Source organism: Dictyobacter formicarum, assembly GCF_016587435.1.
The window spans coordinates 1-57,253 of the sequence record NZ_BNJJ01000015.1 but is presented as its reverse complement, the minus strand read 5'-3'; the positions used below and the strand labels follow the sequence as shown (position 1 = coordinate 57,253).

At 53.5% G+C, this 57,253-nt stretch carries 52 protein-coding genes and 5 pseudogenes; 20 read left to right on the top strand and 37 right to left on the bottom strand.

Annotation, left to right across the window (positions count from 1 at the left end; all coding sequences use genetic code 11):
* Positions 1 to 776 precede the first annotated feature (776 nt).
* The 4 genes from JMI88_RS24505 to JMI88_RS24490 all read right to left on the bottom strand — a co-directional run bounded on the left by JMI88_RS24505 (position 777) and on the right by JMI88_RS24490 (position 6,255).
* On the bottom strand, positions 777 to 1,811 hold the full coding sequence (locus tag JMI88_RS24505) for a zinc-binding dehydrogenase (protein WP_201364602.1): 1,035 nt from the start codon (positions 1,809 to 1,811) through the stop codon (positions 777 to 779).
* A gap of 263 nt (positions 1,812 to 2,074) precedes the next feature.
* Positions 2,075 to 3,037 carry an alpha/beta hydrolase gene (locus JMI88_RS24500; protein WP_201364601.1) on the bottom strand — a complete coding sequence of 321 codons (963 nt, stop codon included), beginning with the start codon at positions 3,035 to 3,037 and terminating at the stop codon, positions 2,075 to 2,077.
* A gap of 408 nt (positions 3,038 to 3,445) precedes the next feature.
* The gene (locus JMI88_RS24495) at positions 3,446 to 4,966 is read right to left on the bottom strand and encodes a linalool dehydratase/isomerase domain-containing protein (protein WP_201364600.1); all 1,521 of its coding nucleotides are present in this window, start codon (positions 4,964 to 4,966) and stop codon (positions 3,446 to 3,448) included.
* 443 nt (positions 4,967 to 5,409) lie between these two features.
* Positions 5,410 to 6,255 (bottom strand): alpha/beta fold hydrolase, encoded by an 846-nt coding sequence (locus JMI88_RS24490; RefSeq protein WP_373323973.1) that lies wholly within the window; start codon positions 6,253 to 6,255, stop codon positions 5,410 to 5,412.
* Between the two features lie 828 nt (positions 6,256 to 7,083).
* Here JMI88_RS24490 and JMI88_RS24485 point away from each other — a divergent pair.
* A complete protein-coding gene (locus tag JMI88_RS24485) occupies positions 7,084 to 8,871 on the top strand; it encodes a helix-turn-helix domain-containing protein (protein WP_201364598.1) in 1,788 nt (595 codons plus the stop codon).
* 231 nt (positions 8,872 to 9,102) lie between these two features.
* Here the strand turns inward: JMI88_RS24485 and asnB are convergent.
* The 8 genes and pseudogenes from asnB to JMI88_RS40195 form a co-directional block, all read right to left on the bottom strand.
* Positions 9,103 to 10,518, bottom strand: a pseudogene (gene asnB, locus JMI88_RS24480) (asparagine synthase (glutamine-hydrolyzing)).
* Between the two features lie 222 nt (positions 10,519 to 10,740).
* On the bottom strand, positions 10,741 to 11,223 hold the full coding sequence (locus JMI88_RS39560; protein WP_236023039.1) for a zinc-binding dehydrogenase: 483 nt from the start codon (positions 11,221 to 11,223) through the stop codon (positions 10,741 to 10,743).
* Between the two features lie 22 nt (positions 11,224 to 11,245).
* Complete coding sequence (locus tag JMI88_RS39555; RefSeq protein ID WP_236023038.1) at positions 11,246 to 11,743, bottom strand: alcohol dehydrogenase catalytic domain-containing protein; 498 nt, start codon at positions 11,741 to 11,743, stop codon at positions 11,246 to 11,248.
* A 235-nt stretch (positions 11,744 to 11,978) separates the two neighbouring features.
* Positions 11,979 to 12,578 (bottom strand): TetR/AcrR family transcriptional regulator, encoded by a 600-nt coding sequence (locus JMI88_RS24470; RefSeq protein WP_201364597.1) that lies wholly within the window; start codon positions 12,576 to 12,578, stop codon positions 11,979 to 11,981.
* Positions 12,579 to 12,954: 376 nt separating this feature from the next.
* Positions 12,955 to 13,203, bottom strand: a complete 249-nt coding sequence (locus tag JMI88_RS40815; protein WP_201364596.1) for a transposase — start codon at positions 13,201 to 13,203, stop codon at positions 12,955 to 12,957.
* Entirely contained in the window at positions 13,179 to 13,499 is a 321-nt protein-coding gene (locus tag JMI88_RS24460; RefSeq protein WP_201364768.1) for a hypothetical protein, read from the bottom strand. The genes JMI88_RS40815 and JMI88_RS24460 overlap by 25 nt, the downstream gene beginning before the upstream one ends.
* A 69-nt stretch (positions 13,500 to 13,568) precedes the next feature.
* Entirely contained in the window at positions 13,569 to 14,087 is a 519-nt protein-coding gene (locus tag JMI88_RS24455; RefSeq protein WP_201364595.1) for a DUF302 domain-containing protein, read from the bottom strand.
* Positions 14,088 to 14,245: 158 nt separating this feature from the next.
* The gene (locus tag JMI88_RS40195) at positions 14,246 to 14,368 is read right to left on the bottom strand and encodes a hypothetical protein (RefSeq protein ID WP_268906012.1); all 123 of its coding nucleotides are present in this window, start codon (positions 14,366 to 14,368) and stop codon (positions 14,246 to 14,248) included.
* Positions 14,369 to 14,860: 492 nt separating this feature from the next.
* On the opposite strand from JMI88_RS40195, the gene JMI88_RS24450 reads away from it, so the two are divergent.
* Positions 14,861 to 15,613, top strand: a complete 753-nt coding sequence (locus JMI88_RS24450) for a hypothetical protein (RefSeq protein WP_201364594.1) — start codon at positions 14,861 to 14,863, stop codon at positions 15,611 to 15,613.
* A gap of 637 nt (positions 15,614 to 16,250) precedes the next feature.
* Here the strand turns inward: JMI88_RS24450 and JMI88_RS24445 are convergent.
* Positions 16,251 to 18,635, bottom strand: a complete 2,385-nt coding sequence (locus tag JMI88_RS24445; protein WP_201364593.1) for a hypothetical protein — start codon at positions 18,633 to 18,635, stop codon at positions 16,251 to 16,253.
* A gap of 510 nt (positions 18,636 to 19,145) precedes the next feature.
* Between JMI88_RS24445 and JMI88_RS24440 the strand changes: the two are divergent.
* A pseudogene (locus tag JMI88_RS24440) lies at positions 19,146 to 19,482 on the top strand (transposase); the annotation flags it as partial.
* Positions 19,483 to 20,129: 647 nt separating this feature from the next.
* Here the strand turns inward: JMI88_RS24440 and JMI88_RS24430 are convergent.
* A complete protein-coding gene (locus tag JMI88_RS24430; protein WP_201364591.1) occupies positions 20,130 to 20,522 on the bottom strand; it encodes a nuclear transport factor 2 family protein in 393 nt (130 codons plus the stop codon).
* Positions 20,523 to 21,155: 633 nt separating this feature from the next.
* Here JMI88_RS24430 and JMI88_RS24425 point away from each other — a divergent pair.
* The 3 genes and pseudogenes from JMI88_RS24425 (at position 21,156) to JMI88_RS40810 (ending at position 24,921) form a co-directional block, all read left to right on the top strand.
* Positions 21,156 to 22,550 (top strand): multicopper oxidase family protein, encoded by a 1,395-nt coding sequence (locus JMI88_RS24425; RefSeq protein ID WP_201364590.1) that lies wholly within the window; start codon positions 21,156 to 21,158, stop codon positions 22,548 to 22,550.
* A gap of 128 nt (positions 22,551 to 22,678) precedes the next feature.
* Positions 22,679 to 24,241: a HAMP domain-containing sensor histidine kinase gene (locus tag JMI88_RS24420; RefSeq protein ID WP_201364589.1), complete on the top strand. Its 1,563-nt coding sequence runs from the start codon at positions 22,679 to 22,681 to the stop codon at positions 24,239 to 24,241.
* A 28-nt stretch (positions 24,242 to 24,269) separates the two neighbouring features.
* Positions 24,270 to 24,921 (top strand): annotated as a pseudogene (locus JMI88_RS40810) (response regulator).
* Positions 24,922 to 25,143: 222 nt separating this feature from the next.
* On the opposite strand, the gene JMI88_RS24410 reads toward JMI88_RS40810, so the two are convergent.
* The 5 genes from JMI88_RS24410 to JMI88_RS24390 form a co-directional block, all read right to left on the bottom strand.
* A complete protein-coding gene (locus tag JMI88_RS24410) occupies positions 25,144 to 25,872 on the bottom strand; it encodes a DUF998 domain-containing protein (protein WP_201364588.1) in 729 nt (242 codons plus the stop codon).
* A 229-nt stretch (positions 25,873 to 26,101) separates the two neighbouring features.
* On the bottom strand, positions 26,102 to 28,867 hold the full coding sequence (locus JMI88_RS24405) for a winged helix-turn-helix domain-containing protein (protein ID WP_201364587.1): 2,766 nt from the start codon (positions 28,865 to 28,867) through the stop codon (positions 26,102 to 26,104).
* A 468-nt stretch (positions 28,868 to 29,335) separates the two neighbouring features.
* Positions 29,336 to 30,070, bottom strand: coding sequence for a hypothetical protein (locus JMI88_RS24400; protein WP_201364586.1), 735 nt, complete (start codon positions 30,068 to 30,070; stop codon positions 29,336 to 29,338).
* Positions 30,071 to 30,111: 41 nt separating this feature from the next.
* Positions 30,112 to 33,291 (bottom strand): ABC transporter permease, encoded by a 3,180-nt coding sequence (locus tag JMI88_RS24395; protein WP_201364585.1) that lies wholly within the window; start codon positions 33,289 to 33,291, stop codon positions 30,112 to 30,114.
* Positions 33,288 to 34,079: an ABC transporter ATP-binding protein gene (locus JMI88_RS24390; RefSeq protein WP_201364584.1), complete on the bottom strand. Its 792-nt coding sequence runs from the start codon at positions 34,077 to 34,079 to the stop codon at positions 33,288 to 33,290. Before JMI88_RS24390 ends, JMI88_RS24395 begins: the two co-directional genes overlap by 4 nt.
* A gap of 214 nt (positions 34,080 to 34,293) precedes the next feature.
* On the opposite strand from JMI88_RS24390, the gene JMI88_RS24385 reads away from it, so the two are divergent.
* Positions 34,294 to 35,583 (top strand): sensor histidine kinase, encoded by a 1,290-nt coding sequence (locus tag JMI88_RS24385; RefSeq protein WP_201364583.1) that lies wholly within the window; start codon positions 34,294 to 34,296, stop codon positions 35,581 to 35,583.
* A gap of 1 nt (position 35,584) precedes the next feature.
* The gene (locus JMI88_RS24380; protein ID WP_201364582.1) at positions 35,585 to 36,268 is read left to right on the top strand and encodes a response regulator transcription factor; all 684 of its coding nucleotides are present in this window, start codon (positions 35,585 to 35,587) and stop codon (positions 36,266 to 36,268) included.
* A 535-nt stretch (positions 36,269 to 36,803) separates the two neighbouring features.
* Here the strand turns inward: JMI88_RS24380 and JMI88_RS24375 are convergent.
* From JMI88_RS24375 to JMI88_RS24340, 9 genes and pseudogenes are all read right to left on the bottom strand, one after another.
* Positions 36,804 to 37,751, bottom strand: coding sequence for a ring-cleaving dioxygenase (locus tag JMI88_RS24375; protein ID WP_201364581.1), 948 nt, complete (start codon positions 37,749 to 37,751; stop codon positions 36,804 to 36,806).
* Between the two features lie 51 nt (positions 37,752 to 37,802).
* Positions 37,803 to 38,069 carry a DsbA family protein gene (locus tag JMI88_RS24370; protein WP_373323967.1) on the bottom strand — a complete coding sequence of 89 codons (267 nt, stop codon included), beginning with the start codon at positions 38,067 to 38,069 and terminating at the stop codon, positions 37,803 to 37,805.
* 50 nt (positions 38,070 to 38,119) lie between these two features.
* Entirely contained in the window at positions 38,120 to 38,251 is a 132-nt protein-coding gene (locus tag JMI88_RS40190) for a hypothetical protein (protein WP_268906011.1), read from the bottom strand.
* 51 nt (positions 38,252 to 38,302) lie between these two features.
* The gene (locus tag JMI88_RS24365) at positions 38,303 to 38,506 is read right to left on the bottom strand and encodes a DUF5996 family protein (RefSeq protein ID WP_268906018.1); all 204 of its coding nucleotides are present in this window, start codon (positions 38,504 to 38,506) and stop codon (positions 38,303 to 38,305) included.
* A gap of 212 nt (positions 38,507 to 38,718) precedes the next feature.
* Positions 38,719 to 38,940, bottom strand: coding sequence for a GNAT family N-acetyltransferase (locus JMI88_RS40805; RefSeq protein ID WP_201364579.1), 222 nt, complete (start codon positions 38,938 to 38,940; stop codon positions 38,719 to 38,721).
* On the bottom strand, positions 38,888 to 39,808 hold the full coding sequence (locus JMI88_RS24355; RefSeq protein WP_201364578.1) for a DUF5996 family protein: 921 nt from the start codon (positions 39,806 to 39,808) through the stop codon (positions 38,888 to 38,890). Before JMI88_RS24355 ends, JMI88_RS40805 begins: the two co-directional genes overlap by 53 nt.
* A gap of 273 nt (positions 39,809 to 40,081) precedes the next feature.
* Positions 40,082 to 40,726 (bottom strand): ATP-binding cassette domain-containing protein, encoded by a 645-nt coding sequence (locus JMI88_RS24350; RefSeq protein ID WP_201364577.1) that lies wholly within the window; start codon positions 40,724 to 40,726, stop codon positions 40,082 to 40,084.
* An 81-nt stretch (positions 40,727 to 40,807) separates the two neighbouring features.
* Positions 40,808 to 40,942 (bottom strand): annotated as a pseudogene (locus JMI88_RS40800) (hypothetical protein); the annotation flags it as partial.
* Between the two features lie 27 nt (positions 40,943 to 40,969).
* Complete coding sequence (locus JMI88_RS24340; RefSeq protein ID WP_201364576.1) at positions 40,970 to 43,198, bottom strand: ATP-binding protein; 2,229 nt, start codon at positions 43,196 to 43,198, stop codon at positions 40,970 to 40,972.
* 550 nt (positions 43,199 to 43,748) lie between these two features.
* Here JMI88_RS24340 and JMI88_RS24335 point away from each other — a divergent pair.
* From JMI88_RS24335 to JMI88_RS24320, 4 genes are all read left to right on the top strand, one after another.
* Positions 43,749 to 44,147, top strand: coding sequence for a DsbA family oxidoreductase (locus tag JMI88_RS24335; RefSeq protein WP_201364575.1), 399 nt, complete (start codon positions 43,749 to 43,751; stop codon positions 44,145 to 44,147).
* Between the two features lie 260 nt (positions 44,148 to 44,407).
* Entirely contained in the window at positions 44,408 to 45,523 is a 1,116-nt protein-coding gene (locus tag JMI88_RS24330) for an L-dopachrome tautomerase-related protein (RefSeq protein ID WP_201364574.1), read from the top strand.
* Between the two features lie 184 nt (positions 45,524 to 45,707).
* Entirely contained in the window at positions 45,708 to 46,136 is a 429-nt protein-coding gene (locus tag JMI88_RS24325) for an alpha/beta hydrolase (protein ID WP_201364573.1), read from the top strand.
* Positions 46,137 to 46,189: 53 nt separating this feature from the next.
* Complete coding sequence (locus tag JMI88_RS24320) at positions 46,190 to 46,495, top strand: putative quinol monooxygenase (RefSeq protein WP_201364572.1); 306 nt, start codon at positions 46,190 to 46,192, stop codon at positions 46,493 to 46,495.
* Positions 46,496 to 46,822: 327 nt separating this feature from the next.
* Here the strand turns inward: JMI88_RS24320 and JMI88_RS24315 are convergent, their stop codons facing one another.
* From JMI88_RS24315 to JMI88_RS24305, 3 genes are all read right to left on the bottom strand, one after another.
* Positions 46,823 to 47,071: a transposase gene (locus JMI88_RS24315; protein ID WP_201364571.1), complete on the bottom strand. Its 249-nt coding sequence runs from the start codon at positions 47,069 to 47,071 to the stop codon at positions 46,823 to 46,825.
* A gap of 250 nt (positions 47,072 to 47,321) precedes the next feature.
* Positions 47,322 to 48,335 (bottom strand): glycoside hydrolase family 113 protein, encoded by a 1,014-nt coding sequence (locus tag JMI88_RS24310; RefSeq protein ID WP_373323972.1) that lies wholly within the window; start codon positions 48,333 to 48,335, stop codon positions 47,322 to 47,324.
* Between the two features lie 166 nt (positions 48,336 to 48,501).
* Positions 48,502 to 49,137, bottom strand: coding sequence for a TetR/AcrR family transcriptional regulator (locus tag JMI88_RS24305; protein ID WP_201364569.1), 636 nt, complete (start codon positions 49,135 to 49,137; stop codon positions 48,502 to 48,504).
* A 272-nt stretch (positions 49,138 to 49,409) separates the two neighbouring features.
* On the opposite strand from JMI88_RS24305, the gene JMI88_RS24300 reads away from it, so the two are divergent.
* Entirely contained in the window at positions 49,410 to 49,556 is a 147-nt protein-coding gene (locus tag JMI88_RS24300; protein ID WP_201364568.1) for a hypothetical protein, read from the top strand.
* Between the two features lie 111 nt (positions 49,557 to 49,667).
* Here JMI88_RS24300 and JMI88_RS24295 read toward each other — a convergent pair whose 3' ends face one another.
* The 5 genes from JMI88_RS24295 to JMI88_RS24275 all read right to left on the bottom strand — a co-directional run bounded on the left by JMI88_RS24295 (position 49,668) and on the right by JMI88_RS24275 (position 52,328).
* A complete protein-coding gene (locus JMI88_RS24295; protein WP_201364567.1) occupies positions 49,668 to 50,180 on the bottom strand; it encodes a DUF6398 domain-containing protein in 513 nt (170 codons plus the stop codon).
* A gap of 200 nt (positions 50,181 to 50,380) precedes the next feature.
* Positions 50,381 to 50,761, bottom strand: coding sequence for a transposase family protein (locus JMI88_RS39530; protein ID WP_268906017.1), 381 nt, complete (start codon positions 50,759 to 50,761; stop codon positions 50,381 to 50,383).
* A 227-nt stretch (positions 50,762 to 50,988) separates the two neighbouring features.
* Complete coding sequence (locus JMI88_RS24285; protein WP_201364566.1) at positions 50,989 to 51,207, bottom strand: nucleotidyltransferase domain-containing protein; 219 nt, start codon at positions 51,205 to 51,207, stop codon at positions 50,989 to 50,991.
* Positions 51,208 to 51,295: 88 nt separating this feature from the next.
* Positions 51,296 to 51,610, bottom strand: coding sequence for an AzlD family protein (locus JMI88_RS24280; protein ID WP_201364565.1), 315 nt, complete (start codon positions 51,608 to 51,610; stop codon positions 51,296 to 51,298).
* Entirely contained in the window at positions 51,600 to 52,328 is a 729-nt protein-coding gene (locus tag JMI88_RS24275) for an AzlC family ABC transporter permease (protein WP_201364564.1), read from the bottom strand. The genes JMI88_RS24280 and JMI88_RS24275 overlap by 11 nt, the downstream gene beginning before the upstream one ends.
* Before the next feature lie 192 nt (positions 52,329 to 52,520).
* Between JMI88_RS24275 and JMI88_RS24270 the strand changes: the two genes are divergently transcribed.
* The 3 genes and pseudogenes from JMI88_RS24270 (at position 52,521) to JMI88_RS24260 (ending at position 53,553) form a co-directional block, all read left to right on the top strand.
* Positions 52,521 to 53,066 (top strand): CGNR zinc finger domain-containing protein, encoded by a 546-nt coding sequence (locus tag JMI88_RS24270; protein ID WP_236023065.1) that lies wholly within the window; start codon positions 52,521 to 52,523, stop codon positions 53,064 to 53,066.
* A gap of 67 nt (positions 53,067 to 53,133) precedes the next feature.
* Positions 53,134 to 53,316 (top strand): annotated as a pseudogene (locus JMI88_RS39520) (ISNCY family transposase); the annotation flags it as partial.
* Positions 53,290 to 53,553 carry a hypothetical protein gene (locus tag JMI88_RS24260; RefSeq protein ID WP_201364561.1) on the top strand — a complete coding sequence of 88 codons (264 nt, stop codon included), beginning with the start codon at positions 53,290 to 53,292 and terminating at the stop codon, positions 53,551 to 53,553. The pseudogene JMI88_RS39520 and the gene JMI88_RS24260, both read left to right, overlap by 27 nt.
* A gap of 207 nt (positions 53,554 to 53,760) precedes the next feature.
* Here the strand turns inward: JMI88_RS24260 and JMI88_RS24255 are convergent, their stop codons facing one another.
* Complete coding sequence (locus JMI88_RS24255; RefSeq protein ID WP_201364560.1) at positions 53,761 to 54,723, bottom strand: zinc-binding dehydrogenase; 963 nt, start codon at positions 54,721 to 54,723, stop codon at positions 53,761 to 53,763.
* A 167-nt stretch (positions 54,724 to 54,890) separates the two neighbouring features.
* On the opposite strand from JMI88_RS24255, the gene JMI88_RS24250 reads away from it, so the two are divergent.
* From JMI88_RS24250 to JMI88_RS24235, 4 genes are all read left to right on the top strand, one after another.
* Positions 54,891 to 55,241: a winged helix-turn-helix transcriptional regulator gene (locus JMI88_RS24250; RefSeq protein WP_201364559.1), complete on the top strand. Its 351-nt coding sequence runs from the start codon at positions 54,891 to 54,893 to the stop codon at positions 55,239 to 55,241.
* An 88-nt stretch (positions 55,242 to 55,329) separates the two neighbouring features.
* Positions 55,330 to 55,773 carry an oxidoreductase gene (locus JMI88_RS24245; RefSeq protein ID WP_236023032.1) on the top strand — a complete coding sequence of 148 codons (444 nt, stop codon included), beginning with the start codon at positions 55,330 to 55,332 and terminating at the stop codon, positions 55,771 to 55,773.
* Positions 55,770 to 55,940, top strand: a complete 171-nt coding sequence (locus JMI88_RS24240; RefSeq protein WP_201364557.1) for a hypothetical protein — start codon at positions 55,770 to 55,772, stop codon at positions 55,938 to 55,940. Before JMI88_RS24245 ends, JMI88_RS24240 begins: the two co-directional genes overlap by 4 nt.
* Before the next feature lie 151 nt (positions 55,941 to 56,091).
* Positions 56,092 to 57,159, top strand: coding sequence for an alpha/beta hydrolase (locus JMI88_RS24235; RefSeq protein WP_201364556.1), 1,068 nt, complete (start codon positions 56,092 to 56,094; stop codon positions 57,157 to 57,159).
* Positions 57,160 to 57,253: the final 94 nt, after the last annotated feature.

The following is a 57,253-nucleotide window of genomic DNA, read 5'->3' as shown; positions in this document are numbered from 1 at the left end:
CGGCCCCCACCGAACCGTGCGTGCAGGTTTCCAAGCACACGGCTCTCCAGTTGACGGCAACCACTCGGGTTCAGGTCTACGCACATCCCGTGCCCTTCTTCCTTTCAGTTGCCATCCACCTGTTCCCCTTCCCCATGTCTCAGGCATTACCCCGAGCAGTTGAGTACGATGGGAACTCCGTCATCATGAGGCTCGCGCCTTGAAGATGATCCCGTGTTTCGTCCTGTCTGTACGTATCGAGCGCACCGTAGGCGGCCCACTCATTCCTTTGAATGACCTCGTTGGTCATCGTCCATCCAGCAGAAGGAACAGTGATCTCCCGTGGCAATCTCCGTTCAGGATGGCATCGACTTCAGATAGGGTGTCGATGGGAGTGCGCATGCTCCTCTAAGAATTGGGCTTTGGGCAGTCTAGCTCTCGCCATAGTGCGCGGACCTTGCAACGCATCAGATTACATATCTTCGTCTGATCACTGCTTTCCGCAACATGCTCTTGTCTCCTTTGCCTTTCGGCTCCAGGTAAGTTGGGTGATCCAAGTACCTCCTTCTGAGTACTTCCTGGTTGCACCAGGGATACAGTCAGGCGCGACACGGCGCACACGGGATGCGCAACGAGATACACATTTAGCTGAAGTGGCTTTGCAAGTGCACTCAATGCTCTGGCTTTTTTCTGGGCAGAGATCAGAAATACCCTCTTCACGAAAATGGAAGAGCAAGGAAAGATGCTCTCAAGCCCATTCACTGGTGAGCTATATCTCGTTGTGCATCCCGTGGGTGTTACGGCTGGACCAGGACTTTGATGGCTTGGCGCTGATCCATGGCGCGATATCCTGAAGCGACCTCGGCTAAGCTGACGGTCCGGTCCAGGATGGGTGAGGGATCGAGCTGACCAGCAAGCACATCTTTGAGTAGTTCTGGAAGATACGCCCGGGCTGGTGCCAGTCCTCCACGTACGCCGATATTGGAAGAAAACATGCGTCCAAGTGGAATCTGTCCGCTCCCATGCGGTGCTCCGACAAACCCGACAGTCCCACCGGGACGGCTCATATTCACCGCCATCTTGATGGTTTCCTCCGTTCCCACACACTCCAGTACCGCCTCCGCGCCTCCCTGTGTCATCTCAAGCACTGGCCCGATTGCCTGTTCGCCTCTGCTTGTGATCACCTCGGTTGCTCCAAACTGGCGCGCGAGGGTGAAGCGGTGTGGTTGATGTCCCAGGGCAAGAATCCGCTCGGCTCCCAGTCGACGCGCAGCGAGGATGGCACACAAACCGACAGCGCCATCCCCGATCACCACCACGCTTCCTCCTGGACGCACCCCGGCGGTCACTGCCGCGTGGTGGCCTGTTGCCATGACATCAGTCAGAGGAAGGATGGCCTTGAGCATGGCTTCATCTCCCTCAACAGATGGTGGAATTACGATCAGCGTCGCGTCTGCGAAACGTGCGCGAATCGCCTCAGCCTGTCCACCTTCATGCCCAAAACCCCATATCCCTCCTTGCACACATGCGCTATCAAGACCCTTCTGACAGAACTCACAGGTGCCATCACAGAAGTCAAAGGAAGCGATCACGCGATCTCCTCGTTTGATGGTTCGTACCTGCGAACCAACATCCATGACCAGGCCCATCCATTCATGCCCGATTTGCCAACCAGGTTGATAAGGCCCCTGACCTCGATAGGGCCACAGGTCAGTTCCACAGATACAGGCATGGGTAATCTGAACGACGGCGTCCGTTGGCTCAAGAATGGCCGCATCGGAAATCTGCTCCACCTGGATATCAAAGGCTCCACGAAAAATGGCTGCTTGCATCGATACTTCCTCCTCCTCTCTTAAAATCTGATATGGATGGGAGAGATGCAGCAAAAATGCTGTATCTCTCCTGCCAGTATCACTGGGGCAGGTTCTGCTCTCAATCAAGTATGTACAACTTTATTTTGACGCAAAAATGCCTATAGCTGCTTGGGCACAGTTCGGTGGCGATCTTCCCACTGGCTACCTTGAATCACCTGTTGGATTGGTTCGGGCGTCATGGCTGGTCCTACCTCCATACGGATGTTTGGAGCGCAAAGCTCCTAGATGAGCCGAATCGAGAACTCCTCATGTAGCCAGGCAGTCGCAAGCGCAATCGCTCCCCGCGTCGCCGCAGTCTGCGCCAGGGCGTTCAACATCACGAAGTCGTGGATGGTGCCCTGGAAGCGCACCGCTGTGACACGCACCCCTGCCTGTCGCAGTTTGTTGGCATAGGCTTCCCCCTCATCACGCACCACGTCGGCCTCGGCAGTGATGATGAGCGCCGGGGGAAGTCCTTGCAATTCCTCAACGCTGGCTCGAAGCGGCGAAGCGGTGATCTCGTTGCGCTCGCCAGGATGGGGCGTGTACTGATCCCAGAACCACATCATGGTGTCGCGCCTCAAGGAGTACCCCTCGGCAAATTGGCGGTAGGACGCTGTATCAAAGGTCGCATCGGTGACCGGGTAGAACAGCAGTTGAAGCCGAATGGCTGGCCCCCCACGCTCCCTGGCGAGCCTGGTGATCACCGTTGCCATGTTGCCCCCAACGCTGTCGCCAGCCACAGCGAGACGCCCGGCATCCAGGCCATGTTCTTGCCCGAATCTCTCAACCCACTGCGCCACCATATAACATTCCTCAAGGGCCGTCGGGTAGCGGACCTCCGGGCTGCGTTGATACACCGGGAACACGACCGCAGTCCCTGCTCCGACGGCGAGTTCACGTACCAATCGATCATGTGTCTGCGGACTGCCGAAGACCCAGCCGGTACCATGGAGATACACGATGACTGGCAGTGGTGACTGCGTGTTCTGGGGCCGCAGGATGCGAAGTGCTACCTGCTCCCGTGGACCGGCTGCAATGGTCAGGTCTTCCATATCGACTGCAGGCTTGCGAACCTTGCCAGATTGCGCCTCATCGAGAGCGAGCCGCCCCTGTTGGGGGCCAAGAGTACAAGGCAAAGGTGACAGGGCAACCGATTCTGCGAAGGCTTGCGCCTCGGGTTCAAGCTGAATCCGATTGGTCATGGGTCTGGCTCCTCAATGATGAATGACAATACACAGCGTGTCTGCAGCCAAAGAGTGTTCCTTCCATCCTCTCTTCCTTGCGCAGCTCGATCATTGCACAAGGACACCAATAGACTGTTCGCTTGTTTTGGAGTATACGAAGCAGCGTACTCGTATGTCACTGGACATCGCCTCACTTTCGCACCACACATTCCTTCACATCACAGCTTTCCTTCACTTGAGCTGGCTGACAGCGCATGGTTCTTACCACCTGGCGAATGACTCATCATCCGTCTGGTACAGATCAATCTTGATGCGTATGCACCTTGCGCAATCACGCATACGTTTTGACGCAGATCTAGAATTGTTCCTCGTTCTCTCGTTCCGGTCGACAAATATGTCAATGTAATAATTTGGTACTCCTGTCCCTCACGCGCCCATAACGAGATACGCGTGGTCTTGCACCTCCGCCTTGAGCTCTATGCTCGTCTCGCCGCTGATCCGCCATTCCTTGTAGACACTGCCATCACGCAGCACACGAGCCTGTGCTGGCTCGCGGAGGTGCTCCACCGTGAAGGTCGTTGCGGTGCCAGCCAGCCAGGGATCTGGTGCATAGGTTGACACCGCCAGAACCTCTTTTTCCTCATTGTAGATCGCCTGGGAGATCCCCAGTCGCGGGAAATCAACACCCGAGACGGTCGGTTGGTCGAACTTGCGCAGGTTCGGCTCGTTAAAAATCCGCCACCACGCCTGCTTGCCACCCGCCTCGGCCGCCATGATGACGGCATTGGCCTGCCCACGCGGATATGGCTCGGAGAGGCCAAAACGGTAATAGAACTCGCCACGCTTTCGGTCCCACGTCGGCTCACAGATCTGCTCGGCCAGGGCGTACAGTGCCTGATAGCGGGCACTGTCCCCCATTTCGCTTGCGTCCAGGAGGCCCAGGGCAAATCTGCGAGGATCTGCGAGATACGCACTGAGTTTTTGTGGGTCAAGGGGATTTGGGAACAAGGAGGGAATAGACCACTCGTAAAGGCGCTGGGCGTCATCGTAGCTCTGCGGCGAGAGGTAGAACACCAGAGAGGCTGCAGCCTGGAAACCGCCCTGGCACAGGTAGTCAATGATCGGGTCATAATACCAGGCAACCCACTCAGGCGGTCCGGCATCGGGGAGCCGCACATAGTGCTCCTTGGCATACTTCCACCAACGGTCGAAGACCCAGTGGGTCTGCGTCTGGTAGAGCTGATCGTGCAGCCTCAGACCAAGGCCCGCGGGGACTATGCAATAGGGCCAAATCTTGGTGTTCTCGCAGTGGCATCCCTCACGACGAGCGGCCCACTGCCGTGTGAGAAGGTGGTTAATGCTGCTGTGGGTGTAGGTAAAGGTGTTTGCTCCATCACAAATGATATTGAAAGGTCGGCTCCATTTGTTCTCCCCGCTCACGTAGCGGTACAATCCCAGGAGCAGATTGAAAAAACCTTTGTAGAAAAGGTTGCCATCAGCCCCAATGGGATCCATTTGCAGCCCCCACGGTTCGATGCCGTTGGCGGTCCAGCCAGGCACGTCGTAGTTGCCCCGGCAATCAGCTGGGATGTAGAGACGGTTCCAGGCCTCGGGATAGTTGCCGCGCTCGGGGTCGTGACCAATCTGCGTCTGCCAGTCGATGGCTCCCCAGTAGGTCCCGTAACGCATCAGCAACTGGTCGAGGATGGAGCCATACGCCTCGCGCCACGCCGGCGTGGTCTGGGCCATCAGGGCCATCCCAAGGCTAGAGTCGATCAAGTCGAAGCGAGCAAAACAGAGCAGTGGGGGAGTGGATTTGTCGTCCCACATCTGCGAAGGGTAGCTCCCACGATCCCAGTCGTCGGGCGTGTTGACCTTGCGATGCAGGTATTTGAGCCACCCGCGGGAGCGCTCGGAGAGCATTGGGTATTCGTTGACAGTTTTCATAAAGCCTCCTCCTTTTTCTTTGTCCCCATACCAGTCGTGCGGAAAGATCGCTTGCTCCTTAAAACTGAAGAGATGACGCTCCAGTGGAAGCGTTTCGTGAACACTTCCACTGTGAGGCGTTTTTCAGTTTTGATGGTCCATTTGCTCCGGTGTCCGGTCCAGTTCCGCCCCAGTCACGCGGCTCACCAAAGTCTGTAACTTGCAGCCGAGTTCCTGAGCTGCATCTCTGAGGGCAGGATTCCGTTCTATGGCCATCAGTGAAGACGGCAGATCATACATCACCGTCGATCCATCCCCAGACTCGTTTTCAAAGAGTAACAGCTCGACTTTGTGACAGCTTACGAACCCGCATACAGCGCAACTCCATGTCAAGCTCTGCCTGGACCACCCCATGCCGGCCGCCTTGTCGGCATGGGGTGGTCTGTCCCGTGAGCGTGAGCACTTCAGCCGCGAAGAAACAGAGAGGCATGCTCGACAAACAATTCTGGATATTGGAACAGGGAGCCATGGCCCGAGTCCGGGTACAGGATGAGTTGAGCGTCCGGCAAGTGCTGTGCAAGGATGTAGGAGTTGATCGTTGGGATCATGATGTCATGGTTGCCGTTCACAACGAGAACAGGTTGTTTGATCTCCCGCAGATATGCGTAGCGCTCACCTTGTGGTTTGCCCCATGCATGGATCGCGGCGAGCTGGGCATCCCTGACCTGGATGGTGCTTGGCGGCTCGCGATCCTCCTTGCGCTCCCCGAGTCGTCCCAAAAAGGCCCGGCCTGCCGCCTGGCTTGTTTGCGTTGGGGCGAAAAAGAGAAAGAGAATATTCTCCGGCGTGGACTTTTCCCGCTCGGCAACCGCCTCGACCTCCGGCGAGAATGGGCTAAACCCCTCGCCGCCTTGCGGGCCGGTTCCTACCAGGATCACACGGCGAACCAGGTCAGGACGGTCTAACGTCACTTGCTGGGCCACAAAGCCTCCCACAGAGAGACCAAGCAGGTCAATCTGTCTCAGCCCAAGTGCCTGGATAACCGCCAGGGCGTGGCGGGCCATCTGGGCAACATTGTCGGGCGTTTGACCACCCGAGCGAGCAACCCCGGCATTGTCGAAGAGGATGACAGGTCGATCTTTGGCCAGCCCGTTGACGACAGCCGGGTCCCAGTTGTCCAACGTGCCCCGGAAGTGTATCAGGAACACTAGCGGGATGCCGGACTCCTTCCCCATGCTTCGATAGGCATAGCGGATGCCGTTCGCTTCAACGAAGCGGGTCGGTGTAGTTTCGTAGGTTTGGGGTGCCATACATGATTCTCCTTTTGTCTTCGTCATTCTGGCAACACAATCTACCAGAGCATCAGGCCTTGCTTTTCCGGTCATGTGCCGACAAGCTGCTCATAACGACCTTGCCCTAGGTAGGATTATCGTCTATAGGCCCTTAAGCGTATTTTGACGGTAGAGTACAACGTGCGATAGAAGTAACGCTGCGTGTTCTGGGGCCGCAGGATACGAAGAGCTACCTGCCTGTTTGGATCATCTGCAATGGTCAGATCTTCCATGACAAATGACAATACACAGGGTGTCTGCAGCCAAAGAGCGTTCCTTCCATCCCCTTGTCCTTGTGCAGCTCGACCGTTGCACAGGGACACCAATAGACTGTTTGCTTGTTTTGGAGTATACGAAGTAGCGCACTCGCATGTCACTGGACATCGCCTCACTTTCATACCACACATTCCTTCACATTGCGGCATTTATGAGACATAGTAAAGCGCGTGAAGGTTCGACTGATTTTCAGGTGAAACAGAGGAATGTGGCGCGAACGGTGGGAATCAGCGTAAAGCCTCCTCTTCACCCTGCCCCACATCTGGTTTCGTTCCACTCAGACTTGTAATTTCAGTGGCACCATACATACAAAGCCCTTGCACTCTGCAAATAGACTATGGAAGGAAGGACACCTTGCCGAAAAAAATACGAGTTGAAATCATGGAAAACTTTCTTCTCGATGAGTACCCGTTTTCACCAGATTTTCCCTTTACGCGTGAGCAAATGCGCCAGGCAATCCAATGTTTCACCTGAAAATCGGTCGAACCTTCACGCTCTTTACCATGAGAAGGAGACGAAAGGAGAATGGCTATGAAGGGATCCTCGTACCGCGAGCGAGACTACGCCTTTGGTCAGATCATGCTGACCTTGCGCACCAGGCTTGGGCTGACGCAAATCGAATTAGCTGATATGCTTGGCGTCACCCGTCGCGCCGTGATCGATTGGGAGGGAGGCCTCAGCTATCCGAGTGTCGACCACCTGAAACACTTCGTGGTCCTGGCCATAGAGCGTCAGGTGTGGTCTGTCGGGCGTGAGGCAGAGGAGGCTCGTGCGCTCTGGCAAGCGGCCCGCCAGAAGGTTCTCCTGGACGATAGATGGCTTGATGGGCTGCTCTCCCACACACTGACTCCCCCAGCATCCCAGCCCGCAGAGGAGATTGGTGTTACGGCCCACGTGCTCGCTTCTCCGTCCAGGAGCGGACCACGCGTCGATTGGAGCGACGCGCCAGATGTGGCGAGCTTCTATGGGCGCGAGCGGGAACTGGATCTGCTCTCTGCGTGGATGCTTCAAGAGCGCTGTCGAGTCGTCAGTGTGCTGGGCCAGGGTGGTATTGGCAAGTCGGCCCTGGCGGCGAAGGTGATGCATCAGGGGGCCGAGCACTTCGAGGTAGTGATCTGGCGCTCCCTGCGCGATGTCCCAACCTGCGAAGCGCTGCTCGATAACTGCCTGCAGGTCCTTGCTCCCCAGGCGCTCTCCGACACCTCTGCGAGCCTCGAAAGACGCCAGGACCTCCTTTTGGAATGCTTGCGCAACAGGCGTGTCCTGTTGGTCTATGACAACCTGGAGTCGTTCTTAGAGGAAGGGCAGGACAGCGGCCGCATACGTGCAGGGTATGAGGGATTCTTCCGGGTGCTGCGCCGAGTCGCAGAAACCGAGCATCAGAGCTGCCTGCTGCTGACCAGTCGGGAAAAGCCGAGCGACCTTGTGCCGCTGGAAGGCAACCGATCTGCTGTGCGGGCCTTGCACCTGGCCCGGCTGGAGGCCAAGGCGTGCTACCAGTTGTTGGTCGAAAAGGGAGTGGCAGGCGACACGTCAGAGCAAACGCGGCTAATCGACGTGTATGCGGGCAATCCTCTGGCGCTCAAAATCGTCGCTCGGACCATCGTAGAACTCTTCGCAGGCCAGATCGCCCCGTTCCTGAAACAGGGTGAGGTGGTCTTCGGCGGGGTGCGGGCGCTACTGGATGAACAGTATGCCCGCCTCTCTGCTCTGGAGCAAAGCGTGCTCCTGTGGCTAGCAATCCTACGTGAGCCGGTGAACCTCAAGGCTCTGCTGGCAGTACTCGACGTCCCCCTACCCCGCGGAGAGGTGCTGGAAGCCATCGAGAGCTTGCGCCGCCGCTCGCTCATAGAGCCGGGGAAGCTCCAGGGGAGTTTCACGTTGCAATCGGTCGTGATGGAATATGTGACGGCCCGGCTCATTGCAGAGGTAACCGACGAGATCAAGCAGGGCCGCTACTCACGTCTGGTCGAGCATGGGTTGGAGCTAGCTCCCTGCCAGAAAGATGTGTGGCAGTGCCAACAGCGCCTCCTGGTGATTCCCATTCTAGCTGGTCTGCGCCGTTCCTACCCGAGGCGCTCCGCACTAGAGGAACACCTCCTGGCGCTCCTCGACGAGCTTCGCGCATGGGAAGACTCCGCTCAGGGGTATGGACAGGCGAATCTGCTGGCGCTGCTGCGAGAGCTTCGTGGGCATTTGCGTGGTCTGGATCTGTCGCACCTCTCCATTCGTGGGGCGTCCCTGCAAGGAGTCGAGATGCAGGATGCCACTCTTGCGGAGGCCGTTCCGCATCTCGACTCCGGCTCATGGTCACTTTAGGAGAATAATAGTGCTCGCTTCATTTGCCAAAAATCTTGCTTTGATCAGCTATCAAACGATCAAAAATATCAAACGATCAAAAATATCTGCTTTACTTTTCTACCCGGCCCGGTGCAGATGGCTGTGCTACCATACTACCTAATAAGGCGCGCATGATGGGTATTGTCAGCTTATGTTTTTCCTTGATGAGCTTTCCCGCTAAACCACCATTTGAGGTCGCCTCCTTTTTCTTTATGACGTCACGACATGATACTCCTGCAGCCAGGCATTGGTCTGGATCAGGTAGTCGAAGAGGAAGTAGGCGCTTTCTCCCCGCGCCTGCTCATCGGGATGCTCAGCGAGCTGGCGGATAAAGTCTACATTGACAAAGGCGTTGACTGGCGCGTTGGCATTATTGAGAATCTCCAGCGTCGAGCGGCGCACAGCCTGGATATAGGCTGGATCGTACGAGGTTGGATATGCGCTCTTACGGCGCATACGCACCTCCTCGGGGAGCAATCCGCTAAAGGCGCGGCGCAGGATGCCCTTCTCGATATTGTCGACGGTCTTCATCTCCCATGGGATATTCCAGACATATTGCACCAGGCGATGGTCGCAGAAGGGGACGCGTACCTCCAGGCCAGTCCCATACTCATGCGGTCCTTGCGGTCCAGCAGCAGGGTAAGGAAGCGCGTCATATTCAGGTAAAAGATCTCGCGGATGCGGGCGTCACGCGGAGACTCGCCCTCCAGGCAAGGCACTTCCCTCAAAATGCTCCTCGCTATTGACGTAATTGATAGCATAGGTGTTGAGTACCTGGTTTTCTCGCTGGAACTCGCGCGCCGCCAGCGAGGTCACGCCACTGGAGTCCAGCCCGCCGGAGAGGAGCGTCACCACGGGTACATCGGCGATGAGCTGGCGCTTCACGGTATCTATCAGGAGCGAGCGGATATACTCGGCAGTCGTCTCCAGATCATCGGTATGAGGCCTGCTCACGAGCTGCCAGTACTGGCGAACATGCGTGCGCTCACGAGTGAAAGTTGCGCAGTGGCCTGGGCGTAGCTCCTGAATATCGCGGAAGATGCCACCACCAGACAGAAAAATCGAGACAAAGATGGCTTTCATGCCCTCGTCATCCAGGATAGGCTCGATCCGTGGATGTGCCAGCAGGGCTTTGATCTCTGAGCCAAAGACGATGGCGCTGCCTACCTGGGCATAGAAGAGTGGCTTGACCCCCAGGTGGTCGCGGGCGATGAAGAGTCGCTGACGCGCCTCGTCCCAGATGGCGAAGGCGAAGATGCCATTAAAGTGGTTGACGCAATCTTCGCCCCACTCAACATAGGCATGCAGCAGCACCTCGGTATCGGAATGCGTACGAAAGACATGATCGCGTGTACGTAGCTCCTCGCGCAGCTCGCGGAAGTTATAGATCTCGCCGTTATAGGTCAGGGCATAGGTCTGCTCACCCTGAGTAAAGAGCATGGGTTGTTTGCCGCCAATGGGATCAATCACGATCAGGCGGCGGTGTGCCAGCGCGGCTCGGGGAGAGAGCCAGTAGCCCTCGCGGTCCGGTCCACGCTCTTTTAATGTACAGGCCATCTCCTCCAGCACTGCTTGCTGCGCCGAGAGATCCTGTTCCCAATCGATCCATCCAGTGATACCACACATAGCAAAAAACTCGCTTTCCACATGGTAAATAAGGGACGTACGAAAACGAAAATCATCCCGGAGGTGAAATAAAGGGGGTGAACTCTCTCATCCTGGGTGAAAGATCCCCAGCTATCCGGGATAATTCATTATTCTTGCGTCCCTAAGCTGAAACTTCAACCGATTTTCAGGCGAAGTCAATTGACAACTTTTGAGATGAGGGCGTCAGTGCATTCTGAGGATCTAGGACTTCTCAGGGACGAGGAGCACTTTTCCCTGCCGGCCTGTGGCTTCTGCCTGGATGACCGCCGCGCTAATCTTGTCGAGAGGAAAGCGTTGGGCCGCGGAGGTTGCGAGAATCCCTGCGCGCTGCAGCGAGACTCTCTCCTGCGCCAATTGACGTCGTGTAGCTCCATCCAGCCGGGGAAACCAGTAGCCGAGCCAGAACACTTCCAGGATGCGCCGGCCTGCCAGGATGAAGCGGGGATCGGCTCCGACATGGATCGGCTCACCGGTAAGGGAACCATACACCAGCATTCTGCCCTCTACACCCAGCGCCTGATAGATCTGGGTTCCGGTTTCTCCGCCCACTGGATCGATGGCATACTTGACCCCCTGTGGGCCGACGATTTTGCGCACCTGCTCGTCAATCGGTCCCTCGGTGGACACGATCACGGCATCGCCCCCCAGTTGTTCCAGCTCAGCCACCGCTTCCCGCCGGCGCACGACATTGATCGTGCGGATGCCATCATGCTTGGCCAGCCTGATGATCATCCGTCCCAGTTCGGAGCCGGCTGCTGATTGGAGCAGCCATTCGCCCCCTGGGGATAGCCAGGACGTGGCGAAGCATCAGAATGGCAGAGGCCGGGTTGATAATAGAGGTGGCTGCCTGTACATCGGGAAGATCGTCAGGGACTGGAAGCAGAGAGAAAGCTGGCGCCACGACATATTCAGCCCAGTTGCCACCCGTCCCATTGATGACCACGATGCGCTGTCCAGGGACAAGGCCGTGCACCTGTGGCCCGAGAGCATCGCCAATGCCAACCCCTTCAAATCCGACAGATGATGGGAAATGTGGTTGCACCCCGGCATAGTGGCCTCGCACAAACAGCAGGTCTGAGGGATTGATGGGACTGGCCAGGATACGAACACGCACTTCCCCCTCTCCGGGTTCTGGCAGGGGCAGATCCTGAACCGTCAGCACCTGCGCAGGCTCACCATAGTGCGTGAATTGAATCGCCTTCATTTGTTTCTTCTCCTTTGTGGCGCCCTTCTGTCAGCAGGCCTCTCTCGAGGATGAGCACCTCACCATCGAGACAACGAGCGGTATCAGAAGCCAACAGGCCGCTTCCTGGGCAATGCCATTGATCGTTCATTGTTTATCTAAATTTACATGATAACCATCATGTAAAAAAGGATACGCGATACTGATCAGTATGTCAAGAGAAGAGGAGGAAACGAAACCTCTTCAGAGAACGATGCTACTCGTTCTCTGGAGAGGTTTTGGTAAAGGTCTGGAGAGAAAAATCTCGATTGACCCGCAGAATGCGTTCGCTCAACGCCGGGTCATTGACCGTACGGGACAGCAGCACTGCACCAACCATCTCTGCGAGCAGAGCTATGGCTGCATCATACCGCTTCTCGTCGGTATCTTCTGGCATAACGGAAGCAACAAACTGAAGGAGCTTTTCGTATCCTTCCGTAAATGCGGTTCGTACCTCTTCTGGACGACGAGCAACGTCTGCCGCCAAAGTCGGCATGACACAGCCAGTCGCAGGATGATCACGGTGCGCAACGCTCAGATACGTATTAACCAGAGCTGAGAGTTCTGTTCCTGCTGGCGCATGGTCAACCGCCTGAGTGAGCTTCTCGAGCGTCTCAGCTATCCCTGCGTGGCAAATTTCCGCGAGCAGGGCATCTTTGCTCCGGAAATGGGCATAAAATCCTCCATGTGTCAGGCCAACTTGCCCCATGAGATCCACGATGCCAACGCCATTGACACCCTGAACACGGATCTGCTGCGCTGCGTTCTGGACGATTCGTTGATACGTTTGCTGTGTTTCTTGCCGAGAGCGCTTCATTTTCTTCCTCTTTCACATATTTTTGACGCATCTGCGTCTCGATTTTGCCTGAGCATGTCTTCTCCCTTTATAGAAGCATTTTCCAACGGTTCTTTTCATGATAGAGACGCTTGGTGTGAGTTAAAAAACTCTTGAAAAGAAGATATCGTGGAACGTTCCGCTCTGGCTTTCGCTGACCCCTGTATTTCTCACTCACATCAAGCGTATATGATAATCATCATATAAACGGGGAACAGAGATGTCAAGAGAGGGTCGTGTTATTCTTGGACAAATGACGGTTGTAATGATACGGGTTTGAGGTACTTCTTCATCTAATGGCAACCAGCCGCCATCAAACAACTCAACCTCCCCCTCGGTGGATGCCACTCTGGTTGTTTCACGATGCTCTGACCGTGGATGTGGGCTTGCTGGGTCTGAAAGGCGGACATGGGCTCGAATGAGGAAGGCTTTCAACAGCCTCTCCCAGATTTTTTAGGAGGTGCCAGCGGTCACAGACCTGCGTCGCGAGAGGAGCGCCTTTGGTTGCCCCATCAACATACGTGCTGCCTCGATCCCAGCTGACAATCTCGATTTCGGGATGCGTTTCGAGCCAAGCTACCACTAATTCGACGCTGCATTCGGGCAACAGGTCAATGATTTTGTGCGTCTGTAGATCGACCAGGATACTCTCCCCCAGCGTTTTCTACGCCGATAACTCCAATCGCCAATGCCTAACGCTTCGATGTGACCAATCGCTGGCAACGGAACCAGATACAAGGACCAAAGCAAGGTCGCATCCGACACTGGCACGCCGAGTTTGTTGGAGAGGCGTTCGCCGCCCTTTCTACAAGTGGCATAGCCAATCTCCTGCACCGCGTTGCGTAATCGCAACATGAGGCGAGAGGAGGCTGCAATGAAGTCAGGAAGCCGTTCTGTAAACACTTTTTGAGCACAATCAGGGTGCTGACAAAAGAACTTTCGGACGGTCAGGGACAAACGGATCGGGCAGCCTCACGGCGACCCGATCTGAGAGGCAGCTTTCTGGACGAGGTGCGCAACTTTTTGATCCAGATCCGCTGCAGTCTGTACAAACTCTTCCTCCGTCACTGCACATACTCGCAGCAAAGAGGATGGCCGATCATAACTGAGGCAGGTATTTCCCCGGGCATTTTCATACACCTGCACCCGAATCGGGACATAGAGTCCCGCCTCAGCTGAGTACTTCTCGAAGTGCTGGGCAATCAAGGGATTGCCAATAATATAGAGTTTTGCCTTGAGAGGATGAACGAGACGAGAAAACCACGCGCCATGATCAAGAGCAAAAAACTCCATGAAGCCACTTGCTCCCAGGAGCTGCTCGATGCCTTGTGCGAACTCTTCCGATGTACGGCTGGAGGTGAAGACGCGCTGATACGCCTCATGTCCCTTGCGCCCGATCTGGTCCTCAAATGCTTCGATGACACGCTCGTATGATTGTGTTGTCTCGACGACCACGTGCTCAACAAGGACTTGCTGTTCTGAGAGGGACATACGTTTTGCCCTTTCTTTTGAAACAGGAAGATGGAAGAGAGCGGGTTGTGCTGAAAAGGGGAAACAAGATTGCTCCTCTCTCAGCGTCTCTCATCGATCATCTTTCTAGGTTATGCGAATCCGCTCTTAATATATAGTGCTGAGATGCAAACACAGCACTACATTGATGTAAAATCATCGATACTAAGACAAGCAACAGCCTCTGCTTGTGTCGTTGGCAGGTCCATGCCTCGACGAACAATGGTCATCCAGGAAGTCACAATGCCCAGTCGGGAAGTCATCCGTGCTCCCGAATCTTCCACAAATAGCCAGCCCAATGTTTTGAAGAGCCTACACCGGAATGCCTCTGCAATGCCACGCATCATGCGGCGCACGAATATTCGTCGTCAGAAGAAATAGTTGCAAGCGTTGGGTTGGTGACACCTATCTTGATCGCATGCCCTTAAACATGAGCACTGATATGAATGTACCTGGGCAAACCTCTGGTCTGGCTGCGCGTCGCAGGGGAGTCTGACGGCTCTTCGCCTTTCTGTCCTCCATAAAAGTGGACCAAGCCCACTCCTTCTCCCGGCAGTATGCAACTCTTCGAAAAAGTTAGTTGATTGTACTTAGTGCTCAGTCCAGTTCGCTTTTAGGAAGGGGCGGATGTGACTTGCCTCTTGCAGACCATCATTGCTATATGTTATAGTAGATATAACATATAGCAATATCCAAAGGCAAAGACTGCACAGAGAAGAGTTTGAACTTCTTCTCGCAAACTCAACTGGGAGGTCATGATGACTCATTATGTTGCGTGGAGTCCCTACGTGGGGAGCAGTTCCTACATCCTAGCGGGCTTGCTGCTGCTTGTCACATGCGTCTTGACGTACTTCGGATTTCGTTTTCGCCATGTAATAGCTGTGAAAGGACCTGGAAAGTTTCTGGGGGCCTTACTTATTGGATGCTGGTTCTTAGCTGTGATAGCATTAAGGATAGCTGTAACCGCCTACGCGCTAGCCCAACATCAGCAGACGATCCAATTCAGGATCACAAACCCCATCACCCCCGTCACCTTCACTTCGGCAGTGATTGCCTTTTTCGTCATCCTGTACCTGGCGCGCCAGAGCGGGCTCAAGATAGCCATCGGCAGCGCTATTGTTGGCACCATAGCCGCACCGATGATCTTTGAGCTTCCTTTCGATCTTCTCGTCATGTGGCAAACCTACCCGCCCGCCCCACCTGTCCTGTACACCTTGCTCTACTTTTTGCCGCTCTTTCTGGTGGAGATCTTGAGTTTCGCCCTGCTCTCGTTTTCTCCTGCCATGAAGCTGACGAGATACACCTTCTTCCTGCTGGCCGGTATGTTCTTGCTCTTCACAGTCTGGGCTTTGTTTGGCTTCGCCTATCCATCCACGCCCATCCCGATTGCCCTGAACATGCTCTCCAAAGTTGTGGCCTTTGCGACCGCTGTGTCGCTCTTTACAACTGCTCCGGTATTTGGCGAACGAGCCAAAGCAGGTTCCTCACGCCCTGGCAATCCTCAATAGCTTTGCCCCGGCCTTGTGCGGTTTCTGTCACGTCACCAACATCCCACAGCGAATACGGCCCAGCGCTACGTAAGCTTATGTAGCGCTGGGTCTCAATGGAACAACTTACCATAGGGATAGCAAACGACCTTGTTTTCAAACCACTCGGTTGCCCCTTGAGGGCGGGGGATCGCATATTCATTTACCCAGGTAAATGAGCATCCCCGTTAAATTTCCCAACACCTCAGCAGAAAAAAAACAATCGGGCCATTACCGCAGCAGTGAGAGTGACCAACACTCTCACTGCTTTTTTACCGAAAAACATTTGTAGCACCAGCAAGGAGACATCAAAATGCTCGATCCGCGAATGCATAGGCTTATACGAAGGCTAATTGGCCTGGCAGTGCGATCCGTCAGTTATCTCGACTTGTACAGAATGTAAAGAACGCCTACAACGTCCATATGAATAAATGCCTTTACTCTCTATTCGTTTCAGGCAGGGAACGAAGCCATATCATGAACATTATGTCAGAACACCAGGTGAGGTACCTTGCATACTACGTTTACGTTAAAGACTCTCAAAAACGAGTCGTGATAACGTCAGGATCGCACTGACAGGCCAATTACTAAAAAATCAACAGCTTCATGTCAATATTTATTACATCTTCTTTTCTTTGCTTATCTCTGCAATCTGTTGGAGATAGCTAACGGCCTCAGAGAGCTTTTTTGAGCCCTGCGCAGGCAGCTTACTTTGCTGAACCAGGGCTAAAATTTCTTGAGCCAGGGTCTTTATCGGACGCTCAAGGGAATATCTCTGCAAGCGTAGTATGATTTCCTCGATGAGCGTGCTATCCGCGTCGAGGAGTAGTTGAGGAAGAGCCTTTTCGAAACAGGAGATTGCTCTTCCCAGCAGCCAGAACTCGGTGGCATTGAAAGCAACGCATGGATTGTCTACATCTTCAAAGAAGAGTTCAATCGTGATCCCTTGCGTTTTCGCTGGAGACATACATGCAGTAAACTCTTTGGCAGCATCGTACACCCACCAGAACAGGTCGTCGGGTATATTACCTGGGCAGTAGATGGCAAGTCCTTTTTCCACCTTGCCGGGAAATTGGAGTTGCTGAGTGATGGCATATTCTGCATTGCTCACTGCCGAGCTAAGGTTATCAATAAGTTTGACCTGATAAAGCGCAAGGACCGTGAGAGGAGAGCTTTTATGGATCCAGCCAACATCCATATCGAAGTGATCGCGCGTGATTTGCCACATGCCAGGTGTGTTCTCATCATACTCAAAGGCCAGGATACAATCCTGGTAGCGGGGATCAGGGTTCTTCCTCTGGCGCTTCAATAAAAGAGCGGCAAAGTTTAATGGACCAAGGACAGTGGTACAATCATTACCGGCTGTGAGTTGTCTGAGAACTTCTATGGAGTTGCGGGCTCTCTTCATTCCGGTTGATATAATCAACTCACAGGCTGGCTTCCCATAGGGGTGCTTGGCAATGAGACTCAGGTTCGTGATTACCTGGTGCTGGATATTCGGACTGACAGCTAATTGAGGTGATACGAGTATATTGTATGTCTTCTGTAAAAGTTTTCCTTGATAGGGATACTCCTTACAAAGGTCAGTGAGCCGTTCTTCAGGTGAGGGTAGGGATGAAGAGGTTTTTTGAGGTTTTTGCTCTCCTTTTTGCTCCCTTTTAAGTAGATTGAACAATCCTTTCTGATCTTTTTTGAGTCGTACAACCTGATCCTCGATGCCGTTTATGCCCTGGCTCACCTGCCCAATGATGCTCTGCGCAGTGGCAAGTGCTTTCGTTCCGGAATCTGAATCTTTGAACAACCCGATAAAGGAAGTACACTGCTGTTCTGTCAATTCTAGAGCAGCGAAAATGGGTGGGAGGACAATCTCACAGTGTTTGAGAATTAAATCTTTTGCTTTTCCTTTGCCCTGTTTTATCTCTGTGATGAGCACTACTTCTTTTGAGGTCATTCGTACCGATACTGTATCTCCTGTTTGCGATGTTGTCGATGCCTTTGACGATTGAGCAGGTTGCTTTTCCTGCGAGCCAGATGGTAATGTCAGAGAATACTGAATGAGAAGGGTTTCTAAAGGGGTTTGCTCGAAGAGAAAGACCCCGGGAAAATCTTTGTACTGCTTCTGAGATCGTGTCAGGGGTCCTATCGTCAGTGTTTTGTTCTGGGGATGAGGAGTAATGGTACAGGTGACGACAAGTGAGCCCTGCTCTGCATTCCAGTTGTTTTCTTGAAAGAAGAGAGCGACGTCAGCATGCATGCCTTCTAATGGGGATGTTCCCAGATCCGCAACGATTTCGATGAGATCGACATAATCCCAAAGGTCCAGATCGAAACTCTGGCTATTAAGTGCTTGCATGATCTGCTCATGTAGATAGGAGAGCGTGAACAGGAAACTCTGGGCAGCCTTTGGAGGTTCGATGACAAGACTGATAACCCGCAGTGAATTGAGATAAGGCATCTCACCTGTTACTCCAGAGAGTTGTTCAGCTGCCTTGGCGATATGGTCTGCTATCTTTGTGGAATACTCGCTAATAATGTACTTGCTCTGGATCGTGCGCAGAGGTCTATAGAAGCTCAGTATTTTTTGCATATTTTTCTCTACTATGTCGAAGAGATCTTCTATAGAAGCATTTTCTGGAGGCGTGATGAGGGAAATGCTGTCGTAATCAGGCACATCGAAGAGCGTAATATCACCTCCTGCTCCTGCTTTTGCCTCTACTGTTAGATCAGGCCCTATGAGACCAAATTGGACCGCCTTTTTTTCCAGAAAGCAGCTATAGCCGTAGAGAAATTCGCGAAAATAACCTTTCAGAGCATTTCCGCTAGACTTTTGCGTATCAATCATTTGAATGATTTCTCTTGCCAGGTCATCGAGCCCTTCTCCGACCAGGAACTTTGTAGCTTCCATTTCTTGTATCAATGTCTTGAGGAGCCTTTTAAGAGCAGCAGCCGGATGCTCTTCCTGCTGAGTATTGGGGCCTTTGCCCTGAGTTGAACGTCGGTCCATATTTCCTGTCTCCTTCTGTTTGGGGTAAGCATCCTATGATGCTCAGAAGCAAATAAAATCAGTTTTAGCGACGCACTACTTGCTACATTTCCCTTTCTTCTCCTCAAATCAGCTTTGATGAAGAACTCCAGGAGATGTCATTTATCAGTTTAAAAGGCTCTTACACAATTCAGGTGAGAAGCACATCAATAGAACGGTGAGAAGCAATTCTTTGTGCTCAAAAACGCGATGAGCTTTCAAAAATAAGCTCATCATTTACCTAAATTGTGTAAGAGCCTTAAAAAGAGCCGTTTCCCATATAATTTGCCACGTTCCCAAGCGATTTTAGCAAATCGACTTTCTCATATAACCCGACGTAGCATTGTAAATAGCTCTTTTCCCTTTTTCCATGTCTCTTTTTCATCATAACACGTAACTCATTCGCCAAGATATGTGAGAGATGAGCTTGCCCCGGTCTGTCCAGTCGGGAAACATGGATTATACTAGGAATAATTCAGCAGGAGAAGAACCATGCCGAAAGAGCAAAGAACGTTCTCAAAAGAATTTAAGGTGGAGGCCGTCCGACTGGCCAATACTTCGGGGAAACCGATCACCGAGATTGCTCGTGATCTTGGAATCAGTGATAGCACGATTCATAACTGGCGCAAGCAATTCGCTCAGCACGGAGAGCAGGCCTTTCCAGGCAGTGGCCATCAAACCGCTCAGGAAGAAGAACTCCGTCGTCTCAAACGCGAGCTGGAAGTGGTCAAACAGGAGCGTGACATTTAAAAAAAGCCATCATTGTCTTCTCGCAGCACCAGCCATGAAGTTTCACTTTATCGCCGAACACGCTCAGGAGTATCCAGTCAAGCAGGTACGCACAGCCGTGCAGCACTTGAAGATGGACCCGGACCTGATGGCAATGCGCGAAGGAGCCAAATCAGTAGCACGGCCACGCGAGTCTTCCGAGTCCTTTGTGCTCTCCATTCCAGCACCGGCTCTGCTCACCCAGGTCGATGAGCATACGATGGATCTGTGCGTCGTTACTCCTGACGGAACGACGGTGGCTAGCCGTGTGCATGCGGCGATGCTCATTTGTGTCAAACCAGAAAGCGAACAAGCCGAAACGCCCCAACTGCACGAAACAGCGAAAGAACAGGAATACACAAACACATCCTCCAACTGCACGTTTTCTGGAAAACTGGTTCCCATTGATCTCAAACGATTTACTGACAGTGGCATCAATCTGGTGGAATGTCCTGACTGTGGAAGAATGCGTTCGCTCTCCCCTGTCAAGGGCGTCCTCCGGTTCAAACCGCACACCCGACGCAAGCAGCAGATGCCTCTGACAGAGAAACGTTGGTCAACCACAAGAAGAACAGACTGGGATGTGGTTGACGGATAACGAACGAGAAAGGAAATGAACGATGCGGAAAGACATTCCACCATCTTTGGGGAACGGATCTTTCATCTGCGTGGTCTTGAAGCAGAAAGTCCTGTTAGCCCCTATTTGCGCTAGTGTGAAAGAACGCAGAATTCATCCCGTTCTTCTATGATTTTCTTGTTCTCATCGAGCAAGTAGAGACTAGCTCTCGCTAGGGTCACCATCGTCCCACCTGGACCCAGACCGATCCTCAGAGTTTCCAGAACGAGTGCGTTCCTTTCATCACCAATTGCTGAGATCACCTGAACGCTTCCGGGTTCGATGAGTTGCACAGTTTTTATCAAGCGTTCCATGTAATTGTCGATGCCTGAAGCTTCTCCGCCAGGTAGCATGGACTGCGTAGATGTTGCCACAACGTGTACATTTGGGGCGACGAGCTCTCTTGTCTTCTCCCAATCCTGATGACTCCAAGCGTTGATATGGGCGCATGCTATGGTAACGGCTGTCGAGTCTTGCATGTTCATCGTTTTTCCTCCAAATGAATTCTTTTTTTGAACAAATGCTTTCTAAAAGGTACTAAAGCAGCATTCTCACAGAGGAAAGGAAAAACGGAAATGTGTAAATCGTTTTGCTTCACGGGCCGAAATCGGTCCGGGGGCGTCCTAATCTGGTCCTCGCGGATTACTGCCGTTCGAGATGGTTCTTTTCTCGCTTTTTGAGCGCTCCTTCTCCAGCATCACCCAGGCTCCATCCCCTCCCCATGCGCTTTCCCTCCCTTTTCTCTTCCCCCCGCTCTACACCTCCACCTCCGCAATTCTTCCCAGATCTCCCAGAAAAAAAAAGTGATCATTTATTTTTCACATTCACAAATGCAACTCCGGTCTCAAAGAGCTACATCTCTGGATGGATCTCAACCTGTTTCTGCCCAGGTATGCTTGCATGGACAGTACTTCTTCTCTCTGAAAGAGACAAAAAGGAATACACATTCGATGCAAGAGGAAAATATGACAAAATCAAATGAAAAGAGAAGGATAAAAGTCCCCAGGATCAAAAGGTGGGTCAGAGTATCTCTGCTGACGCTACTTGGTCTTCTGCTTGTTGCGGGAAGCTTCATTGGATGGGGACTCTGGAGTTCTCGGCTCCCTGGGAGCATGAATATGGGCAGTGCATGCACGATGACGATGCCAATGGATCATACCGACACTTCTACGTCCTGTGGACAGAGTACGCCCGTGACCAGCTTACAGGCTCCACAAACCGCGCCATCTGTCAAACAGTTCACGTTAACGACCAGGGTGGTCAAACTGAATATTGGCGCGGGGAAAACAGTAGATGCCTGGACCTATAATGGGACGGCACCGGGACCAACCTTGCGGGTGCGGCAGGGAGATCTGGTGGTGGTCAAACTCGTGAATACCTTGCCGGAAGGAGTAACTATCCACTGGCATGGCGTGAGGGTGCCCAACGTCGCCGACGGAGTTGCAGGCATTACCCAGAACGCCGTCAAGCCGGGCCAATCTTATACCTATCGTTTTCTTGCCACCGATCCTGGTACCTACTGGTACCATTCCCATGAGCAAAGTGATGAGCAGGTTGCACGCGGCCTCTTTGGAATGTTGATCGTCGATCCAGCCCAACCGACAGAACGTGATGATGTTGATGCCCAGATCATCTTGCATGATTGGGAAAGCCTGGGTGGCGGGATCACGATCAATACCACTCAACAGGTCTCTCGTGTCTCCGCTCAAGCTGGGGAGTGGGTGCGCCTGCGCCTGCTCAATACGAGGAATCATCCCCTAGGGATCACACTCGTGGGGGTCCCCTTTACCGTGAGCGCTCTGGACGGACATGATCTTAACAAGCCGCAACCGTTGCAGAAGATCCTCCTGCCGATTGGTGGAGGGCAGCGCTTCGATGTGCGCTTTCAGATGCCAAAAGACGGGATGGTCCGTCTGGTGGTCACGGATGAACAGGGAGAAGTGTTGCAAGCTCCAGCGGCGTTGATTGGGCCAGACGGTGCGAGTTCACCTGCGTTGCCTGCATCACTGCCGTTGAACTGGTTCGACTTCTCGCGCTATGGGGAACCACGCGTTGATGAGATCACGCCGCAATCTCACTTTGATCAGCAGACACAGATGGTGCTGGGACGGCAGCTAGGCTTTTTTAACGGGCAATTTTTTATGACCTACACCATCAACGGTCAGACCATGCCACATATCCCGCCGATTACCGTCAGCCCTGGTCAGCTCATCAAAATTCGCATCGTGGATGAGAGCGGCGATCCCCATCCGATCCATATTCATGGGCATACCTTCACCGTTTTGTCGCGCAATGGGCATCCCCTGACGGGCAGTCCAGTCCACCTCGATACCATCCTGGTTCAACCTCATGAGTCCTATGAGGTGGCCTTCCGTGCGGATAATCCTGGCCTGTGGATGGATCATTGCCATAATCTCAATCACGCCGCACACGGGATGAGTATGATGATTGCCTATCCTAACATTTCTACTCCGTTCTCTATGGGGAGCGATTCGGGGAATATACCTGAGTAGCGATGGAAAGTACCTGCTTACAGGCTCCCTTTCAAAGGGAAGCTTCTCAGATCTCTCAATCCTCATCCACAGATTGTATACTATGCTGAAGAAAAGACCGTGAGCCAATCAAAGATAGAGGAGAACGCATGAAGAACAAAGACCCGCGAGTCGAGCAACACGACGAGAAAGGCAAACGGACACCGGGGAAATGGTCAGGATTATCTCTGCGCATGACCCTGTCATATATCATGATATCCGTCTCGGCAGTACTCCTGCTGGAACTGCTGGCTGGACTCGTCGTTTTCTGGCTACGGGTCTATGGTCCCTTCGATGATCAGGAAAATCTTTCAAAGGCCAGACGAATGGCTCAGTTCTATGCCATGGCAGCATCTATTCAAGGGGGAGGTGTGCAACTCAATCCTCACAGCACGTTTCTGCCTGGTCAACCTGCTTCTCTGATTGGGGACCAGGAGCAAGCATCGGATCTCTGGAAGGATCGTGTCCCTTCTATTGAGACGGCCTCCTCTGATCCTCAGCAGGTCAAGTTTGCGCTGCTGATTGGGCCAACAGGTCGTGTACTTGCCAGTTCGTATCCAGCGCATATCCCAGTTGCAACCCCGCTTACCCATTTGCCATCGTCGCAGTCCAGGCTCAGTGCTGACGCACTGGCGGGCAGATCAGGGACGATGGTCGAGGTGACTTCACAAGGGCGCGTGCGGTCTGCCGCTACGACCGTCTGGAGCAGGGACAGGCGGCCAATCGGGGCCATCTATGTCCAGTTTCCCCCAGACATCGCGGTTGGGCATTTTCTCCTTCGTTTTCTTGGCGGGTGGTTCACCAGTGGTCTCGGGTTGCTCGTGATCACGGTCCCGATTGGTCTCTTCTTTGGCATGATGACAACCCGTCAACTGATACAGCGTCTGCGTCATCTAGTGGTGGCAACCACGCGCTTCGCCGATGGAGAGTATAGCCAGCGAGTCGCTCTCACGAGTAATGATGAGGTTGGGCAGTTGGAGTCGCAGTTTAATTGGATGGCCGAGCGCCTGGTCGAAAGCATCGCACAAGGGCAGGCTCTGACCCAACACACTGCACGCCTGGAGGAGCGCGCGCGGATCGCACGAGACTTGCACGATAGCGTGAAGCAACACCTGTTTGCGGTGTCCATGCAAATTGGAGCAGCGCTCTCGTTGCCTGAGCACAGGCATGAGCAGGTTCACCAGTACCTCAAAGAGATAGATATGCTGGCATACCAGGCCCAGCAGGACCTCACGACGCTGATCCAGGAACTGCGTCCCTCTCTGCTCAGGGACAAGGGGCTTGGCGTTGCTCTTCAGGACTATCTGGAAATGTGGAGTCGTCAGAACGCTATTCGGACTGAGGTACAGATAGCAGAGACCGGTGTGCGTTCTCAGACTCTTGAGGAGACGTTGTGGCGTGTGGCGCAAGAAGCCCTTGCCAACGTTGCCCGCCACAGCCAGGCCAGCACTGTTCAGATACGCCTGGAGGACGAACAGAAACAGGTGATGCTTTCACTGGTGGATAACGGATGCGGCTTCGACCCGACAAAGAGAGAACGTTGGGGGATCGGCCTTGACTCCATGAAAGAGCGGATGGAGGCTCTGGGCGGGACGCTTACCATCCACAGCGAGGTGGGAAAGGGCACACGCATCACGGCGCGATGCAGAAACAGTCAAGCACTGGTACATTGAGGAGCAATACGAGAAAAGGAAGAAGTCTATGGGAGAGCCGATTACTATTCTCATCGTGGATGATCACAGCGTGGTTCGTCAGGGCGTCCGAGCGTTTGTCGAATTACAGGAGGATCTACTGATTATCGGGGAAGCCGATTCGGGGAAGAGGCGCTTCGCTGTGTGCAACAATCCCTTCCCGATGTGGTGTTGATGGATCTGGTGATGCCTGGTATGAATGGGATTGAAGCCACCCGAGCGGTGAAGCAGATCAGTCCGGGAACCCAGGTGATTGTACTTACATCGTTTTACGAAGATGAGGATATTTTCCCTGCACTACGTGCCGGGGCTATCTCTTATACTTTGAAGGATATTCGCTCAGGCGACCTGGCAGAGATCATCAGGAAAGCCGCCAGGGGGAATCGGTGCTCCATGCTCGCGTAGCAACACGTGTCATTCAAGAAGTGCGTGAAGCAAAACGGCAAACGCCTCTTGCCTTGATGGATTTGACCGAGCGCGAACTGGAAGTTCTGCGCCTGATCGCCAGCGGGCATTCCAATACGGTCATTGCAGAAACCTTAGTGCTGAGTGAAAAAACCGTCAAGAGGCATGTCAGTAACATTTTGAGCAAGTTGCAGATGCAGGATCGAACCCAGGCAGCAGTTTTTGCTTGGCAACAAGGACTGATGAGGGGAAACTGAGTGGCAGTCGGTTCGGTAGTGTTGCAAAAAATTTTGAGCCGAGAAAAATGGATTGAATAATTGCAGCATAAGAAACATGACCGCAGATAAAAGGTGAATGTTCTGCGTCTTTTCCTCGTGAACTATCCTCATATATGCCTTTAATTTGCTGAGCTTTAATTTTTGCAACACTACCCCGGCTACTCACTTTAGGTTTTTATGTTGAGATCAAGAATAAACCGATCAGGACAGCCGATGGAAGGCGAGCGCGCCCATCGCCACAAACCAGGCAAAGACCTCGACTACCAGAATGCGTTCTGTTAAACCTGCCACGCCGGTTTGAATTCCTGCTATGGTGGGCGAGAAGGTCAGGAAGTACAGGACCGTCAGCGCCAGCGTGAGCGGGCTGCCCAGCAACAGCCAGGTGCCGAACCGCCGAAAGCTCTTGACGCGGCGAAGGAAAAGCCCACTGACCACGAAACTCAGCACCGGGGTCATGCAGCCCAGAAGAAAGCCCACCATATGAGGCAGGATCGACTCTAAGGTGAAGAAGCCGTCCGCTATCATGCCCAGTGGCGAGAGCGCGAGCAGGAGTGTGCAGATCCCCCGTGCAAAGGCCCCCATCTCCCTGATGCTTTGGAAGATGTTGACCACGCCAACTAGGAGCAGAAGTCCACTGAGGACGAAGGCCGCATTCATGAAAGGGGCGGTGGGGCCTAGGCCCAGACCACTGATAGGCTGACTAATGGGTGAATAGGGCTCGATTCGGGTGCCCCAGGCGGTATATCCTGGGCTGAGCTCGCCGAGAATTGCCCAGGCCAGGGTGAACAGCACAGGGCCGGCAATGGCGCCAAGTACGAGCCACCTGATCGTCTTCGGGGTGGTTCTGGCTACAGATTTGGCGAGACCGTTGCCAGTCGGTACCGGTGTGGTGGCATCGTCGATGGGGTGATTCGATGCTCTATTATTCATTTCCGCTCCTTGTTTTTGTTTGTCTTCAATCAATTTCGGATGGCACTTGCTCATCTGAGAAGAAGAATACTCTCTCTGACCGGTAGAACACAGTTGCCAAAAGGACACTTTGAGGTCCCATTTCGCAGAGTGTGTGAGGAAAGAAGCCAGGTGTCCAAAAGGACACCTGGGTGATAGTCTCAAGCTCTCCTTGTGGGCAGAAAGTCGCAATCGAGAGAAGGAGGGAGGATTAGAGCAAAGATAACTCACGGGCACGTGCCACGGCATGCGTTCGATTCTGAGCCTCAAGCTTCAACAGGAGGTTGCCCACATGTTTCTTAACTGTTCTGAGCGAGACCACCAGTTGGTTGGCGATGTCGTGGTTGGAGGCTCCCTGGGCGAGCAGATGCAGAACCTCCTGCTCTCGTGGAGTAAGCGGCTCAGCCAGTGGAGAGATCATTTGAGAAAGAGGGGAAATGAGTGCTAGAGGATTGGCCTTCCCCCTGGCTTCGTGCTGCAGGTTGCATGCAAACGCAGCGAGCAACATCTGGACATAGGAAACAAGGGCAGGAGAAATCCCCTCTCGCGAAAGCGTTGCTGCCGAAAGCCAGGCCTGAAGAGCCTGACCCATGGGATCTCCGGCTTCAAGAAAGACGCGTATATATCCTTCCGGCTCGGCTAATGGAAGCAGATGAAAAAGAACGTCTCGTGCCTCCTGCAAGGCTCCTGATGCCTGGAAAACTGCTACTTGCAGCGCCAAGATGGAGATCATACTCCCTATACGCGCAACGTGCGAAGCTGCGTTGTGCAATGTTGTAAGCAACTGCAATGCCTGCGAATATCGACGCTCGGCCAGATAGACGCGGGCCAGCGCCAGAGAGGCATTCTCATGACTGTAGAGGAGAAGTTGTTCGCGGTAGGGAATATGCTCAGCCCAGTCTATCGCCTGGCTCAGGTTGCCCTGAGCAAGCCAGAGTCGGACCCAGAGACTTTCAACCAGGGAGCGAAAAAGGAGAGTACCGGTGCTCTTGCTCACATCCTGCATCTCACGCATCCCTTGTTCGGCTCCATTGAGGTCACCCTGGGCGATGCAGACACGAACCAGCACTTCATAGGCACTTATGAGAATGTCCATATAGTGCAAGGGAGCTGTCTTTTCAATAGCAACCAAGGCCGCGTTTTTCGCCATCTCCAACTGATTCCATTCGTAAGCGAGTTGGGCGTGGAAGAGATCGGGATACGCCGCCAGCGGGATTGGAACTTCCAGACGCTTGATCAACTGGCGAAGAGTCTCACTAGAGGCGTATGCCTGTGAGAGCTGTCCCAGAGCGATCAGGGCAACAACCAGCGCCCAGAGGATATGGACCTCCTGAGAGCGATGCTGCTCCTTCCAGGTATTTTTTCTGCTTTCCTGCAGGGCCGCCACCATCGGTGGAAAGTTTCCCGCGAGACGAGATGCCATCGCCAGACTTCCGAAGGAATGCTGTCTCCACACCGCATCGTCTTCGAAAGAGAGGTGCTGCATCAACGCGGCGAGGCTGTTCAGTTGTTCCACATCGCCATCAGAGAGCGCTCTTATCCCCATGTCCCATATCTTGAGCAGCTTGATCCGATGGTGCAAGAGGTTCCGCTCGGTTTGAGGAAGGGTACTTTGATCTTCGCTCTGCACCAGCCTCTCCACTTCTTGCAGGAGCTGATACACATGCTCCCGTTCCTCTTTCTGTTGATAGGGGAAAGGGAACAACAGATTGAACGCTAAAATGTAGCTGGTAATGAGGCGAGGATATACGCGCAAGACTTCCTGGGGAAGCAGCTTGATCCAGCCCAGGAGTGTTTGTAACTCTCCTTGCAGAAACAATCGCTCAGTGTAGCTCTCCAGCAACTCCGCCATGAAAAGCGCGTCTTGTGAGGCGCTGGCATGGGAAATCGCTTCATGCGGCCATTCCTGATGCTGATACCAGAGCGCCGCCTTCCGGTGCAGTCGGAACACCTGCTCCGGTTGAGTGGCCTGTAAGCGAGCGAGCAGCACCTCGCGAAAGAGGGAATGAAAGCGATACCAGCACCGCTCCTCGTCAAGGGAAACCAGAAAAAGGTGGGCGCGCTCCAGCGCTTCCAGCATCTGCTGACTGGCCTGCTCCCCGGTCAGCGCCTGGCAGAGATCAGCATTCATGCTCTCAAGCACCGACGTCTGGAGCAGGAAGCGTTGCTGTGCCTCAGGCAAAGCATCAAGAATCTCCTCTTGCACGTAATCGAGAATAAAGTGATGACTGCCTGAAAACGCATTAAGAAAGACTGCTCCACTCTTGTGCCTCTGCAGGGAGAGAGCTGCCAGCTGGAGTCCAGCGAGCCATCCCTCCGTACGCGTTTCCAGACGTTGAATATCTTCCGCTGAGAGAGAGAGACCCATCACCTGTGTCAGAAATTTCGCAACTTCTTCGCTGCTCAAGCGCAGATCCGGCTCGCGAATCTCGACCACCTGCCCTCTCGCACGCAGACGAGCCAGTGGAAGCTGGGGATCGACTCGACTCGAAAGGGACAGGTGCAGACAAGGGGGAAGATGATGAAGGAAGAACTGAAGCGATTCGTGAATCGCTAGCTCTCTTAGCAGATGATAGTCATCCAGAATCAAGACGGTATCCTGAGCAAGCGCGGCCAGGTCGTTGATGAGTGCAGTGAGAGCGCTGGTCAACTGAGGCGGTTGTAGGGAATGCAGCATCGCAAGTGTTGCCTCTCCTACAGGAGCACCAGCTTTCCTGAGCGCACCTATCACATAGGTCCAGAAACGTGTCGGGTCATTGTCCTGATCATCCAATGAGAGCCACGCGATCTGGCTGGCGCTCTGGCTAGCCCAGGCCGAGAGGAGCGTCGTTTTGCCAAAACCTGCGGAGGCTAAGAGCAGGGTCAAAGGAACCGAACAACTCTGATCGAGGACCGAGAGGAGATGTGAGCGGTGAAGCAACACGGAACGCACAGGTGGGAGAGTGAACTTGGTCACCAGCAAGTCTGGCTCAGGCATGAACGCGCCTCCTTTCCCTGCATCAAAGATAGTAGTGTGTTTCGCCTTATCGGTCTATTCTTTCCACTTGCTCTGTTCTCTCTCAGCCACGATACCGCCTCTTGAGACAAGACATTCTTGGAGCATGCTCTCTTTTCCTGGCAAGTTGAGCCCCGGATGAACAAGCCGACTGGAGAAAGTATAGCAGAAGGAAGGGTGAAAAAGCATCATCCCAGCGGGTGATTGCAAGTTGAAGCAGGCAAAACATACATGTTCAGGTTGAGCATCGAGCAACAATTTAGCAACAGTATCCGTTCATACTCAAGGGCCGAGTTGCAGTCAATTACAATGCAGGCAGCCATATGCTGGTTTGTCCGGCACATGGCGCCATTTTTGATCCCCAAAAGAGGTTTGCCCATGCATCTGGGCCTGGCAGCGGTCCGCTAGCAACTGTCACTATTCGTATAACTAGTGATAGTACGATGACCACTAGCTGAACAGCTCTCTATTTATGCCTCGGACTCGTGCTTCGCCCTCTCTATGACGAAATTTCAGTTTAGAGGTAGCGGGCAGATTATCCTTGGAAATGGTTCCTCCCAGCGAATAGGTAAAATCGTTATTGAGTTGCTGCGGATCGCGCTCGCGGAAATGCTGCATAGCGCTATCCGCCATTTCCTGCGTCATCTGGTTCGTGCTAACCAGCTTATCCAATCCTGCCTGCATCGCGTCAAGCTCAAAGCGATGCAGTTGATCGGCGGAGAAGCCCTGTTGAGCCGCGATATCGCTGATCTGCATATTTGACTGCAGCTTCGTCGTCAATTGCTCGGCTGAAAGATGGAGCGAAGTGGCAAGCGTACTGCTCACCGTTGCTATAAAGTCCGGTTTGAGCCAGGGAGAGTCCGGTTTGGTGTTGGCATTCATTGTCGGCATGTCCTTCGCCTTGCCACTGTTCGCATTATTTGATGTGTTGCTGCCGGTTGAGGAAGCGTCGCTCATGTGCGAAAAGAACTGAAAGCCGAAGATGAGCAGTAGACCGACCACGAACAGGCTGCCCAGCGTGAGCAGAAGCGACGAGACATCTCTATTTGAAGCTCTCCTGCGACGGTTTCTGGCAGAATTGCGTGTCGCACCTTCTGACTTCTTTGTCGTCGGAAGATCCTGTTGCTGTATTTCTTTATTTATACGCTGTAGTCCAATTTTACGCTTATAATGTTTGCGTGCCATATATGTTTCCTTCCCTTTCCTTGCGATAGAGTGCGCATCATTTACTCGTAACGTAGCGCCTCGGAAGGATAGATTTGTGCCGCCCGTCGGGCCGGGATGGCCGTTGCGGCAAAGGCGATCAGGTAGCAACCCAGCAGAATGAGCGCGATCAGCAACAGCGGAATCGAAAAATCTGCGCTCTGGGTGTTGATAATCTTGTAGGCGGACCAGATGGCCAGCACGGTTCCGACGAGCAGGCTGAGTGTGACAATAAAGCCTGCTTCTAGCAGGAACGACATCATCACCAGTTCACGCGAGAAGCCAAATGCGCGCATCATCCCGATGTGCTGGCGCCGCTCAATGACGGCCCTACTCATGATGACGCCCAGAGCCAGTGTGCCAAAGATCAGCCCCAGAGTCAGGTAGCAGCTATAGAAAACGGTCAGTTGGGACTGAGTGGCTGTTTGGATGCTGGAGGTGAGCGATTGCACTTGCAAGTTATAGACCAGTCCAAAAGTGTGCATAAGATCCTGTGTGGCCCGCTCCTCGCTCACACCGGCTCTGAGACGAAGCAGACAGCTGTAGTGGTTGGTGAGGGGTGGATTCACCCCATAAATATCCGCCAGTGTGTGCTCAGAGACGTAGAGGTAGGGCCAGTTCGTTCTCGCAGAGACGATACCAATGATGCGTAAGGGGTGAGTGTAGCCAGAGTGATCGGGGACCTGAATAGTGAAGGGCTGGAAGTTGCCCTGATTGGGGTTGAGGCCCGTGACAGTCGTCTCATAGCGCCAGACAGCGTAGCCTGGATGTATTCGTACGGCATCCCATACAGCACGATCGGAGCCATACCCCTGCGCGTGTGCTTGCAGCGGCATTGTAGCATCGCTGAAGAAGTTATCGCTCATACCTGCCAGCGTGGCCTCTAGAGGGTAAGGTTGCTGACCAGGCAGCAGCAATTGCTTTTGCAGGATGTTGAGTTTGTTTGTTGCATTATTCATCGTGTGGATCGTGATGCTCTCTTGAATGTCTCGCGCAAGTGTCCTGTTGGCCTGGATTTGCTGCGAAAAATTTGCCGGTAGCGCCTGCGCGTCGGCCTGCAGTTGAAACCCTCCTGTTGTGGTGGCGACATCTGCTTGCTGAATGGAACCAACATTAATCGTGGCAACCAGCATAATGAGGAATACAATCATACCTAGTAGTGAAACCGTAACGGTCGTACGGAAGCGATAGATGAGCGTGTAAACGAGGCTTGTGCGGCTGATTGGGGCCAAGCCGCATATGCGTGAAGTCAACGCCGTGATCATCGCTACCAGAACGTCTCCATTCGCCATTACCAGTACAACTGCCCCGGCTATCATCAGCAAATTAGTGAGCACGATAGTCAAAGCACCTGTGCTCAGACTGTTTGAGCCAGCACTCCTGAAAAGCATTATGCCTGTGGTGGGCTGGAAGATCGTGAACAGTGCTCCACCAGGCTGAATACTATATGCTAGCCAGCCTATGCCGATCAGGCTGAGGCTCAGCCGCGATGCCAGCACATGTGAAGGCACCTTGAGCGCACTGAGCACGCTGCGCACCAGCCAGCCCAATAGCAAACCGGTTGCCGCAATGGCCAAGGCTATTCCTACCTGGCTGATCCACCCCAGGTTCGGGAGTGTTGCGACCCACAGCAGGAATCCCGCCATCAGGAAGCAGAGCGGCCCCCGTGTGAAGAGGCCAAGAAGCAGCGCTCCCAAGGCCGTACCACATCCACCTAGACGCACCCAGACCGAAGTACCGGTTGGTTTCAGTATGGTCTGTATCTCTCGCAGAAGCGGTCGCTGGTTCTTCGCTGGCTCGTCCAGGTTGCGGATAGCGGTGACAATGTTCGTGCGACTGATCCAAGTTGCCGTACACCCTACTACGGCGATGGTGGTCAGGATGCTCAGACAGAAGGAGAGCAGCAGACTGTGCCAATCGATCCATACCTGAAGCGAGAGGTGCATGGTTGTCGTCGATGTCGATTCCAGATTGGTGGTTTGCAAAGGGATGGCGGAAAGCACCAGCAATTCCAACACTACAAGCCCAATGCCAACCAATACTCCAAACAAGGACGCTATCAGTCCATATCCGCCTCCCTCGATGAGTAGAGCCTGTACAATGTGCGAGCGCTGAAAGCCCAGAGCACGGCTGATTCCCAATTCGGTGCGGCGCTCAGTAGTCAGCAGGATGAACTGTAATGCGAGTAACAGCATGCCTGTTCCGACGAGCAGAATGGTCAGAGCAGGTACGAGTTGCGTAAACTGGAGCGCTCCCTGCGCGCCGAGGCCATTCGTGAAGGATTGAGGTCCCAGGTAGTAGATCAGGTCGGGATTGAGAACATGTAACTGACGTGTGACATAGTTGGGTGTGCTAGTAAGCTTCTTCCAGGTATCATCCCGCACGTTGAAAAGCTGCTGTAAAAAACGCGACATCTGGGGACTGTCGCTGGCCTGGTGAACGTTTCTGATTGCAAGTGTATTGACCGTCCCGCTTTGCTGTGTTATCCGCTGATAAGCGGAGAGAGGCATAACGATCAGGTTGGGATTGCCAAGGATAATATCGTTCGCGTTCAGTGCTATATCACTGTTAAGGATGGCTCGCACCCTTGCGGTTACTCGTCTCCCTGAAAGCGTGAGCGTGAGTTGTTCGCCAACATTGACCGCGAAGTTCTGTGCCAGTGTCGTGCCTAGATAAATGTCTCCGTCTTGCAAATCGGCGAAGCGCACTGGTCGTCCAGCACTATCTTTGGCTTGACCGAACACTTGGTCAAAGTCTTTTGGCACGGCAATGACGTTCAGGTGGTCCTGTGAAAATCCGGTGCGGGGAGAGGCGATCGTAGTTGTTTGGTAGCTCTCCAGCAGCCCGGTGGCGGCTCGCACATGTGAATTTTGCCTGATCGTGGCGAGATAGCTCGTGCTCTGTTCAGCGTTAAATGTGCCAGTAATGGTTTCATCAAGGCTACCAAGGCTGTTGAGCAACCTCACATTGGAGGCATTGGTGAGGCTGTCGTTGAGCCCCAGCGAAGCAGTAATAAAGGCTGAAGAGAGAACCAGGCCACTCATCAGCAAAGCACTCTGCTTGCGTCGGCGCAGCATATTGCGCAGCCCGATCTGAAGCAGCAAGCGCTGCCGAATTCCCAGGCCTATGATAATCAGCAGGAGCAGTGTTGTAATGGCTATCATCGTCAGTTCTGTAGCTGGTCCAAAGACAATTGGCTTCATTGTATATCCTTTCTACGAGGACAGGTTACTGAGCTATCGATGTGTTCTGCGCTGACACAATGCGGTGAGGAGATGAGTGCCTGATCCTCTGCGATCTGACCATCGCGCATGAGAATAAGTCGCTGGGCCTGCTGAGCCACTTCCAGGGCATGGGTGACCCAGACAAAGGTAAGCTGATGTTCACGATTTAACTGCAGCATTAAGTCGATAATCTCCTGACTGGTCTCGCTATCGAGCGCTCCAGTTGGCTCGTCAGCCCAGACGATTGAGGGTCGCGTGGTGAGCGCACGAGCGATAGTAACACGCTGCTGCTGTCCCCCGGAGAGTTCTGCTGGGCGATGTCGCGCCCACTCTTCTAGGCCGACGTGCTCCAGGCTCTCCCAGGCTCGTTCACGTGCCTCCTTTGGGCGTACACCGCTGACCAGCAGGGGCAATTCCACATTTTCCAGGGCTGTGAGCACCGGGAGCAGGTTGTAGGTCTGGAAGATAAAGCCCATTGCACGCGCTCTGAAGGCTGTCAAGGCGCGATCGGAGAGGTTATGAATATTCTGTCCTGCTATCTGAATGGTGCCGGAGGTAACGCTATCAAGCCCACTCAGGCAGTTAAGCAGGGTTGTTTTGCCACAGCCGCTCGGTCCCATAATCGCGACGACTTCACCTGGTTGTATGCCCAGGCTGACCTCTTTCAGTGCTGTGACCTTTACTTTCCCGGTATCGTATTCTTTGCGCACCGCTCTCGCTTCGATAATAAAGCGTGGCTTTTCGGTGTTTGTGACTGGCGTTCGCATCTTTAAATTACTGACTCCTTGTGGTTATTGAGAGGAGAAATGTTTCTCCCGGTGCCGAGTGTAGCGGGTTGGTATTACGAGCGCATCGTCAGTCCTTACAGAGTTTTTCGACATGCAGGTTTTGACATGTCAGAATATACAGCTTATCGTGTGTGCTCTTATGCTATACTGAAATCCACAGCACGTCGTAAGCAATCAGTACTGGGGATGAATCATGAACGATAACCGTTATTTCCGTTCATTACACCGACTCCTCCTGGTGTGGGTAAGTCTTGTCGCGGTCTGGGGCCTCTGGGGGGTCACTACCAACCGTAGCGCCTTTGGAGCAAGCATATGGCTCGATGCCTGCCCCAAGCCGATGCTGCAAAAGATGAATATCGATCCTGTGTATGCCGTAATCTTCCTTGTTCTGCTCGGCCTGCATGGGGTCCTGCTCTGGCTTGGTCTCTCTGGTCGGATTGCGCGCCGTTATTACTGGTTCTATTTTGCTCTGCAAGGCTGCTTGGTGCTAATTGCCAGCCTGACTATCCAGCAGATCAATGTCGCAATGAATCTCTATCTTGCGCTGACTCTGGCAGCCATCAGCATGCTTCGGCAGGCGCGCTCAGCCGTCGTTGTTGCCGGGGGCTATTTGTTCCTACTTATTTTCTGTACGATGCTCAATCTCTCGTTCTGGAACCTTGTGAAACTGCCGCCGTTTGATGGGCGTTGGAGTATTGTGTGGTTGAACCTCTGGAATACCTCCGATTATCTAGCGCTGCTCTTCTTCGTTATCGGCTATTTGATGCTTTACACACACCAGCTTCGCACACACGCACAACTTGCCTACGCGTACACATGCCTGGGAGAGTCAGCAGCGCGTATCGAGGAGCTGACGCGTGTCACTGAGCGCCAGCGCCTTGCTCGTGAACTTCATGATACGCTGGCGCAGGGCCTGGCTGGCATCAGAATGCAGATTCAGGTTGCGAGTTCGCATCTGGATCTACGGCACTATACGCGGGCGCAGCAGATTATGCAGCAGGTTATGATCTCTTCACATGAGATGCTTAACACTGCGCGCCGAGCCATTGACGATCTGCGGGTAACCTTTACCTCACCGGAGAAGTTTTATGCGGTGATACGCGAAGAGATCCACCGTTTTATAGAGATGACCGGGGTCGTCTGCACAGTAAGCGGGCTTGATCTGCTGATGGCGCTTCCCTTTGCTCTGCACGAGCATGTGCTGCGTATGCTCGGCGAGGCGCTGAGCAATATTGTGCGCCACGCTCAGGCACAGCATGTCTGGCTCAATGTAGAACTGGGAGAGGATATATTGACAATGACTGTGCGCGATGATGGTGTTGGCTTTGATCCGGTTGTGGTGAGGGTCCAATCGGGCCACTATGGCCTGCAAGGACTGATAGAGCGCACATGTCTGGTTGGGGGCGATCTGGAGGTGACCAGTTCGCCCGGTCAGGGTACGACGTTGCACTTTACCATTCCACGTAGCTTGGATGAGGAGTGAGATGGAACAAGTTGAGAAAAAAACGACTCGTGTGGTTATTGCCGATGATCACCCTGTTGTGCGTATGGGTGTTCGCTTGATGCTTGAAATGGGTGAGGGTATCGAGCTGGTCGGAGAAGCCATTGATGGTGCTGGGGCCATCGAGCTGGTCGCAGCACTACAGCCCGATGTGATCCTGATGGACCTGCGTATGCCAGGTATTGACGGATTGGAAGCGATTAAACGGATTCGATCCGCCTGTCCACAGGTAGGTGTGCTTATTCTGACGACCTATAACGAGGATGATCTGATGATTAGTGGCTTGCGAGTGGGTGCGCAGGGGTATCTACTCAAGGATGCGGATATGCATATGGTGATTCATGCGGTACGCGTCGCGGCACGTGGAGAGATGTTGGTGCAGCCGGAGATCATGGCACGTATCCTTTCGCATGCCGAACGTGGTCTCTCTCCACCTTCGGCCACGCCACGGCGCCAACGGCATTCCACCCTGACAGCTCGCGAGCGCGAGGTGCTGGCTGCCGTTGCGCGCGGCGAGCGCAGCAAAGAGATTGCAGTGCGTTTTGGCATTACGGAGCGTACCGTGGGAGCGTGCCTGACCTCCGTCTACTCCAAACTTGGAGTCGATTCACGCGCTGCTGCGGTTGCAGTTGCCCTCGAACGTGGCCTGCTCCCGCGCCAGGAATAGTCTACACCAGGGTATTAGCAAGCGTATTTCCTGGTTCCCTATCAGAGGCACTCAAAGCGCTTCCATCAAAGCGGAATGCAGAGGGCAGCTAGCCCTCTGCATTCCGCTTTGATGGAAGCGCCCCAAGTAATCACTCCTTGCGCAAAAGAGAGCGAACGGCTTGACACCTCGCCGCATGATGCTGGGTCTTCCACGAAGTTGATGATCGAGGGATGTCTTCCCATTAAGAGCCTTTTCTAGCTGCATCGCAGAATCCACACCAGATGTGCGATGATACCCTTATTCACCTTTTTCGCATGCAGTTCATAAATTTTTCGATATCTCCCCATCTTTTCCTGATAGGGGTAACGCTCATATAATAATTGGCAGAAGAATTCAAGATGGCAACTCATTCAAGGAGGAGCATGAGGTGCGCAGCCGTGCCCGTACCAATAATAAGCACATCAACATTTACGGACACTTTTTTCTCCGCTCATCCCAATCAGAGATATGTTAGCTGGCCGGGATGGAACCCACAAACGTTATGGCTATTGTTTCATCGCAGCCCATAACGAAGCGGCGGTAATAGTCGCTCTATCTCTGAACGCTGAGCTTCAAGCCAGGGTGGAAGTTGGAGTCGTGTTCCTAACTGCTCGACTGGCTCATTCACGGTAAAGCCTGGAGGATCGGTCGCAATCTCAAAGAGCACGCCACCGGGTTCAGGAAAGTAGATTGAGTGGAAATACTCGCGATCCAGCACTGGCGTGACGTTGAAATCGCGGGCGTCAAGGAGCTCCCGCCACTTCTGTTGCGCTTCATCTGTTGCAACGCGCCACGCAACATGATGCACTGTGCCTGTAGCAACCGCCCCACGCCAGAAACCGTGGGCATTGCGCACATCAACCCTGGTTCCAGATTCCCCTGTGCCAAGCTCATAGCGGAACGTGTTCTGTTCCTCAGAGACCAGGCGGAAGCCCAGTGTGTCGGTCAGGAAATGAGCCGTCTGTTCATAGTCATCTTCCCAGAGCGTAACGTTAGAAATGCCACGAATGGCGTGCTCGGCAGGGATGGCTCCATTCTCCCATCCGGGTGGTTCTTGTTCTCCAAGATGCGCAACAATTTCGATGACCAGTCCATCTGGATCTCGCAGTGAGAGGACCTGTTCACCAAAACGTGCCGTTGGTCCCTCATACTTAATCCCACGTTCAAGCAGATAACTAATCCAATAACCAAGAGAACCCTCAGGTACGGAAAAGGCCGTTGCGTTAATCTGCCCCGTTCCTTGTCGTCCTCGAGGAGCTCCTGGCCAGGCAAAGAATGTCAGAATCGTGCCTGGATGTCCTTCCTTATCACCATAGTACAGGTGATAGGAACTGGGGTCATCAAAATTGACGGTCACTTTGACCAGTCGTAGCCCCAGCACACCGGTGTAGAAGTCGATATTGCGTTGTGGGTCACTTGTAATTGCGGTGACATGGTGGATACCAAGTAGACTGTGCTGCATAAATTTTTCTCCTTTCTCTCAGTATATTATCTCGCGTTTGTTTCTCTCCATTTATCCCTGGCTCGCTGCTTCGAGTGCTGCAAGCAATGCGTCCTGCTGCCAGGAACCGAGATACAAGCTCCCATTGATGAAAAACGTGGGTGTTCCTTGCACTGCGCTCTGTTCGCCCCCCTCCCTATCTTCCTCAATGCGATCCAGATTGCGCAGTGCCACCATATCACGTTCATATTGCTGTAGATCAAGACCAATCTCTGCTGCCAAACGGGCCAGGTCCTCATCTTGAAGGGTATGCTGATGGTGGAAGATGGCACCATGCATCAGCCAGAACTTTCCCTGCGTTGCTGCGTTCTCGGCTGCTAAAACTGCTCTCAGCGCGTGAGGTTGGTGTCCAGCAACAAGCGCTGAACCATGTCCACAGCCGGAACATCCGTCTCGTCGTCATCCTCGACCCGTTGCAGCCGATCTGCCCAATACTGTGGATCGTGGACCCACCAATACATACTATGTACACGTTCGGCCAGGATGTCAATGGAAGCGAAAAGGGCCTCTCGCTACTTTTTGCTCGCCTGGTACCATCTTTCCCTTTCCAACTCTTCTCGATCCCGTTGCCCCAGCGTTGCGCCAGCTTCATAGATACTCTGGAGAAACACCTGCTCCGGGGTGTCTAGGTTCCATACGTCGTCATAGCGCAAAAGAAATTCACACAATGTGGGATGATAGAAGGCTGAAGCTGGATGCACCGCGGCTTCCTTCATCTTCGTTTTTGATTGCCGCAATGGGATACTGGTTCTCGCGGGAGAAGCGAGACTGGATTCATCCTGATTAAGCCCATGCCCCGCGCTCAAAGGGAATGAGCCTCACATTTTATTAAGCAAACCGATCAAAGCATCTCTCGGCAGCGCTTTTATTCCCGAAGAAGTCGCTCCTGTTCAGCAGCCGGAAGCAGGGGCAGATACTCCTGGTATCGTCAAATATAGGAGGCGACAAAGGGACAGCGAGGAATAACTGTGAAATGCTGCAAACGCGCTTCTTCCAGCGCGAAAGACGCGCGCTTGCTCGCGATACCATGCCCTTCCAACGCTGCTGGTACACCTGTATGGAGAAAAATAATCTGATCTCCACACTCGCCACCATCTTCATCGTTCCAATGCCTCTCGATCCCACTGTCCCAGCGTGGCCCCGGCTTCATAGGTGCTCTGGAAAAACTCCAGAAGCGCTTGCTCTGGGACGTCTGTATTCCTCACATCGTCATAGCGCAGAAGAAACTCGCACATCGTTGGGTGATAGAAAGCTGAGGCTGGTCGCACGATGGCTTCTTTCAGCCCTGGCGGTTCCGGGGCGCTGTAGGCGTAGAACGCGGGCTCTGGAAACGTCTCGTCGCCGGGCCAGAAGCCACAGCTACTCACTTCGTGAGAGTAGGCTTCGCGCGTGATGCGATCCGCGCCCTCGCGCTGGGGTGCACGCCGGCCTGAAAAGCGAGTGACGGCGAGGTCGAAACTGCCCCAGAAGAAATGGACCGGGCTGGATTTCCCAATGAAACGCGCACGAAACTCTTTTAAAACAGTATCGACCTGGATCAAGACGCGCCAGAAACGATTGGCTGCGTCAGGATCATAGGAGGCATGAACCTCATCTTGATCGCAGGGGATAGGGTGTCTGATTTCACAGGGCAAAGGATTGATGGTGACCTCGATTCCCAGAGTCTGGAGCGAGGCCATAAACTCTTGATAAAACGTGGAAACAGAACGTGGAATGAGAGGCAGCGTTTTGCTTGTGCCGGCGCTGGTAAGAATCAGGAATTGGTGATCGATGAAATCAAAGTGGACTTCAAAGATCTGGCCATGGTGCCCTGGGATCGGGATGGGAGAGGTCGTCAGCCCTCGTGCCGTCACATAGAAAGGTACTTGCCACCAATGATTGAGATGAGGGCTGAGCGCCAGGCGCACTTTGCCCACGATCTGGGCCCACAAGTGAAGGGTCTCGCGTGTTTCCTTCCAGTCCTCAAAAGGCAAGGCCGGCCATTGTTCCGCGCGCGTGTTTTTGCTTCTGTTCACCATATCATTTCTCCTACTAGGAATACAGCCTATGAAAAGCTCACTTCTACCTGGTCAAGACAACACCATCCCCATGTTTCCCCTGGCTCAAAGGATTGGGATTTGAAGATGGGCCACGGAATCTCACTCCTATTCTGTTTCATCATACCTCAATTTGTCCAGCTTTTCCAAACCGCCTGCTTTGTCCGCCTTGTAGCAAGTATACGCGGGCAGCGTTATGAAAACGTAATGTACACCGTTATACAGTGCATTCTCTGAATACTGGAGCGATCCTGTTCAAACAGGATACATGCTCTTCGCGTGGGACGAAAAGGAATGGTCGTTTGTGGTGAGCTGGATCTGTTGCTGGACTATCGCCACCAACCAGGAATTATACGTTGCAACGACGATCGTACTTTCAGGCAGGCAGGAACGAAGATTGGCAAGCATTTGTCTGGCTGTTGTGCTGTCTATACCAGCTGTGGGTTCGTCAAGAAGAAGGATACGTGGCGATGTGAGCAGCGCGCGTGCCATGCTCAACCGGCGGCGTTCGCCTCCTGAAAGCAAGTCGCCGTTTTCACCAAGCTGGGTGTCCAGGCCCTGGTCGAGCTGTTCAACCAGCGTCGTCAGGCAGACCACGTCCAGAACGTGCCGGAGTTCCTGCTCGCTTGCATCCAGTTTGGCCATGAGCAAATTCTCTCGCAGTGTGATATGGAAAATATGGCTCTCCTGGGCAACAAACATGATCGATTTCCCGCAATCCATCGGCGAATGACCCAACGTTATCTCTTTCGCATCCGACCATTCTATGGAGATTGTTCCCTGTGTCGGTGCTAGTTCACCTACCAGGAGCCGTAACAGAGTTGATTTCCCAAATCCACTGGGGCCAGTAACCGCCACAAACGAGCCCGGGGAAATGGTGCACGTGAGTTCATGAAGCACCTCTCCTCGCATCCGATCATAGTGGAAACAGACATGGTGTAGGCTGATCGTTGGACTGGTGGTATCTCCCGGCCCGCGACGAATGGCGCGCACCAGGTACGCAATGTAGAGGGTGAGAAGCGCGAGATAGACAATAATAAATGCAGAGAGAGAAGCAACGACGACACCGGGAGCAAGCGGCGAGACCGCAGCTGTTGTGGTGAGTTTGCCATAGATGAAGAACGAGGCAAAAACGCTCGACGGTTACACGTCCTCAGAATGGATATATGCAGCAAGGTCTTGTGCGCGTTGGAGGACAGGATGAATCTGTGGCCCGCACAAAAAGCGCGCGCGCACCTCGTCATCCTGAATGTCTCTGGCTAGCTCCTGAATAAGGTTTGTTGCCTCTGTATACGCCATGGAGGCGTGTTCGTGCGCGCCCTCTGCCTCGTACAGTTTTCCCAGTGCGGCCTGGATCTGCCATTGTTCTCCTGGTAAGTCGATCTCGGCTGCCAGCGCTGCTGCCTCACGCAAAAGACCGATAGCTTGTCCATGCTTATTTTCCCATGCGGCCAGGATGGCCCATGATTGAAGATAGGAAACACGAAAACGACGTGGAAGGGCCAGGTGTTCTCCGAGCCGCTGAAGCTCTTCTCGCGCTAATCGCTCCTCTCCTGCGCGCAATAAGGCCTCTATATCATAGGGAGAGAAATCCAGCATAAGCAGCCCTCTCTCGTCTTTCCTTCGCTCAGTGACGGCTATTCTTGCACATGCGCCGGATTTTTCCCACGCTCCTGTTACAGCATAGTTCATACACAACTGTGACAGGGCGGGTGCACGCACTCGTCCCAGATTTAACCGCTCGGCTACTGTATCAGCTTCCACGAGTATGCTGCGCGCTTCTTCCCATTGTTGTAGCGCGTGATAGGTTCTCTCCAGAGCGATCAGAAAACGTTGGTAAACAATTCCTGGGGGAAGCGTCCGCGCTGGTGCGACCAGGTTCTGCATGAGCCCGTGAGCTTCTTCATAGCTCCCCGCATCCAGTAAGGCGTGTACCAGAGAATAGGTACTGGTAAAACACACCCAGACGTTTCTGGTTGCTTGTGCTAGTTCGAGCGCTTTGCGTCCACTGTGGATACTTTCCGCTTGCTGCCCACTATGTATTTGAACGAGGCCCAGGAATGCCCAACACATAATTTCTGACGCACGATAGGTCAAGGATTGGTTCAGTGGAGCACCGCTCATAAAGTGAGCCAATGAAAGTCCCTGCGTTGCTTTTTGTTCGGGTCGCAGATGCGCGTAGAGTTGCAGCGATTCCTTAAAATAGCGGGTTGCCTGCTCAAGCTCTTCTGTTCGCAAAGCGATCCATCCCAATAAGAGAAGACTTCTCGCTTCCAGTTCCTGGTTGTGTATAGCTCGTGCCAGGGAGAACGCCTGTTGTCCGTGTGGTAAAGCGCTTATCGGATCTTGCCACGCAGCTGTCATAATCTGAGCCAGGTTCCACTTCGTCTCAGCCAGCATCCGCTGATCGTGATGCGTTTCGACTATCTGCAAGGCTTGTTCAAGAAGAGCGCGGGCTGTTGGCTGGTCGTTCGCCTGTTGGATAGCCAGGATGGCGAGACGGTTGAGGGCCATGCTTACCAGGGAAAACTGTTGTTTGTGCCGTGCATACATGAGAAGTTCTTCATAGATCTGCTGAACTCTACTATACGCCTCCTGGAAGGCATAAGCTTGCCCCAGGTGGACATAGAGCCGTTCCACCTCAGAAATCGACACTGCGTCCTGGAATTGCGGTGACTCTTGCAGTAAGGCACGAGCTTGTTCGTAATACCCGATAGCGTCGGCAACCGCGAACACGGCCACCGCCTCCATCCCGGCCTGCACACTGAAACGGTAGGCAGTTTCGGTCTCTCCGGCCAGCCGCGCGTGATACGCTAGTTCGACAGCATTGGCCCCTTCAAGGAGCAGGAACAGGCGCACCTGCCACCGGCGCTGCTGCTGCTCGCGCCACTCGTCAAAGGGAGAATCCTCTCCCAACCAGAAGCCATCCAGGAAGGGGCCGCGCACCAAGGCCAGAGCGCGTTGTACCTCGGCAAGCAGAACAGCATGCCGCTCCTCTGAGGCGGATGGAGTAGCCTCCTGCACCTGTTGGTAAGCTTGCTGGACCACGTCCAGGTCCATCTCCAGAGGTGCCTGCGGATTCAGACCAAGCTGATCGCGAGAACTGTGGAGATGCCTGGGCTGGGAAGCAGCTATCTGGGGAGCATCGAGGAGACTGCGCAGCGGTACCAGCGCGTTGCGCAGAGCAATGCGGCTCGCTTGGGGTTGGCTGTCGGGCCACAGGAAAGCGGCCAACTTGCTGCGGGAGTGCATCCCTCCTTCAACGGCCAGATACAGCAGCAATGCCTGGGCTTTGCGCAGCGGAAAAGTCAGGCGGGTGGTGTCGTGAAAGACTTCCGGTGGGCCAAGGACGGCCAGTCGCAACAAACTCATGGTCTGGTCTCTTCGGGTCGGGGAACGGATGACTGCACGGACGAATCATACTTGATCAAGGCATCCTCGACACATACTGGCTGCTCCCTCTGGCAGGTAAAACAGACAAAACGGGAATATATCCGTTATTCTTGTCACGATGAATCGATACAGAAAACGCCTTAAAATGACTTGTCGTAAGGGTTGAATACACCATTCTTCATCAGATGTTGTCGCGCTTGGGCACCGTTTTTTCTGCCATGCCTCACGGCCAATATTCGTCGAGGATGTGTTGATCAAGTATGGGGCGAATGGTCGAACAAATAAAAGGCTGAACAAGTGAAAAAATATGGTTCCCCTGAAATGATATGTTCTATCGAGGTTATTCTATCATGAGAACTTGACGGTGGTCAATGTTGTTTGACTTAATTCATTCCTGATGGAAAAGCACCCTTATGCTCATAACGGTAGGCTTTACGTTTTCAAAACGTTCCTTGAGTATACTACCAGCATGCATATGAGCGCGGCCAGATGGTTGACCTTTTTCAGTACCCAACACAAAAAGCCAGGTATGACAGGTCATCCTTTCTTATGCTCTGAAAAAGCTGCACACCTGGCGACGAAATACGCGGAAGCTCAAGGAAAAGGTGATGCCTTCCATACCACCGTAATGAACGCATACTGGCGAGAAGGTCAATCTGTTGATGACAAGGAACTTCTGCAGCACATTGCAACTCAAGTTGGTTTGAAGAGTGAAGATCTCGCTACTGCCTTGGAGATGACCACCTGGGCCGAGGCCGTTCAGGCAGATATTGCATTGGCAGACAAGAATGCAATTACTGGCGTTCCTGCACTTGTCTTTAGCGAGAAATATCTTGTGCTGGGTGCCCAACCAGAACAGGTGCTCAAACGCATTATTGCAGCCATACGAAAAGAAGCACAGAATGGAGAGGAGCGTGAAGAGATCTGATGTCGTCTATGGTATATCACTGGAGAAACAAACGATTTCCAGGTCGTCAATTTGTTGTTGACGACCTGAGAACTTCAGTTGCATTCTCTGGTTTCTTCACGAGTAGATTGAGCACCAGTTCATTGAAGTCCTCCTCAATATTGTGCTTTGTCGAGAATGTGCGAGAATGTGTAAGAACCGATTGTAAACGCTATTTGACTCAATTTTGGTCGCTGTATAATCAGCCATGAGGCATATTGCCTATTTCTCAGGAGTGACCTATGGTGAACCAACCGATGCTGGCTCAGGACGAAACCGTTGGAACGATTGAGCTGGTGGCGACATTTGACGGACCCATGCCAACGGGGGTCAGCGTCTCTCGTACAGGGCGCATATTTGTGAACTTCCCCAACTGGGAAGATCCTCTTCCATTTACTGTGGCTGAACTTCAAGATGGACACCTTGTTGCTTACCCCAATGCGGAGATGAATCATTTTGACGAGTCCAGCCTGTCCACCGTGCTGATTTCGGTTCAGAGCATTGTTGTAGATCCCAAAGATCGTTTATGGATTCTTGATACAGGGGCTCCCCACCATAAGATCATTGCTTATGGTGGACCGAAACTGGTGGGGATCGATCTCAAGCAGAACCGCGTGATCAAAACGATCTTGTTTCCGGCTGACGTGGCTGTGTCTACCACCTATCTCAACGACATCCGTTTTGATTTACGCCGTGGAACTGAAGGGATGGCCTTTATTACCGATTCATCCCCCCTCTCGAGTGCGCTTATTATCGTCGATCTAGCTTCAGGTCAGAGTTGGCGGCGTTTACACAATCATAGCACGACACTTCCTGAAGAAGGGTTTCTGCCGATGGTGGAGGGACAACCATTGATGTTGCGACCGCCTGATGGACCACCAACACCCTATCACTCGGGGGTTGATGGCATTGCGATTGCTGCGGATGGCTCCCGTTTATTCTACTCAGCACTCATGAGTCGTAGGCTCTACAGTGTCAGCGTCGATGCGCTCGTAGAAAGAGCTAGAAGCGAAGAAGACGTGATAGCAACGATCGTAAACGAGGGAGACAAAGGTGGTGCTGGGGATGGAATGGAAACTGATGCGAAAAATCGACTATACATGAGCAACTACGAGCAGAATGCAATTGTGCGCCGCCGTACTGATGGTCTTTACGAGACGCTGGTTCATGATGCCCGGCTACTCTGGCCAGATACACTTTCGCTCGCTCACGATGGTTACCTCTATTTTACTGTCAACCAGCTCCATCGCAGTCCACGCTTTCATGAAGGGAAAGATCTGCGTCAGAAACCGTATTGTCTGTTCCGCTGTCGCGTTGATGCACAACCGGTGCTTCTTGGGGAAGGCGTATATATATAACGGAAGATCGGGAGCAAGCCGCCCACTTCTTGGCAACTTCTCAGGCCTTCGGAGCGGGAGTAACGCTAGCACAGATATTGGCATCTCCGTATGCGTTGATAGGCACAGTAGACCAGATCTGCGAGCAGGTGTTGGCCCTGCGCGAACGGTATGGAATCTCGTATCTGAATGAAAGGAAAACAGTATGACACCAACCAGTGATCGTCGTACCATGCAACTTGATCCCCATATCCTGGACTTCCTCCAGGGACTTGAGGCTCAGAGTGAGACACCGATCTACACCCTTTCGCCAGCGGACGCGCGCAATGTCCTCCTTAGTATTCAGCGATCTGTCGATGTGACCACGTTGCCAGTCGACAGTGAGAATCGTATCATTCGTGGCGGCCCAACCAGCGAGATTTCGCTGCGTATTGTCCGACCACAAAGTGCCAGGGGACTACTTCCAGGGGTTATGTACTTCCACGGTGGTGGATGGATTCTGGGCGATAAAGAAACACACGTCAGCCTTCATTTTAGACGATGCGCAGGTCCGACGCAAGGAGGCAATTGGCAAACCCTTGGCCGAAGCCCCCTGGTGGTCCTGTTCTCCTGCCAGTCAAGAGCAGCTGCGTAATTTGAAGTAACATGTAAACAATCCAGCAGAAAGGGTAAAATGAGATGATTTGTATGACCATGATCTTTAGAATCATTCCAGGCAATGAGGACGAAGCCATGAAATTGATGGACCAGCTCGTTCGCCATACACGAACTGATCCAAACATCTTGCTTGCCGATGTCTATCGCTCACAAAACAAGTCACGCAAATTCTTCGCCTATCTCCAGTTTACCGATCAAGCGGCACTTGACTCCCATAGAGGCAGTGCATATTATGGAGAATATGTACTGACGAGTTTGTACGGGATGCTAGAGACTAGCAGCCTGACCGTTGAGACATACAAACCACTATTCCACCATGAGCACCACCTAAAATAGTGGTGCTTCCCTCTTCCGTTTGCATCCGATGAAATTGGATTAGTAAATACATCCAACACTTGAAATATACACAAGAAATTAAGTATGTTTCTTTTGAGGGAGGTGTTCCAAGCTAGCTACTTGGAGAAGGAGGAGCTGGAGAACCTTCTAGTAAATGAGGTCTGGGCTCCCATCACCTTCACGGCCAATAGATTGCCCTGCGTATCCACCAAGGTGTGACGCTTGCGGCCCCACGTTTTTTTTTCCGGCATCGTAGCCCTTTTCGGGACCCCGCACAGCGCTGGTTTTGACGGATTGACTGTCGATGATCGCCGCACTTGGCTCTTCTTATCGGCCTTGCCTGGTGCGCATCCGCATGCGCAGAGTTTGGAGAATACGATCCCACACTCCTTCCCGCTCCCGCCAGCGAAAGTTGTAATAGACGGTCTGCCGCTTGGGAAATTCATGGGGCAGCATGCGCCAGGGACACCCACTGCGCAAGACGTACAAAATCGCATTGACGACCTCTCGTCGCGAGACAAACGGCCTGCGGCCTTGCAGAGATGGTTGAGGGATCAGGGTTCCAACTGTTCCCACTGCTCATCCGTCAGGTCGGAGGGATAGGCTTTCCTCCCCAGTGTCGTTTTTATGCTCTTTCTACTCTTTCTCTCTGGTTATTCGACTTATCGAATCATCCCCTTTCTTCTTCCTATCGGCGAGATGACCACATTCAAACACTATTTCAGTAGAACCTCAAGCACAAAGAGACTCTGGCGAAGAAGGTAGAGAGCCTTTCTCAAGAGCTTAGAAAACAGGTCGTTGCGCAACGCTCTCCAGCGCTGGACGATCAGTCGCGGTAGAAGTCGGCGAGAGCAGTGAATGCGGCCTTGGGTTCCCAGGGCATGTCGGGGTAGGTGTCACCAGAGCGGTTCTCCAGAACCTTGACCACGCCCCAGCTGGCCATGTCGAAGTCTTCGCGGGGATTGCTGTGGTGCGGCCAGCCATAGCAGACGAAGGTGCACACGAAGGCGGCATCAACACCCTCGGCGGTGAAGACGTCCAGCAGCTCGCGCAGGTAGATGGCCTGCTCCTGCTCGTCGCGGATGTAGTCGCCGTTGAGCCGTACCGGGGTGCTCCCGTCGTACACGATCATCTCTCCGCCGCCACGAGCGCCGTTGTCAGCCGCGCCGCGATGCGTGGTGCAGCCAACCTCGGTGATTGCAACCGGCTTACCCTGCGCGACCAGGGCACGGACGCTCTGCTGGTAGACGTGGGCGGCCTCCTTCGAGCGGTGGAGGTCGACCGAGATGATGTCGAACAGTGTCCAGTCGACGCCCTCGAACGGGATAGAGGCGTAGGTGACCTTGCCGCCGAACCGCTCGCGGACCACAGTGACGGCCCTGGTGAGAAAGTCGTTGATGCGAGCAGGCACCCCGGCCAGCAGCTCACGAATCCCCGGCTCGCGCCGGAGCAGGGGGCTGGTCCGCTCCTCGAAGCTGTTGCCCCGCAGGAACCCGATGTTGAACAGGCTCAGCTCCGCGCCGGTGACGAACACGACCTCGGCTCCCTGGCAACGAATGCGCTCAGCGCGCTCTGCCCCGTCGGCGAGCAGATTGAGCATCTCCTCGGGGCCGAACTGGTAGGTGAACGGCGAGAGCCAGACCTCCAGGCCCAGATCAGCAGCGTAGCGCGCGGCGAATTCGAGCCGGTCCAGGTCGTCGCCGAACAGGCGCACTGCAGTGCAGTGCAGGTCATCGCGGATGATCTGCAACTCGCGCCGGACGACCTCGTGGTCGAACGGCCGGCGGGTGACGCCGTCGGAACTGAATCCGGTGTCGTACCCGATGCCCTTGGCTCTCAGGGGACGTTTGTGTTGCACGACTGATTCGTCGTTATTGATCTTCATACACGTTTTCCTTTCAGACCCTTTTTTACTTCGGACACGAAAACAAAGGAAAAGGACAGACGGATATCAGGACATACTATCTATGCAAGCGAGACTTCCTTTAGCCTCTAAGCAAGCTGCTCTACGATGGTTCTGAGACGTTCTTCTTGGCGGTTTCGGGCTGAAAAAGTCGCAGAATGATCTCAGCATCTGGAACATAGGTGCGGAATTGTTCTGGATCTCGCAGGGCCCAGCGAGTCAGACCATCAAGACAGGCGCTCACCACCGCTACCAGTTGATCCGGGTCGCCCGGCGCAACCTCGCCTATGGCCTGGCCCTCAACAATCAGTTGTCTCATCGCCGCAAGCAGCATTTGATAGCGTTTGCTGAGCAACTCGCGTATCTCCTCGGGCAGAGCATCCGCATCGAGGGCATGAGTAAGCAGTTGATGAGCCTCAAGTGACTCGCGCTGCCGGCGTGCTCCCACGATATTCGAAATCAGCGCGGCGATGCGCTCTCCTGGTGTTCCAGGCATCTCCACCAGCTTCTGAAACTCGGCAGAAGCGTCTGGTATTGTTTGCTTAACCAGTTCAGAGAAGATTGCTTCCTTGTCAGCAAAGTAGCGGTAAGCCAGTCCAAGACTGATCTGAGCTTCAGTGGCAATATCCGTAATCGTCGCCTCCATTCCCTTGCGCGCAAAGACGCTCCTGGCACTCTTCAGGATCTTTGCGCGTTGCGCTTCGCGGATGCGTTGATTCGCTTCTGGCGTTCGAGGCATTTCCCTGTCCTTTTTTAATGAATGAAAATTTCTTTCATTGCTAAATATACCTCTTCGGTTCATCCTTGTCAAGTCACAGAGCAGGAGATGTGCAGAGGAGAAAAACGCCCCGCGTCAAAGGAGAATGTGGGGAGTGCGGGATCATGGTGAGAGATAATCGTTGTGGATCTATAGCGCGAGATTGCGATGAGGGAAAGTTGTTTCATTCTAGATGTGCAGTGTGCTGACGAGCTTCCCCATATGCATCTCGCTCTAGAGAGAATCACCGGTGAGTGACAATGAACAACGGCACCATCGAACACATGGTGCATCGACATGGGGCAACCAGCATGGGAACAAAGAAACACGCGCTGCTCTCCGTCCAAACAGAGCCTGGAACGGCTGAGAACCTGCTAACGGCCCGTCTCTCTCCCAAGTGACCACAGAGGAAAATGCCACTCAGTGTCATTTGACTTGATTAATGGCGGATTTCTGCCAGATAAAGATTCTAGGACACTTTAAGTGTGCTACTTGCTTTGAGGAGCTATCGATTATGCATCAGGGATGTAGGGAATCAATCCTTGGCGGAATGCTGCTTCCTGGAGCTCACGTGGTGCGTGGCGCATATCGATGATCAACCCATTGACCTCAAGCATCCAGATCAAAGGGTTCTTGTCAACCATGGATGGGATCGACCAATCAGGATCCATCGGATACATGCCCAAAAGATCGCGAATCTGCTTGGATTTGGCCTGCATCGTACTGGAACTGAGATCAAAATACTCCCAAATCTGGCTTGCCGCAATGTGGGGCGTTTGCGAAGAATCGAAGAGAAAGTTCACCATGCCCAATGCATGAATGATCCCACAGGCCCACGTATTCGTCTTGCCTCGCACCAGCGGCGAAGAACGTTTCCGACACAGGGTCGCTGTTAGCTCACGGCAGAGTTGCCCATACTCGTCATTCAAGTACGTCTGACAGAAGGCGTCTGTGAGCTGGGTGATTTCGTCAAAACGCGCCTGTAAGTCTTTTGGGACGTTTTGTGATGTACTTCTTTTCGGCATGCTTCCCTCCTTCATGTCCTCATTGTAACGCATCAGCGCTCGATGTGATGCCTATGATACCCGTTCGTCAGGCGCTGTTTGCATCAAGATAAGTGTGATGTATCTTAGGTGGCGTGGGAACAGCAAACATCTTTCCCGCAAGCAACCGGCTTGTCGTTTTGAGGGCATGAGCATTCCAATGAAAGAACCGCTTCAAGGCTTCAGCAAGGTTCTGTTGCAGATGAAAGCGATCTGCAATCTTCTGGCAGAGAAAGTTGGAGCACACGACGTATGATGGTTTTTGCCGTGGTAGGCATGCCAAGCAACGAGAGGATCCGTGCCGCATCAGTTCCATTGGTGGTCACACCCACCGATTGGAGTGTTTCGATCAACCGATCCGTCATGCGTGCATACCGCTGGACAATCTCCGGGAAGCGTTCCGCAAAGATGCGTTGGGGGCAGGAAACTTCAGGACAGATCCACTTACCTACGCGCACCTTGAGCACAAGAGATCGTTGGCCAAAGGCGACATCAGCAATGGTCCGCTGATAGCGGCTATGAACCCCTGAACTAACAGTCCCACACTGCGGACAAGTAGCGATGGGAACGGCTGCGTGAAGATGGAAAATGACAGTCCGATCCTGGACCTCGATGGCATCAAGGCTTAGAGTTGAAGGGAATGCAAAAACAGCTGAAAGATCGATAGGAATACCTCCAGATAACTCATATGGGTTTTCTGCTCACATTATATCACTGGCGTCACTTCGCTACGAAACAAGCAGGCACACTTAAACTGTCCTAGAGCCCACATAAATTGGCGATGCTTTTTTCACACATCCCAGGCGTGAGGTAAGTGCTCGACTTCTGGAAAAAGATTGTCAGATATCCTGGCATAGACCTGCTCGGTCTCGTCGGTGAAGCATACAAAATCGACATCACTATATGGTGCTGCTTCGCCTCGTGAGTAGCTACCCATCAGCATTATTGCACGGATGAGAGGAGTATCAAAGCGTCGTATAAGGTCATCAAGAGAAACGGGGACAGTCATAGAACGTTGCCTCCATAGTTCAAGAAAAGAAACACTACCTCAACTATAACAAGCTACGGCGCTCATTTCTTATTTACAATAACCCTTCTCAAGCGAGATGAGCCAGGAGCGCACGCAAGCCAACCACGACGCCAACCCCGATGGTGATCGAGAGGAGTACATTGCGCGTGCGCGCGAACGTCAGGACGGTCGCCAGGGCGGCTCCGATCTCGGGCGCGCCCGCGTTGAAGATGGTCGGCGCGATAATCGCCACCAGGATGGTCCCCGGCAGGGCATTTACCCATGCCTTGAGCCAGCCGGACAGCTCCACACGGCTCATAAACCAGACACCGGCGATGCGCGTCAGGTACGTAACCACGGCCATGCCCAGGATCGTCAGCAGTGCGATGGGGCTAGTCTGCATGGCGTATCGCTCCTACAATGCTGCCACACAGCGCGCCCAGCAAGATATACCAGTTGCCGGCGATCAGGCGTGCAGACACCACAGCCACCACGGCTCCCACCAGCCAGGGCAGGATATCAGCCTTTCCCTTCCACAGCCCGACCAGCAGCGACAGGAAGACGGCCGTAAAAGCAAAGTCCAGGCCCCAGGCGGCCGGATCAGCGATGCCTGCGCCAAGCCAGCATCCCAGCAGCGTAGAGCCGATCCAGGCCACAAACATGAGCAGTCCGCTGCCAAGCAGAAAGGCCGCGTCTCGCCCGCCACGCGCGAACTCACCCATCGTCAATGCCCAGCTCTCATCAGACAGAAAAAAGAGCGTGCCATAGGCTTTCAGCGGAGGCAGGCTCCTCCACCAGCGGCTCAGGGATACGCCCAGCAATAGCATGCGCAGGTTGACCAGCCCGGTGGTCAATACGATAGGCCAGAACGCCGGTGGCAGCCCCCAGAGGTGCAACACCAGCAGTTGCGCTGAGCCGGCATTGACAAACGAGCTCATCAACAATACCTCCAGCATGCTCAAATGGCTCTGGCGTGCCAGCACACCAAAGACAAGCCCATCGGCGCATCCTCCCAGGGCAAGGGGCAGCGCCTGCCGCCCGCCCGCTAACACCCCCACCCACCCAAATATCATCCCCCTCTGCGCCTCGCGGTCATTATCCACGAACACCGATTCGGACATGAATTGATCTCCTTCTATCCATACTTTACAGACACACTGTGTAACTCCCATAATCCCATTATTACCATTACAACGTTTCAAGTCAGCCGCAGGTAACCCCCAGAATTGCCTTTCAGGCATTACTTATGCTACAGTAAGAAAGAAGAACACATCATAGGAACACATAGGTGAAAGGAGCGCACCGTGAAGGATATGATCTGGCTCGATCTGGTCAATACAGATTGGCATGACTATCGTGGTAGCGGGCGGCACGAGGATCGTCTGCTGCGGCCCGGCATGATTGAGCAGTTGCTTGAGCACTGGGACATCGAAGGAATGGAACGGGCGACGGAAGAGACAATCGCCGAGTTGCAGCGGCTGCGCGCGCTGATCCAGCGCATCATCCATACCCTGCTGGAGAAGCGTCTGCCCGACCAGGATGAGCTGGTGGCCCTGAATGACTGCTTTGCACAGGCCCCCACGCGCCTGCTCGTGTCCCCCAACGAGCAGCAAATACAGTTGCGACGGGTCCCCTGCTGGCACGACTGGCCTTGGGTTTACGGCGAGATCGCCGCCTCATTCGCCCACACGCTGGCCGAGCGCGATCCCTTCCGCATCAAGCAATGCGAGAATCCTGACTGCCGCTGGGTCTACTACGATGAAAGCAGCACCGCCAGCCGCCGCTGGTGCGAAGATCCGTGCGCAAATATCATGCGCGTCCGCCGCTATCGCGCCCGCCACCGCCCCTCGTCATCGTAGGTGTTGGGCTGGCCCCCATAAGCGCGAACTTAAGGAAAAAGCATAGGAAGAAAGGGGGGAAAAAGAAGAAGGAGGATGGGCATTACCGCATGGAACTTTTGGTCTTGATGTCATTGCGCTCGTGGGGATACTCCGCTATCGATGGCATCGGAGTATTCCAGAGATTCATCAAGATCTCTGCAATCGTGGCATTCTCATTGCCCAACGAACGATCACTCATCTCTTGGCTCGCTATGAAGAGTTAGTAGCATTGCGTCTTATGGACCACGCCCATCTCCGTGAGCGTCTCTGCTCACTTGGCTCACGCCTCTACCGCTTTAGTGGTACCGAACTCCGCCCCGCAGAGATAACCCGATGGCGCACCCTACGTAAAGAACTCGATGATCGTCACGAAGCGCGACGACAGCAATATCGTTTCCGTAAAGCTCCAGAAAGGTATCTTCAAGCCCTTACGGAACAGCTGCTCAAGCTAAACTTGCCGACGTAGCAAAAAAACCCAAGAAGTCAGCCGTACCGAAACTGAAGGCGGCCATAAGGGCCAGGGCAATTTCCATGATTCTCTATATCAGCCTCCACAGGAAAAGCGCAAGAGAGCCAACAGCTCTGCTCAAAAGCTCGTTTCGCCTCTTCCCAGAACAGACAGCAGTTCTGTCTCTGTGCATCGGCGAGAAGGGAGCGGCCCGTTGAATTCTCATCAATTTGATCGCTCCTCGCGCACTGCAAGCACGATCTTGCCCTGTCCATGACCAGCCCCAAGCCGCTGATGAGCTTGCGCTGCTTCTGCAAGAGGTAACACCTGGTCAATGATTGGACGCAGGGCCCCTGTCGAGACCAGCGTGGCTATGGACACTAAACGACTTTGCTCTGGACGCACCAGCACGCCATGCAACGTGAGATTCAAGTCCAACGCAAGGTTCAGATTTCCGGCCAGACCGGCAATCGATGCAGCCCGTCCATAAGGACGCAGGGCCACGAGACTCTGGGCGAGCGTTTCCCCACCCACCAAATCCACGATGACATCCAGTTTCCGACCAGCGATCGCCTGTGCCGAAGCCTGAACATCTTGGGTTGTATAGTCAAGATAGGCTACTGCTCCTAACTCAGCAAGCAAGGCATGATGATGCGCACGGGCGACCGCAATCACGTGTGCCCCTTGCGCAACGGCCAGTTGGAGCGCCAGGCTGCCTACCCCTCCTGCAGCTCCGTACATCAGGACCCACTCTCCTTGAGTAACAGCGAGGCGACGGATGATCGTTTCGTAGGCGGTCCCTGCCGCAAGTGGCAGCGCAGCAGCCTCCACATGGGTGAGGTTTGGCGGTTTGGAGGTGATGAGGGCCGCGTCCACCACTTGATAGTCCGCATAGGTCCCCCAGGTGTTGTGCAGAAAGTCTGTCATATAAAAGACCTCATCGCCTGGGGCAAAATGGGTCACACCTGGACCGACCGCATCGATGACTCCTGAGGCATCACAGCCGAGGATCACAGGAGGCTGTAACCCCGCCCAGGCCCCATTCTGACGATTGCCTGCATCGACGGGGTTGGTTCCCGCGGCATAGATAGCCACACGTACTTGTCCAGGACCAGGTTCTGGAAGAGCCACTTCCTGGAGAGAAAGAACGTCAGGATCGCCAAATGTGTCGAAAACAATAGCACGCATGTTAGAACTATCCCTTTCATTTCATCTGTTTGAGCTTTCTCGGGAGTGTGCAAGCGCTCTACTCTTGCTTACTCAGCCACAAGTATGTAGAATAAGAGGCAAGTTGACAAGTACGCACAAAAATGTGCACTAGTATCAGTTTTGATACTGCGAGGAAAGGAATCACGATGCGCAAGCCTGCCTATACGTATCAGTACGGATGTGCCGTGGAAGCGACCGCCGATATTGTTGGGGGCAAATGGAAAGCAGTTATCTTGTATTACCTGTTCCAAGGCCCCCAACGCTTCAACGAACTGAGACGGCTCTTGCCTGAAGTGACCCAACGAATGTTGACCTTACAATTGCGGGAACTGGAACAAGATGGCGTCGTTCATCGGGAAATCTACAAAGAAGTGCCGCCCAAGGTCGAATACTCGCTCACGGAATTTGGGGCCAGCTTGGGACCGATCATTGTGCAGATGCTCGAGTGGGGTGAGCAGTATATGGAGCAAATTCAAGCATACAAGCAGCAAAGGTGAGCCTCCTGCTTTGTTCCTCATTGGCGGTTCCACCCAAAACCCCGGGTCAATCAACAAGCATTCAAGGGTAGATACGTGTCAAACGACAGTGTCTCGCAGAGCTTCCTATCCACCCCCCAGAACCCTAACACGCCCAGAAATCGCCGAAATCGTCCAACACTTCCAGAATGCGGCCCAGAGAGCACTCGCAGCAGGATTTCAGGTCATTGAGATTCACGCGGCCCATGGCTATCTCTTACATGAATTTCTCTCGCCACTCTCCAATCATCGTGATAATGAGTATGGCGGGACACTGGCAAATCGTTTGCGCTTTTTGGTAGAAGTGGTTGACGCAACACGGCAGGTTTGGCCCGAAGCACTCCCACTCTTTGTCCGCCTCTCGGCTAGTAATTGGACAGAAGGTGGCTTAAACATCGCTGAGAGCGTGCAAATCGCACGCGAACTGAAAAAGCATCAGGTTGACTTGATAGACACCTCGTCAGGCGGCAATGTCGCAACTGCAAACATTCCGCTCTCGCGGTGTCGACCTTGAAGGGACTCGTAGCACTTCAGGCACGTCGGCTTCGCCTCTTGCCGCAGATTGGGCGAGAAATCCTGCTGGAACAGGCCAGACTTTCCCTGGCTCCCGGCAATCTTGCCGCCACGCACATCTGGGCCACTGAGCGTAACCAGCACCTCCCAGAAGATCTGCCTCGGTAAGCCCACTTCCAGGAGATACGACCCATCCATACCCGTGTATATACTTTCTCACTCGTGCACACTTGACACCGCTCATTGGATCAGATAGAATTATCTAAACATGACACATGACTCACATATCATCCAGTACATAGCAGGAGAAAAACGAGCCATGACAACCAACCTCATCATTCCTGGTATTACGCAACACACAATCAAAACTGATCGGTTAACAGTCGCCTATCTTGAAATTGGCACAGGGGCAAGCCCAATCGTGCTGGTACACGGAAACTGCTCTTCTTCTCTCTTCTTCCAGGATTTCATGCTTGAACTGGCTGCGACCAATCGCTATACCATCTACGCTCCTGACATGCGTGGTTATGGTGATAGCGAGGTTCTTCCGCTCGATGCAACACGCGGAGTTCAGGATTTTTCTGATGACCTTGATGCATTTGTGCGCGCATTGGAGCTGCCTCCATTTCATCTACTGGGTTGGTCGCTGGGTGGCAACGTCGTAATGCAGTATGCCATCGATTATCCGGGAACGCTCCGCTCGCTGACGCTGGAAGCACCCGGTTCTCCCTATGGCTTTGGTGGTACGAAGGAAGCCGATGGTATTCCTATATGGCCCGATTACGCTGGCAGTGGTGGCGGTACCGCAAATCCAGATTTTGTGCAGCGGCTGCAACAAGGAGATCGTGGAAGTGACGCGTTTTCACCCCGCACGACGATGAATACCTTCTATTTCAAGCCGCCATTTCACGTCTCTCCTGAACGCGAAGAGATCTTTGTCAGTTCCATTAATTCGACCAGAGTCGTCCCTGGTAATTACCCGGGCGATCTCACTCAATCTTCTCACTGGCCAAACATCGCACCAGGAACGCAGGGCGTCAATAATGCCCTCTCACCCAAATATCTTAACCAGGGCAACTTCGCACAGTGTCAGGTCAAGCCAGCAGTGCTCTGGCTCCATGGAGCAGATGACCAGATTGTCTCTGATACCTCCTTCTTCGACTTAGGCTTTCTTGGACAGATTGGGGCGGTTCCAGGTTGGCCTGGTGCTGAGATATATCCACCACAACCAATGAAGACACAGGTGCGGACAGTCCTGGATCGTTACCACGCCAATGGTGGTCACTATAGCGAAGTCGCCTTACCCGACTGTGGACACTCGCCTCACATTGAGAAGCAAGCAGAGGTAGTGAAAATCTTTACAGAGTTCGTGGATGATCATTCCTGAAGACTCTCCCGGCTAAAGCCCGGGAAGTTCTGAGTGGTCCTTCCACGCTTCCATACTCCCCCTTACAGCCCGCCGGCGGGCTGTTTTCGTGTCT

Bases quoted from the DNA above. Each gene is read 5' to 3' on its own strand.
- JMI88_RS24505 (WP_201364602.1), bottom strand. From the start codon at position 1,811: ATGCAAGCAGCCATTTTTCGTGGAGCCTTTGATATCCAGGTGGAGCAG.
- JMI88_RS24500 (WP_201364601.1), bottom strand. From the start codon at position 3,037: ATGACCAATCGGATTCAGCTTGAACCCGAGGCGCAAGCCTTCGCAGAA.
- JMI88_RS24495 (WP_201364600.1), bottom strand. From the start codon at position 4,966: ATGAAAACTGTCAACGAATACCCAATGCTCTCCGAGCGCTCCCGCGGG.
- JMI88_RS24490 (WP_373323973.1), bottom strand. From the start codon at position 6,255: ATGGCACCCCAAACCTACGAAACTACACCGACCCGCTTCGTTGAAGCG.
- JMI88_RS24485 (WP_201364598.1), top strand. From the start codon at position 7,084: ATGAAGGGATCCTCGTACCGCGAGCGAGACTACGCCTTTGGTCAGATC.
- JMI88_RS39555 (WP_236023038.1), bottom strand. From the start codon at position 11,743: ATGAAGGCGATTCAATTCACGCACTATGGTGAGCCTGCGCAGGTGCTG.
- JMI88_RS24470 (WP_201364597.1), bottom strand. From the start codon at position 12,578: ATGAAGCGCTCTCGGCAAGAAACACAGCAAACGTATCAACGAATCGTC.
- JMI88_RS24455 (WP_201364595.1), bottom strand. From the start codon at position 14,087: ATGTCCCTCTCAGAACAGCAAGTCCTTGTTGAGCACGTGGTCGTCGAG.
- JMI88_RS40195 (WP_268906012.1), bottom strand. From the start codon at position 14,368: ATGACTTCCCGACTGGGCATTGTGACTTCCTGGATGACCATTGTTCGT.
- JMI88_RS24450 (WP_201364594.1), top strand. From the start codon at position 14,861: ATGATGACTCATTATGTTGCGTGGAGTCCCTACGTGGGGAGCAGTTCC.
- JMI88_RS24445 (WP_201364593.1), bottom strand. From the start codon at position 18,635: ATGGACCGACGTTCAACTCAGGGCAAAGGCCCCAATACTCAGCAGGAA.
- JMI88_RS24430 (WP_201364591.1), bottom strand. From the start codon at position 20,522: ATGAACATGCAAGACTCGACAGCCGTTACCATAGCATGCGCCCATATC.
- JMI88_RS24425 (WP_201364590.1), top strand. From the start codon at position 21,156: ATGGGCAGTGCATGCACGATGACGATGCCAATGGATCATACCGACACT.
- JMI88_RS24420 (WP_201364589.1), top strand. From the start codon at position 22,679: ATGAAGAACAAAGACCCGCGAGTCGAGCAACACGACGAGAAAGGCAAA.
- JMI88_RS24410 (WP_201364588.1), bottom strand. From the start codon at position 25,872: ATGAATAATAGAGCATCGAATCACCCCATCGACGATGCCACCACACCG.
- JMI88_RS24405 (WP_201364587.1), bottom strand. From the start codon at position 28,867: ATGCCTGAGCCAGACTTGCTGGTGACCAAGTTCACTCTCCCACCTGTG.
- JMI88_RS24400 (WP_201364586.1), bottom strand. From the start codon at position 30,070: ATGGCACGCAAACATTATAAGCGTAAAATTGGACTACAGCGTATAAAT.
- JMI88_RS24395 (WP_201364585.1), bottom strand. From the start codon at position 33,291: ATGAAGCCAATTGTCTTTGGACCAGCTACAGAACTGACGATGATAGCC.
- JMI88_RS24390 (WP_201364584.1), bottom strand. From the start codon at position 34,079: ATGCGAACGCCAGTCACAAACACCGAAAAGCCACGCTTTATTATCGAA.
- JMI88_RS24385 (WP_201364583.1), top strand. From the start codon at position 34,294: ATGAACGATAACCGTTATTTCCGTTCATTACACCGACTCCTCCTGGTG.
- JMI88_RS24380 (WP_201364582.1), top strand. From the start codon at position 35,585: ATGGAACAAGTTGAGAAAAAAACGACTCGTGTGGTTATTGCCGATGAT.
- JMI88_RS24375 (WP_201364581.1), bottom strand. From the start codon at position 37,751: ATGCAGCACAGTCTACTTGGTATCCACCATGTCACCGCAATTACAAGT.
- JMI88_RS24370 (WP_373323967.1), bottom strand. From the start codon at position 38,069: ATGCATGGTGCCATCTTCCACCATCAGCATACCCTTCAAGATGAGGAC.
- JMI88_RS40190 (WP_268906011.1), bottom strand. From the start codon at position 38,251: ATGTATTGGTGGGTCCACGATCCACAGTATTGGGCAGATCGGCTGCAA.
- JMI88_RS24365 (WP_268906018.1), bottom strand. From the start codon at position 38,506: ATGAAGGAAGCCGCGGTGCATCCAGCTTCAGCCTTCTATCATCCCACA.
- JMI88_RS40805 (WP_201364579.1), bottom strand. From the start codon at position 38,940: ATGAAGCCGGGGCCACGCTGGGACAGTGGGATCGAGAGGCATTGGAAC.
- JMI88_RS24355 (WP_201364578.1), bottom strand. From the start codon at position 39,808: ATGGTGAACAGAAGCAAAAACACGCGCGCGGAACAATGGCCGGCCTTG.
- JMI88_RS24340 (WP_201364576.1), bottom strand. From the start codon at position 43,198: ATGAGTTTGTTGCGACTGGCCGTCCTTGGCCCACCGGAAGTCTTTCAC.
- JMI88_RS24335 (WP_201364575.1), top strand. From the start codon at position 43,749: ATGACAGGTCATCCTTTCTTATGCTCTGAAAAAGCTGCACACCTGGCG.
- JMI88_RS24330 (WP_201364574.1), top strand. From the start codon at position 44,408: ATGGTGAACCAACCGATGCTGGCTCAGGACGAAACCGTTGGAACGATT.
- JMI88_RS24325 (WP_201364573.1), top strand. From the start codon at position 45,708: ATGACACCAACCAGTGATCGTCGTACCATGCAACTTGATCCCCATATC.
- JMI88_RS24320 (WP_201364572.1), top strand. From the start codon at position 46,190: ATGACCATGATCTTTAGAATCATTCCAGGCAATGAGGACGAAGCCATG.
- JMI88_RS24305 (WP_201364569.1), bottom strand. From the start codon at position 49,137: ATGCCTCGAACGCCAGAAGCGAATCAACGCATCCGCGAAGCGCAACGC.
- JMI88_RS24295 (WP_201364567.1), bottom strand. From the start codon at position 50,180: ATGCCGAAAAGAAGTACATCACAAAACGTCCCAAAAGACTTACAGGCG.
- JMI88_RS24285 (WP_201364566.1), bottom strand. From the start codon at position 51,207: ATGACTGTCCCCGTTTCTCTTGATGACCTTATACGACGCTTTGATACT.
- JMI88_RS24280 (WP_201364565.1), bottom strand. From the start codon at position 51,610: ATGCAGACTAGCCCCATCGCACTGCTGACGATCCTGGGCATGGCCGTG.
- JMI88_RS24275 (WP_201364564.1), bottom strand. From the start codon at position 52,328: ATGTCCGAATCGGTGTTCGTGGATAATGACCGCGAGGCGCAGAGGGGG.
- JMI88_RS24270 (WP_236023065.1), top strand. From the start codon at position 52,521: ATGATCTGGCTCGATCTGGTCAATACAGATTGGCATGACTATCGTGGT.
- JMI88_RS24255 (WP_201364560.1), bottom strand. From the start codon at position 54,723: ATGCGTGCTATTGTTTTCGACACATTTGGCGATCCTGACGTTCTTTCT.
- JMI88_RS24250 (WP_201364559.1), top strand. From the start codon at position 54,891: ATGCGCAAGCCTGCCTATACGTATCAGTACGGATGTGCCGTGGAAGCG.
- JMI88_RS24235 (WP_201364556.1), top strand. From the start codon at position 56,092: ATGACAACCAACCTCATCATTCCTGGTATTACGCAACACACAATCAAA.